This is a genomic window from Pseudoalteromonas sp. MMG005 (genome assembly GCF_018101015.1).
GTDB lineage: Bacteria > Pseudomonadota > Gammaproteobacteria > Enterobacterales > Alteromonadaceae > Pseudoalteromonas > Pseudoalteromonas aurantia.
The window spans coordinates 288,357-346,027 of sequence record NZ_JAGJEK010000002.1; the positions used below are offsets into that span (position 1 = coordinate 288,357).

General features: G+C 40.9%; 45 protein-coding genes and 1 other RNA gene (2 of these 46 cut by a window edge). 36 read left to right on the forward strand and 10 right to left on the reverse strand.

Going from position 1 to position 57,671, the window contains the following annotated elements:
- The 4 genes from J8M01_RS03265 to J8M01_RS03280 form a co-directional block, all read left to right on the forward strand.
- Positions 1 to 617 carry the 3' portion of a TIGR01620 family protein gene (locus tag J8M01_RS03265; protein ID WP_211056981.1) on the forward strand. The gene continues 418 nt to the left of window position 1, outside the view, so only the last 617 of its 1,035 coding nucleotides appear in the window; its start codon lies beyond the left edge, outside the window; its stop codon occupies positions 615 to 617.
- A 137-nt stretch (positions 618 to 754) separates the two neighbouring features.
- Positions 755 to 1,933, forward strand: coding sequence for a methionine gamma-lyase (gene megL, locus J8M01_RS03270; RefSeq protein ID WP_211056982.1), 1,179 nt, complete (start codon positions 755 to 757; stop codon positions 1,931 to 1,933).
- A 220-nt stretch (positions 1,934 to 2,153) separates the two neighbouring features.
- On the forward strand, positions 2,154 to 2,951 hold the full coding sequence (gene phhA / locus J8M01_RS03275; protein ID WP_192508274.1) for a phenylalanine 4-monooxygenase: 798 nt from the start codon (positions 2,154 to 2,156) through the stop codon (positions 2,949 to 2,951).
- A gap of 9 nt (positions 2,952 to 2,960) precedes the next feature.
- Positions 2,961 to 3,305, forward strand: coding sequence for a 4a-hydroxytetrahydrobiopterin dehydratase (locus tag J8M01_RS03280; RefSeq protein WP_010361619.1), 345 nt, complete (start codon positions 2,961 to 2,963; stop codon positions 3,303 to 3,305).
- Between the two features lie 112 nt (positions 3,306 to 3,417).
- On the opposite strand, the gene dapD is transcribed toward J8M01_RS03280, so the two are convergent.
- The 3 genes from dapD to map form a co-directional block, all read right to left on the reverse strand.
- Entirely contained in the window at positions 3,418 to 4,245 is an 828-nt protein-coding gene (dapD, locus tag J8M01_RS03285; RefSeq protein WP_211056983.1) for a 2,3,4,5-tetrahydropyridine-2,6-dicarboxylate N-succinyltransferase, read from the reverse strand.
- 10 nt (positions 4,246 to 4,255) lie between these two features.
- Positions 4,256 to 6,874: a [protein-PII] uridylyltransferase gene (glnD, locus tag J8M01_RS03290; RefSeq protein WP_211047747.1), complete on the reverse strand. Its 2,619-nt coding sequence runs from the start codon at positions 6,872 to 6,874 to the stop codon at positions 4,256 to 4,258.
- 217 nt (positions 6,875 to 7,091) lie between these two features.
- Positions 7,092 to 7,886, reverse strand: coding sequence for a type I methionyl aminopeptidase (gene map / locus J8M01_RS03295; protein ID WP_192508270.1), 795 nt, complete (start codon positions 7,884 to 7,886; stop codon positions 7,092 to 7,094).
- A 268-nt stretch (positions 7,887 to 8,154) separates the two neighbouring features.
- Here map and rpsB point away from each other — a divergent pair, with 268 nt between their 5' ends.
- From rpsB to J8M01_RS03390, 19 genes are all read left to right on the forward strand, one after another.
- Positions 8,155 to 8,883 (forward strand): 30S ribosomal protein S2, encoded by a 729-nt coding sequence (gene rpsB, locus J8M01_RS03300; RefSeq protein WP_010361623.1) that lies wholly within the window; start codon positions 8,155 to 8,157, stop codon positions 8,881 to 8,883.
- A gap of 102 nt (positions 8,884 to 8,985) precedes the next feature.
- Entirely contained in the window at positions 8,986 to 9,837 is an 852-nt protein-coding gene (tsf, locus tag J8M01_RS03305) for a translation elongation factor Ts (RefSeq protein ID WP_010361624.1), read from the forward strand.
- Between the two features lie 150 nt (positions 9,838 to 9,987).
- Complete coding sequence (gene pyrH, locus J8M01_RS03310) at positions 9,988 to 10,725, forward strand: UMP kinase (protein ID WP_119862042.1); 738 nt, start codon at positions 9,988 to 9,990, stop codon at positions 10,723 to 10,725.
- A gap of 23 nt (positions 10,726 to 10,748) precedes the next feature.
- Entirely contained in the window at positions 10,749 to 11,306 is a 558-nt protein-coding gene (gene frr / locus J8M01_RS03315; protein WP_010361626.1) for a ribosome recycling factor, read from the forward strand.
- A 77-nt stretch (positions 11,307 to 11,383) separates the two neighbouring features.
- Positions 11,384 to 12,157, forward strand: a complete 774-nt coding sequence (locus J8M01_RS03320; RefSeq protein ID WP_192508269.1) for an isoprenyl transferase — start codon at positions 11,384 to 11,386, stop codon at positions 12,155 to 12,157.
- 11 nt (positions 12,158 to 12,168) lie between these two features.
- Positions 12,169 to 13,035, forward strand: a complete 867-nt coding sequence (locus J8M01_RS03325) for a phosphatidate cytidylyltransferase (protein WP_192508268.1) — start codon at positions 12,169 to 12,171, stop codon at positions 13,033 to 13,035.
- A complete protein-coding gene (ispC, locus tag J8M01_RS03330; RefSeq protein ID WP_192508267.1) occupies positions 13,032 to 14,225 on the forward strand; it encodes a 1-deoxy-D-xylulose-5-phosphate reductoisomerase in 1,194 nt (397 codons plus the stop codon). Before J8M01_RS03325 ends, ispC begins: the two co-directional genes overlap by 4 nt.
- A 2-nt stretch (positions 14,226 to 14,227) precedes the next feature.
- The gene (gene rseP / locus J8M01_RS03335) at positions 14,228 to 15,580 is read left to right on the forward strand and encodes a sigma E protease regulator RseP (protein ID WP_192508266.1); all 1,353 of its coding nucleotides are present in this window, start codon (positions 14,228 to 14,230) and stop codon (positions 15,578 to 15,580) included.
- A 71-nt stretch (positions 15,581 to 15,651) separates the two neighbouring features.
- A complete protein-coding gene (gene bamA / locus J8M01_RS03340; RefSeq protein WP_192508265.1) occupies positions 15,652 to 18,123 on the forward strand; it encodes an outer membrane protein assembly factor BamA in 2,472 nt (823 codons plus the stop codon).
- 11 nt (positions 18,124 to 18,134) lie between these two features.
- On the forward strand, positions 18,135 to 18,653 hold the full coding sequence (locus tag J8M01_RS03345) for an OmpH family outer membrane protein (protein WP_210995523.1): 519 nt from the start codon (positions 18,135 to 18,137) through the stop codon (positions 18,651 to 18,653).
- Positions 18,653 to 19,693, forward strand: coding sequence for a UDP-3-O-(3-hydroxymyristoyl)glucosamine N-acyltransferase (gene lpxD, locus J8M01_RS03350; protein WP_211056984.1), 1,041 nt, complete (start codon positions 18,653 to 18,655; stop codon positions 19,691 to 19,693). Before J8M01_RS03345 ends, lpxD begins: the two co-directional genes overlap by 1 nt.
- 13 nt (positions 19,694 to 19,706) lie before the next feature.
- On the forward strand, positions 19,707 to 20,159 hold the full coding sequence (gene fabZ / locus J8M01_RS03355; protein ID WP_192508262.1) for a 3-hydroxyacyl-ACP dehydratase FabZ: 453 nt from the start codon (positions 19,707 to 19,709) through the stop codon (positions 20,157 to 20,159).
- Positions 20,160 to 20,161: 2 nt separating this feature from the next.
- On the forward strand, positions 20,162 to 20,932 hold the full coding sequence (gene lpxA, locus J8M01_RS03360; RefSeq protein ID WP_192508261.1) for an acyl-ACP--UDP-N-acetylglucosamine O-acyltransferase: 771 nt from the start codon (positions 20,162 to 20,164) through the stop codon (positions 20,930 to 20,932).
- A gap of 85 nt (positions 20,933 to 21,017) precedes the next feature.
- Positions 21,018 to 22,172, forward strand: a complete 1,155-nt coding sequence (gene lpxB / locus J8M01_RS03365; protein WP_210995589.1) for a lipid-A-disaccharide synthase — start codon at positions 21,018 to 21,020, stop codon at positions 22,170 to 22,172.
- Positions 22,162 to 22,755 (forward strand): ribonuclease HII, encoded by a 594-nt coding sequence (rnhB, locus tag J8M01_RS03370; RefSeq protein WP_192508260.1) that lies wholly within the window; start codon positions 22,162 to 22,164, stop codon positions 22,753 to 22,755. The genes lpxB and rnhB overlap by 11 nt, the downstream gene beginning before the upstream one ends.
- A 2-nt stretch (positions 22,756 to 22,757) precedes the next feature.
- Entirely contained in the window at positions 22,758 to 26,246 is a 3,489-nt protein-coding gene (gene dnaE / locus J8M01_RS03375) for a DNA polymerase III subunit alpha (protein WP_211056985.1), read from the forward strand.
- Positions 26,247 to 26,265: 19 nt separating this feature from the next.
- Positions 26,266 to 27,222 carry an acetyl-CoA carboxylase carboxyl transferase subunit alpha gene (gene accA / locus J8M01_RS03380; protein WP_192508258.1) on the forward strand — a complete coding sequence of 319 codons (957 nt, stop codon included), beginning with the start codon at positions 26,266 to 26,268 and terminating at the stop codon, positions 27,220 to 27,222.
- Between the two features lie 54 nt (positions 27,223 to 27,276).
- On the forward strand, positions 27,277 to 28,599 hold the full coding sequence (gene tilS, locus J8M01_RS03385; RefSeq protein ID WP_211056986.1) for a tRNA lysidine(34) synthetase TilS: 1,323 nt from the start codon (positions 27,277 to 27,279) through the stop codon (positions 28,597 to 28,599).
- Positions 28,589 to 28,936 (forward strand): hypothetical protein, encoded by a 348-nt coding sequence (locus J8M01_RS03390; RefSeq protein WP_211056987.1) that lies wholly within the window; start codon positions 28,589 to 28,591, stop codon positions 28,934 to 28,936. The genes tilS and J8M01_RS03390 overlap by 11 nt, the downstream gene beginning before the upstream one ends.
- 51 nt (positions 28,937 to 28,987) lie before the next feature.
- Here J8M01_RS03390 and J8M01_RS03395 read toward each other — a convergent pair whose 3' ends face one another.
- Positions 28,988 to 29,881: a GGDEF domain-containing protein gene (locus J8M01_RS03395; protein WP_210995530.1), complete on the reverse strand. Its 894-nt coding sequence runs from the start codon at positions 29,879 to 29,881 to the stop codon at positions 28,988 to 28,990.
- A gap of 143 nt (positions 29,882 to 30,024) precedes the next feature.
- Here J8M01_RS03395 and J8M01_RS03400 point away from each other — a divergent pair, with 143 nt between their 5' ends.
- Positions 30,025 to 31,998 carry a monovalent cation:proton antiporter family protein gene (locus tag J8M01_RS03400; RefSeq protein WP_211056988.1) on the forward strand — a complete coding sequence of 658 codons (1,974 nt, stop codon included), beginning with the start codon at positions 30,025 to 30,027 and terminating at the stop codon, positions 31,996 to 31,998.
- A gap of 7 nt (positions 31,999 to 32,005) precedes the next feature.
- On the opposite strand, the gene J8M01_RS03405 is transcribed toward J8M01_RS03400, so the two are convergent.
- Positions 32,006 to 33,157, reverse strand: a complete 1,152-nt coding sequence (locus J8M01_RS03405; protein WP_211056989.1) for a patatin-like phospholipase family protein — start codon at positions 33,155 to 33,157, stop codon at positions 32,006 to 32,008.
- A gap of 151 nt (positions 33,158 to 33,308) precedes the next feature.
- On the opposite strand from J8M01_RS03405, the gene J8M01_RS03410 reads away from it, so the two are divergent.
- The 5 genes from J8M01_RS03410 (at position 33,309) to J8M01_RS03430 (ending at position 38,063) form a co-directional block, all read left to right on the forward strand.
- Complete coding sequence (locus tag J8M01_RS03410; protein ID WP_211056990.1) at positions 33,309 to 34,235, forward strand: DUF3014 domain-containing protein; 927 nt, start codon at positions 33,309 to 33,311, stop codon at positions 34,233 to 34,235.
- A gap of 122 nt (positions 34,236 to 34,357) precedes the next feature.
- An RNA gene (gene ffs / locus J8M01_RS03415) (signal recognition particle sRNA small type) lies at positions 34,358 to 34,454 on the forward strand.
- 132 nt (positions 34,455 to 34,586) lie between these two features.
- Complete coding sequence (locus tag J8M01_RS03420; RefSeq protein WP_211056991.1) at positions 34,587 to 35,216, forward strand: TnsA endonuclease N-terminal domain-containing protein; 630 nt, start codon at positions 34,587 to 34,589, stop codon at positions 35,214 to 35,216.
- The gene (locus tag J8M01_RS03425; protein WP_211056992.1) at positions 35,206 to 37,047 is read left to right on the forward strand and encodes a Mu transposase C-terminal domain-containing protein; all 1,842 of its coding nucleotides are present in this window, start codon (positions 35,206 to 35,208) and stop codon (positions 37,045 to 37,047) included. The genes J8M01_RS03420 and J8M01_RS03425 overlap by 11 nt, the downstream gene beginning before the upstream one ends.
- Positions 37,048 to 37,049: 2 nt before the next feature.
- Positions 37,050 to 38,063 carry a TniB family NTP-binding protein gene (locus J8M01_RS03430; protein WP_211056993.1) on the forward strand — a complete coding sequence of 338 codons (1,014 nt, stop codon included), beginning with the start codon at positions 37,050 to 37,052 and terminating at the stop codon, positions 38,061 to 38,063.
- Between the two features lie 208 nt (positions 38,064 to 38,271).
- On the opposite strand, the gene J8M01_RS03435 is transcribed toward J8M01_RS03430, so the two are convergent.
- From J8M01_RS03435 to J8M01_RS03445, 3 genes are all read right to left on the reverse strand, one after another.
- Entirely contained in the window at positions 38,272 to 38,583 is a 312-nt protein-coding gene (locus tag J8M01_RS03435; RefSeq protein ID WP_211056994.1) for a hypothetical protein, read from the reverse strand.
- A 36-nt stretch (positions 38,584 to 38,619) separates the two neighbouring features.
- A complete protein-coding gene (locus tag J8M01_RS03440) occupies positions 38,620 to 39,243 on the reverse strand; it encodes a hypothetical protein (protein WP_211056995.1) in 624 nt (207 codons plus the stop codon).
- 114 nt (positions 39,244 to 39,357) lie between these two features.
- Positions 39,358 to 40,821 carry a hypothetical protein gene (locus tag J8M01_RS03445; RefSeq protein WP_211056996.1) on the reverse strand — a complete coding sequence of 488 codons (1,464 nt, stop codon included), beginning with the start codon at positions 40,819 to 40,821 and terminating at the stop codon, positions 39,358 to 39,360.
- Between the two features lie 624 nt (positions 40,822 to 41,445).
- Here J8M01_RS03445 and J8M01_RS03450 point away from each other — a divergent pair.
- Positions 41,446 to 46,875: a hypothetical protein gene (locus J8M01_RS03450; RefSeq protein ID WP_211056997.1), complete on the forward strand. Its 5,430-nt coding sequence runs from the start codon at positions 41,446 to 41,448 to the stop codon at positions 46,873 to 46,875.
- 129 nt (positions 46,876 to 47,004) lie between these two features.
- Here the strand turns inward: J8M01_RS03450 and J8M01_RS03455 are convergent, their stop codons facing one another.
- The gene (locus J8M01_RS03455) at positions 47,005 to 49,200 is read right to left on the reverse strand and encodes an AAA family ATPase (protein ID WP_211056998.1); all 2,196 of its coding nucleotides are present in this window, start codon (positions 49,198 to 49,200) and stop codon (positions 47,005 to 47,007) included.
- A 258-nt stretch (positions 49,201 to 49,458) separates the two neighbouring features.
- Entirely contained in the window at positions 49,459 to 50,541 is a 1,083-nt protein-coding gene (locus tag J8M01_RS03460) for a hypothetical protein (RefSeq protein ID WP_211056999.1), read from the reverse strand.
- A gap of 142 nt (positions 50,542 to 50,683) precedes the next feature.
- Between J8M01_RS03460 and J8M01_RS03465 the strand changes: the two genes are divergently transcribed.
- From J8M01_RS03465 to drt5, 6 genes are all read left to right on the forward strand, one after another.
- Complete coding sequence (locus tag J8M01_RS03465; RefSeq protein WP_211057000.1) at positions 50,684 to 50,989, forward strand: helix-turn-helix transcriptional regulator; 306 nt, start codon at positions 50,684 to 50,686, stop codon at positions 50,987 to 50,989.
- Between the two features lie 39 nt (positions 50,990 to 51,028).
- The gene (locus tag J8M01_RS03470) at positions 51,029 to 52,207 is read left to right on the forward strand and encodes a TniQ family protein (protein WP_211057001.1); all 1,179 of its coding nucleotides are present in this window, start codon (positions 51,029 to 51,031) and stop codon (positions 52,205 to 52,207) included.
- Between the two features lie 3 nt (positions 52,208 to 52,210).
- Positions 52,211 to 54,262, forward strand: coding sequence for a type I-F CRISPR-associated protein Csy2 (locus J8M01_RS03475; protein ID WP_211057002.1), 2,052 nt, complete (start codon positions 52,211 to 52,213; stop codon positions 54,260 to 54,262).
- Positions 54,262 to 55,284 carry a type I-F CRISPR-associated protein Csy3 gene (csy3, locus tag J8M01_RS03480; RefSeq protein WP_211057003.1) on the forward strand — a complete coding sequence of 341 codons (1,023 nt, stop codon included), beginning with the start codon at positions 54,262 to 54,264 and terminating at the stop codon, positions 55,282 to 55,284. Before J8M01_RS03475 ends, csy3 begins: the two co-directional genes overlap by 1 nt.
- Positions 55,281 to 55,874 (forward strand): type I-F CRISPR-associated endoribonuclease Cas6/Csy4, encoded by a 594-nt coding sequence (gene cas6f, locus J8M01_RS03485; RefSeq protein ID WP_211057004.1) that lies wholly within the window; start codon positions 55,281 to 55,283, stop codon positions 55,872 to 55,874. The genes csy3 and cas6f overlap by 4 nt, the downstream gene beginning before the upstream one ends.
- Before the next feature lie 590 nt (positions 55,875 to 56,464).
- A protein-coding gene (drt5, locus tag J8M01_RS03490; protein ID WP_211057005.1) for an antiviral reverse transcriptase Drt5 crosses the window boundary here: on the forward strand, positions 56,465 to 57,671 show its 5' portion. The gene runs 275 nt beyond the window's last position; only the first 1,207 of its 1,482 coding nucleotides appear in the window; its start codon is at positions 56,465 to 56,467; its stop codon lies off the right edge, out of view.

The following is a 57,671-nucleotide window of genomic DNA, read 5'->3' on the forward strand; positions in this document are numbered from 1 at the left end:
ATAGCACTCAAATTGGAGAAGCGCAACAATGGTTGGCGCCGCTACTGACTTTACATACACCCGATGAAGTCCTTGAGTTTAAAGCAAGTATTAAGTCACACCATACTGACAAAGAGGTGTTACAGCTTTATCAAAATACATTACTGAAAAGCCAAGATGAACAAGCTAAAGCGTTAATTAATACACATGCGACGACAAGTGCAATGCTGGTAGCGTTAAGTCCAATGGCATTGTTAGATATGTTGGCGGTATTGTGGCGCGGAGTTCATTTAGTTGAAAAGCTGAGTCAGCATTACGGTATTCCGTTAGGTTATAGAAGTCGGATCACTTTGTATAGATTGTTACTTAAGCAAATGGTTTTTGCTGGCGCTGCGGAGCTTGTATCGGATTTAGCGTCGACAAGTCTTGGAGCTGAGTTATTGACGAAATTGTCAGCTCGCGCAGCACAAGGCTTAAGTGCAGGGGTATTTACAGCTCGGTTAGGGTACAAGGCTATGGAAATATGCCGGCCACTGCCACAACTAGAGCAGAAACCAAGGCTATTAAAGTCGACAATAGAAACAGTATTTACAACGCTGTTAAGTAAGGGAGACAATAAGCCTGCCAGCAAAGAGTGACAACAATTGTATACAAACTGTTGAAGTTAATCTTGCTCAGCTAGCCATCTTACCATCTGGCGTGCTTGTGAATTTTTATTCACTGATTTATTTATTAGGTAAATAAATTCAAGAATAACAACTTAACAGGCAATTTTATGAAGAAGTATCATGACAGCACGCAATGTATTCATGGACCAACCCACTTTGACGACCCACATGGTGCATTGACGGCACCTTTGTATCAAACATCAACCTTCAAATTCAAAGATGCAGCACAGGGAGCAGCTCGTTTTGCTGGGGAAGAGGCCGGTTACATTTACACGCGTTTAGGTAACCCAACTACGACAGAGCTAGAGCAAAAAGTAGCAGCACTAGAAGGCATGGAAAGTGCCGCAGCAACGGCGACCGGAATGGGTGCGGTATCGGCATCAGTTTTGAGCTTTTTAGAGCATGGCGATCATCTCATTGCGTCAAATGCGTTATACGGTTGTAGTTTTGCTCTTTTTTCGCATATGTTACCTAAGTTTGGTATTGACGTTACGTTCGTCGACATGACAGATGAAGCGCAGTTACAGGCCGCGATTCAGCCAAATAGTAAGATGTTGTTTGCAGAAACGCCAATTAATCCAAATATGACAGTACTAGATTTAGCGATGATAGGGCAATTTGCTAAGCAGCATAATTTAATCAGCGTTATTGATAATACATTCTTGACCCCATTGTTACAAAAGCCTAAAGACTTCGGTATTGATATTGTCATTCACAGTGCAACAAAATATTTGAATGGGCATGGAGATGTTGTCGCTGGTGTGGTGTGTGGTTCGCAAGAACATATAGAAGTGATTAAGTTGACGGTACTCAAAGATATTGGCGCAACAATCAGTCCACATGACGCATGGCTGATTAACCGTGGTCTGAAAACACTGGCTGTCCGTATGGCACGCCACTGTGAAAGCGCGCAAAAAGTGGCTGAATTTCTTGAGAAGCATAATAAAGTGAGCCAAGTATTTTATCCTGGATTGCCTTCTCATCCTGGGTATAAGTATTTAGGCGAACAAATGAAAGGGGCTGGTGGCGTTATTGCTTTTGAAATAGTAGGTTCTTTAGCGGATGGAGAATCATTTATCAATGCCACAGAGCTTTGCACGTTAGCTGTAAGTTTAGGTGATCCTGAAACATTAATTCAGCACCCAGCATCTATGACGCATTCACCTTACACCCCAGAAGAACGACAGGCAGCGGGTATTTCGGATGGTTTGATCCGTATATCGATTGGTTTGGAGGATGCAGAAGATATTATTGCTGATCTCGAACTCGCTTTTAACGCTTTTTAGCGTAAATATAAGTTTACTCTAGGTGTTTGTTTATAGCTTTAGATTGAGTGCTGTATTTATTTGTGTACATCTGTGTAATTAATTCATTACAAAACACACATATCTAGCAATGGCGTTATACGCCGTTGCTATTAAACTTTTGCTTACTTTTACATAGTATCGTTGTCACAAGTTAAAGCGCGGCCTTAGATGGCTGTGATAGGTAACAATGAAGGTTTCTATGGCTAAATCGAGCAAATATACTTCTAAGCAACCCGATGAAAATGGTGTGATTGCATGGAGTGACGAAGAGAATAAAATTTGGTCTGAACTAGTAGCACGTCAGCTGCAATGCATCGAAGGCAAAGCCTGTGATGAATACATGGACGGACTAAAAAAAATAAACCTACCACATGATCGTATTCCACAATTGTCAGAACTTAACGAAGTGTTAGGTCAAGAGACTGGCTGGCAAGTTGCGCCAGTACCTGCGCTCATTGATTTTGATGAATTCTTCCGTTTGCTTGCAAATAAGCAGTTTCCAGTTGCAACGTTTATACGTTCACGAGAAGAGTTTGATTATTTACAAGAACCAGATGTGTTCCATGAAATTTTTGGTCATTGTGCAATGTTAACTAACCCCGCATTTGCCGAGTTTACACATAAATATGGTCAGTTGGGTTACGCAGCAGAAAAGAAAGATCGTGGGTATTTAGCGCGATTATATTGGTTTACTGTTGAGTTTGGGCTAATGCAAACGAAAGATGGCCTACGTATATATGGTGGTGGGGTGCTATCAAGCCCAGGTGAAACACAATATGTTTACTCTGGTACGCCAGAAATTCAACCTCTGGACGTGAGTGATGTGTTACGTACGCCGTATCGCATTGATATAATGCAGCCAATCTATTACACGATTAATTCTATCAATGATCTGTTTGATATTTCACAGATGGATATTATGTCATTGGTTGCCAAGGCAAAAGAGTTAGGCTTATTTGAGCCAAAATTTCCACCGAAACAAAAACTAGCAAGTTAAGGATTTTAAATGTCTGATTTAAGTGCACAAAAATGTGAAGCGTGTCGTGCTGATGCGCCTAAAGTGTCAGATGAAGAGTTAGCAGTATTAATAAAACAGATCCCTGATTGGGTACCTGAAGTACGTGATGGGATCATGCAGTTAGAGAGAGTTTTTAAATTTAAAAACTTCAAACTCGCATTAGAATTTACGAATAAGGTTGGCGCAATGGCCGAAGATGAAGGTCATCACCCTGGCTTATTGACTGAGTGGGGCAAAGTGACCGTCACTTGGTGGAGCCATTCTATAAAAGGGTTACACAAAAATGATTTTGTGTGTGCTGCGAAAACAGATGATGTATTTGCCGCACTATAATTTTTGAATAATCCATCTCTTAGGTTATTTTAAAAAGCGCTATGTGAAGTATTCAAATAAAGAAATACTTCATCAAGCGCTTTTTTTTGGCTTATGCCAGACGAGCTGTTGATCAGTCGTCTATTGAGCGTAATAGTGCATTAATCCCGACTTTTTCACGCGTTTGTTGGTCTACTTTCTTAACGATGATTGCTGCATATAAGCTATGGGAACCATCTTTACTCGGTAGAGAGCCTGGAACTACAACGGCGCCCGCTGGTACGCGTCCGTAATGCACTTCGCCTGTTTCACGGTCATAAATGCGGGTACTTTGAGAAATGTATACACCCATTGAAATGACCGCACCTTCTTCAACAATCACACCTTCAACGATTTCTGAACGTGCACCAATGAAGCAGTTGTCTTCAATGATCGTTGGATTTGCTTGTAAAGGCTCTAATACCCCGCCGATGCCAACGCCGCCAGATAGATGTACATTTTTACCTATTTGCGCACATGAGCCAACAGTAGCCCATGTATCGACCATAGTGCCTTCATCGACATACGCGCCAATGTTGACATATGAAGGCATGAGTACCACATTTTTGCCAACAAAGCTGCCTTGACGAGCTACTGCGTTTGGTACAACACGCATGCCACCTTGGCGAAATTGCTCGGGGGTATAATCGCTGAACTTTAACGGTACTTTGTCGTAGAATTGATTCACACCGTCATTCATAGGCTGGTTGTCACGAATTCTAAATGACAACAATACGGCTTTTTTTAACCACTGATGAACAACCCACTCACCACTTACTTTTTCAGCAACTCTTGCTGCGCCTGAATCCAATAAGCCCAAAGATTGGATTATTGCGTTGTACACTTCTTCTGAAACTTGGCTTGGTGAGATCCCGTCTCTTTGCTCCCAAGCTTGCTCAATAATGCTCTTTAAATCAGACATAGTTTCCTCTTTACTCTGTTTCTGCATTTAATTTTTTCATCAAGTCACGATGTAATGCTGCTTTGTGCTCTTCTGCAAGAGCTTGATAGTCTGCGTTTGATATTACAAAGAAATCTTCGGCTCGTTCCCCTACCGTTGTAATTCTTGCCGCGTGAATATGTAATGAATTAGCTTGAAAAACCTCAGCTATTTTTGTCAGTAGGCCAGGTATATCTATGGCCTGAATTTCAATGAGATTACGGTTTACTCGGGCGTGGGGGCGTACAATGACTTTTGGTTTAATATTAAAGTCTTTGAATCGATGAGAACGGTTCTTTTTAGTCCGAATTTTTTTCTTTGGATCTTTTAATATTGCTTCTAAGCCACGGCGTATAGAGTTCGCACGGCTCCCGCTCATAGGGTCGCCACTGACTTCTAATATAACAAAATTGTACACGACAGAATTATCTTTGGTCGTCATGACCTGAGCGTGTTGTATTTGTGCTTTCTTAGAGCCAATAACGGTAAGTAATTTTGCAAATAAATTGGCATTGTATGGACTGTAAACAAAAACCTGTGTACCACCATGCATTGCTTTTTCGCCTACCACAACACAAGATGCATTTAGATCGTTGGTTTTTAGTAAATGCTCACTGTGCCAAGAGATTTGTTGTTCACTGAAGGCGGTAAAATAGTTTGCTTTAAATCGAGACCAAATAAGGTCTATTTTTTCTTCCTCATATTCTAAATTAATGAGTCTTTGTTTTGCTTGTTTCTTTTTATCTCGAATTTGATCCCGCATATCCATTGGGTTTTCAAGACCTAGCCTTAGAGCGTGCTGAGAGTGTAAATAAAGCTCACGGAGTAAGGTGTTTTTCCAATCATTCCAGAGGTTATCATTGGTTGCGCGAATATCAGCAACTGTTAAGCAATATAAGTAATCGAGTTGGCGCTCATTTTTTACAATTGAAGCAAACTCAGCAATCACATCAGGGTCATTAATATCTTTGCGTTGTGCCGTTACAGACATTAATAGGTGGTTGGCCACTAACCAAGATACTAATCGCGCATCTGAGTTGGTGAAACCGTGCACTTTACAAAAAGCGAGTGCATCAACAGCGCCAAGTTCAGAGTGGTCTCCACCACGTCCTTTAGCAATGTCATGAAAAATTGCTGCCAAGTAAAGCAATTCAGGCTTGTCCATTCGCGTGATAATTTCGCTGCAAATAGGGAATTCTTTTTTACGGTCTTTTTCAGTGTAAAGGTAGATATTATTGATGAGTTTATGGGTATGTTCATCAACGGTATAGGCATGGAATAAGTCAAACTGCATTTGGCCAAAAATATTACGCCATTGTGGTAAATAGGCTGCAATTAGACCATGCTTATGCATCAAGGTGAATGCTCTTCCCATGCCATTAGGGTGTTTAATTAAACGTAAGAAAGCATCTCGGCATCCCGCATAGTCTTGTAGGTCACCCAGCAATCTGCGGCGTACCTGACGCATTGTTCTAATGGTACTTGGTTCGATACTTGTGATTTCAGGGTGCTCTGCAATATGTTCAAATAATACAAAGAGTTGTTCCCTACGGAAAAAAACAGAGGGATTTTTTACCCCTATTTTATTTCCGATTCGTTCGAAATTTTCATCAAGGGAGACAGCTGTACGCTCCAATTGATCCGGTAAAATACTCTGTTCAAAATACGACAATAGCATTTGATTCATTTCACGAACGCGGCTCATGATCCTGAACAACCGCTTCATCATACGCTCAACCGATGCTTTCCCCTCAGAGCCAAAACCAAGAATTTCAGCAGCATGGGGTTGATAATCAAAAAGCAGCCTATTTTCACTTCGACCTGCTGCTAAATGCAGCGCAAAACGAATGTTCCATAAATTTTCTAAGCACTCAAGAAGCTCTTGATATTCTTCGTGTGTTAAATAACCATGATTGATTAACTCTTCAAGAGTTTCGGCGTGAAAGTGCTTTTTAGCAACCCAGAAAATGGTTTGTACATCTCTCAATCCGCCAGGGTTTTCTTTAATATTTGGCTCTAGGTTGTAAGCCGTACCGTGGCACTTTCTGTGTCGAACTTTTTGCTCATCAACTTTTGCGAGAAAGAAGTCAGCAGATTGCCAAATAGGGGTCTCCACAATATGACTTCTGAGTCTTTCAAATTCAACATGATTACCACAGATTAGACGGCTTTCGAGTAGACTCGTAGTGAAGTGTACATCTTGTTTTTTTTGGTCAAGCACCTGTTCGTGCGTGCGTACACTGTGGCCAATTTCTAGATTTAGATCCCAAAGTAGGGTGACAAACTGCTCAAGTGCAGAGGTCATAGTTGCATTTGGAGTGTCATTAACAAGCAATAAAAAATCAATATCAGAGTAAGGGTGTAATTCCCCTCGACCATAGCCGCCGACGGCAATGAGGGCTAACTCAGGATAACGAGCTAAGCCAGTATCATTGAATAACTTTATCAGCAGTCTATCAATAAACTCTGCGCGAGAGTTGATCAGGTTACGAACTGGTTGTTTCGAAAACTCATTGCTAAGCCACTTATAAAAGTAAGCGGCACAATCTTTTAAGTCACACAGTTGCTCTGCATTATCGAGCAGTGTTTTTACTTTATTAGGCAATGCCACAACAGGCTCCCTGCATCTTATTCTTGGTGGGTGCTAAGGGTTAAATTGATCTGAATAGTCTATTCAAGCTCAATACCATCGCAAAGGTATTGAGCTTAGCTTACTGACTTGAGCACAAAGGGCAACGCTTGATTGCCATTTTTTGCTTTGTTTTTAGCTTCGTGAGCAAAGCACCGACAGAGCTTTACTCAGCGAAGATTTTACAGCGAAGCATTTATTATTGTGCTGGATGTTCAATAATTTTGTCGATCGTATCATCGTTGCGGTGAGTTAAGATCTCAACACCATTGTCAGTGACAAGTAGTGTGTGTTCCCACTGGGCTGAAAGGCTTCGGTCTTTCGTTACAACCGTCCAATTGTCTTTTAGCACTTTACATTGACGCTTACCCGCATTAACCATAGGCTCAATGGTTAAACACATCCCTGCTTTTAATGTTTCACCAGTGCCCGCTTTACCGTAATGCATGACTTGCGGTTCTTCGTGGAACTCGGCGCCAATACCATGACCGCAATATTCGCGAACGATTGAGTAATTAAAGCCTTCTGCGTATTTTTGAATTGCAGCACCTAGGTCACCCAAACGCACGCCAGGTTTTACCATTTTGATCGCGAGATACAAACTTTCTTGTGTGATTTCAGCAAGGCGTTTACCTTGGATGTTTGGGGTTCCGACATGAAACATTTTCGATGTGTCGCCATGATAACCATCTTTGATAACGGTAATATCGATATTGACACTGTCACCGTCTTTCAGCGCTTTGTCATTTGGGATACCATGACAAATTACGTGATTAACAGACGTACAAATTGATTTTGGGAAACCATGATAATTAAGTGGAGCAGGAATGCCTTGTTGCTCGTTAATGATGTAATCATGACAAATTGTATTTAGCTCGTCTGTTGTGACCCCTGGCTTCACAAAAGGCTCTATCATTTCTAGTACTTCTGCCGCTAAACGCCCAGCAATACGCATCTTTTCGATCTCATCAGGGGTTTTAATCACTGCACTCATTCAGACTCCAAGTCGGTTATTTTAAGTTTATTTCAACGCACAATTTTTATACTGATTGTTGAGTTCTGTTATTTTATATGGTATAAAGCGCGCCGTCTTTTTACAAATTTATCTTAGAGATGTTTGTATTTAAGGCAACCACAATTTTATTTTAACACACACACATATCGACACATACACTTGGGTGCATGTCTTAGTAAAATACTGAACATGTTGGTGCTATGGGATATGTGGAGGCTTAACCCTAACTAACTTAGAGGAAATTAAAATGGCAAACGTTTCAATGCGCGATATGCTTCAAGCTGGTGTTCACTTCGGTCACCAAGCACGTTACTGGAACCCAAAGATGAAGCCTTTCATCTTCGGCGCTCGTAACCGTGTACATATCATCAACCTTGAAAAAACTGTACCAATGTTCAACGATGCACTTAAGTTCTTACAGAACGCGGCTTCTAACAAAGGTAAAATTCTTTTCGTAGGTACTAAGCGCGCTGCAAGCGAAGCAGTTAAAGAGTCAGCTCTTCAAAGTGAGCAGTTCTACGTAAATCACCGTTGGTTAGGTGGTATGTTGACTAACTGGAAAACAGTTCGTCAATCAATCAAGCGTCTTAAAGACCTTGAAACTCAAAGCCAAGACGGTACTTTCGAGAAGCTAACTAAAAAAGAAGCGTTAATGCTTACTCGTGAAATGGAAAAGCTTGAAAAGAGCCTTGGCGGTATCAAAGATATGGGCGGTCTTCCAGACGCTATCTTCGTTATCGATGCAGATCACGAGCACATTGCAATTCGCGAAGCTAACAACCTAGGTATTCCAGTAGTATCAGTAGTTGATACTAACTCGAACCCAGATGGTGTTGATTTCATCATCCCAGGTAACGACGATGCAATCCGTGCTATCCAGCTTTACACTGGCGCTGTTGCAACTGCTATCACTGAAGGCCGTGAAAGCAATATCGTTGCTCAAGCAGAGAACGACGATTTCGTTGAAGCTGAGTAATTAGCTGTCATCAAGTCTTCATCAATTCGTGATGAAGACTTGATATTCTTGAAGAGCGGTCATCCCGCTTCCCTAAACATATTCAGATCTGAGGATATACTAATGGCTGTAACTGCTGCCCTAGTTAAAGAATTACGCGAGCGTACTGGCGCTGGCATGATGGATTGTAAAAAAGCGCTAACTGAAACTGCTGGTGACATTGAACTAGCAATTGAAAACATGCGTAAGAGCGGTGCTGCAAAGGCTGCTAAGAAAGCAGGTAACATTGCTGCTGAAGGCACAATCCTTATCAAAGAAGGCGCAGGTTTCGCTGCACTTCTAGAAGTTAACTGTCAAACAGACTTCGTTGCTAAAGATGAGAGCTTCCTTGCGTTCGCTAACTCTGTACTAGACGTTGCTGCAACTTCTAAAGTTGCTGTTGCTGAGCTTCAAGCACAGTTTGAAGAAGCACGTGTTGCATTAGTTGCTAAAATCGGTGAAAACATCAACGTTCGTCGCGTTGAGTACATCGACGGTGCAAGCCTTTCTACATACCGTCACGGTGAGCGTATCGGTGTTGTTGTTGCTGGTGAAGCTGATGCGGAAACGCTTAAGCACGTAGCGATGCACGTTGCTGCATCTAAGCCTGAGTACGTAAACCCTGAAGACGTACCTGCAGACGTAGTTGAAAAAGAAAAAGCGGTTCAAATCGACATCGCGATGAACGAAGGCAAGCCTGCTGAAATCGCTGAGAAAATGGTTGTTGGTCGTATGAAGAAGTTCACTGGTGAGATTTCTCTTACTGGTCAAGCGTTCATCATGGAACCTAAAAAATCTGTTGGCGATATCCTTAAAGAAAAAGGCGCAACAGTATCTAACTTCGTACGTTTAGAAGTTGGCGAAGGTATCGAGAAGAAAGAAGAAGATTTCGCTGCTGAAGTTGCTGCTCAAATCGCAGCTGCAAAAGGCGAGTAATCTCTCTTTTCTCAGCAAAAAAAGCAATGAGGTCATAATGGCGGATTTGCTTTTGCTTCAACGCTGAAAATTCTTTAAAATAACCGCGCATTTATGACTTTCATAAGCGCGGTTATTTTTTATCTCACTTTTACAAATGGCCCGGAAACTATGACTATCAATCGAAAACCTGTTTTTAGACGCGTTCTTCTCAAACTAAGCGGTGAAGCTTTAATGGGAGATGAAGGCTTTGGCATTGATCCAAAAGTATTGGATCGTATGGCACAAGAAATAAAAGAATTAGTAGAGCTCGACGTAGAAGTGGGTTTAGTTATCGGGGGCGGTAACTTCTTACGAGGTGGTTCATTGGCTGAAGCGGGTATGAACCGCGTAGTAGGCGACCACATGGGTATGCTTGCAACCGTGATGAACGGTTTGGCTATGCGTGATGCACTGCACCGTGCGTTTGTAAACTGTCGTTTAATGTCGGCAATTCCACTGAACGGCGTATGTGACGCGTACAACTGGGCTGAAGCAATTAGCTTGTTAAAGTCTGGCCGAGTTGTTATTTTCTCAGCGGGTACGGGTAATCCATTTTTCACAACTGATTCAGCTGCATGTCTACGAGGTATTGAAATTGAAGCCGATACTGTGATTAAAGCGACAAAAGTTGATGGCGTATTTAGCGATGACCCAGTTAAGAACCCTGATGCAACCTTGTATCGTCATTTGACGTACAATGAGATCATTGATCAAGAATTAAAGGTGATGGACTTAGCGGCATTTACGCTAGCACGTGACCATAATATGCCTTTAAGCGTATTTAACATGAATAAACCTGGCGCGTTAAAACGTGTCATTATGGGCGAAGAAGAGGGCACTCTTATCTCTTCAGCACCTTCTGAATAATCAAACAAGACTAGGATTGAATTGTGATTAACGATATTAAAAAAGACGCGCAAGAGCGCATGCAAAAAAGTGTGGCAGCCCTAGCTAGCCAACTTTCTAAAATTCGTACTGGCCGTGCACACCCTGCATTGCTAGACGGTATCATGGTTTCATATTATGGTGCAGATACACCACTAAACCAAGTTGCAAACGTCTCAACAGAAGACTCTCGTACATTGACGATTAGTGTATTTGATAAGTCTTTGGCTCAGGCTGTTGAAAAAGCAATTATGTCATCTGATTTGGGCTTAAACCCTATGTCTGCAGGCACGATTATTCGCGTACCATTACCTCCGCTAACCGAAGAGCGCCGTAAAGACTTAATCAAAATAGTGCGTGGTGAAGTAGAAGGCGGTCGTGTTGCTATCCGTAATATTCGCCGTGATGCCAATGGTGATATTAAATCTTTATTAAAAGATAAAGACATTTCTGAAGATGAAGCACGTCAAGCTGAAGATGAAGTTCAGAAGTTGACAGACAAGTTTGTTAAGGAAATGGATACACAATTGAGCGCAAAAGAAGCTGAGTTGATGGAAATCTAAGCAGTTCGAAATTATTAGTTTTGCAACGCTGTCTAGGGTATACTAGGCGGCGTTTTTTTTTATAGAAATCGGGATTTATGAGTTTAAGCGCTGACACAATTTCGCAGCAATCTTTGCCAAAACACGTCGCTATTATTATGGATGGTAACGGACGATGGGCGCAATCTCGCAATCGCCCACGTACATATGGCCATAAAAAGGGCGTTGATGCGGTTCGTACGGCAGTACAGTTTTGTTCGAAACTTAACATTGAGTCTCTCACTTTATTCGCATTTAGTAGCGAGAACTGGCGTCGGCCAGAAGATGAAGTCAGTACACTGATGGAATTATTTCTATTTGTGTTAACTAAAGAAGTAAAAAAGCTTCATAAAAATAATGTTAAATTGAATGTTATTGGTGAAATTTCTCGTTTTCCGAACTCGTTACAAGAACGAGTTGCAGTAGCACATGCGTTAACTGAGAATAATACCGGCCTGCAGCTAAATATTGCTGCAAATTATGGTGGTCGTTGGGATATTACCCAAGCGGCACAAAAACTTGCTATTGAGGCTAGTGAAGGAAAAATTCAGCCAAGTGATATCACGGAAGAAGCAATAACTAACCATCTTTCTATGGCACATCAAAGTGAATTAGACTTATTAATACGAACTGGTGGTGATTGTCGTATTAGTAATTTTTTGCTTTGGCAAGCAGCGTATGCTGAACTCTATTTCACAGATACACTTTGGCCTGACTTTAATGAAGAGGCGTTTGCAGAGGCCATTGCATGTTATGTATCTAGAGAGCGACGCTTTGGCTGCACAGGCGATCAAATAAAAGAATTACTCGCAGTGTCAAAAGTAACAAGTTAAAGGTAATTAATTTGCTTAAACAACGTATTATAACTTCAGTGGTTCTTGCGCCGCTGGCTTTGCTTTTGGTTTTTTATACACCATTAGCTTTATTTAGTTTTATCGCAGCAGCTATCGTACTGCTAGGTGCTTGGGAGTGGTCTGCTTTTATGGGGCTCGGGAGAGTGCGTCAGCGTTTGTCAGTTGTTGCATTGATGGGCATCATCATTTCCATATTGCATACCCATTGGCCGATAGAGTCCTTATGGCAACAGGGTAAGTTAGTTGCCGATGCAAATTATATATTTACCCTGGCTTTTGCCTGGTGGCTGGTCGCAACGTTTTTGGTTTTTAAGTACCCTTCAATGAGCAGAGCGTGGAATGAGGGCATAATTATGCGTGCCATTGCAGGCATATTAACGCTCATTCCGCTTTGGTTAGCGCTTAATGTGATGCGCAGTGCAGAGTATGAACAGTCTCAACAATATGGGTCAACTCTCATAATGGTGGTACTTGGTATTGTATGGAGTGCGGATATCGGTGCATACTTTGCGGGTAAAAATTTCGGTAAGCGCAAATTAATGCCCAAAGTGAGCCCCAATAAAACCATTGAAGGTTTGCTTGGCGGGGTTGTAACTTCTGTGATATTTGTTTTGCTTTTTTGTTATTTTGCAGAAGTTGAATCACACCAATGGCTATTATATTCAGGGCTCACAATCGGTGTCGCGCTATTTTCTGCGATTGGAGATTTGCTCGAGAGCATGTTTAAGCGCGAAGCTGGTTTAAAAGATTCAGGATCTATTTTACCTGGGCATGGTGGCATACTCGACCGAATAGATAGTTTGACTGCGGCAGCGCCCATCTTCGCTTTATGTTACGCTTGGATTGTTACTCTATGAGTATGAAAAACAATGTTGTAATACTGGGAGCGACAGGCTCGATCGGACTTTCTACAATTGATGTTATTGAAAGAAATAAAGATGAGTATACGATTTTTGCATTAGCCGCAGGTACAAATGTGGCTAAAATGACGTCATTGTGTGTTACACACCATCCCCAGTATGCAGTGATGCACTGTGAAAGAGCGGCTAAGCAGCTTAAAGATGCTTTAAAACATACCTCGGTTAAAGTTTTGAGCGGCACTCAAGCTATGTGTGATGTGGCTGCCCATAACAATGTAAATACAGTTATGTCAGCAATTGTTGGTGCAGCTGGGTTGTTACCGACGCTTGCAGCCGTTGAAGCTGGTAAAAAGGTGTTGTTAGCAAATAAAGAGTCGCTAGTGATGTCTGGCCAGTTATTTATGGACAAAGTAGCACGACACGGTGCCACTTTATTGCCTATAGATAGTGAGCACAATGCAATTTATCAATGTTTGCCACAGGCGTTTCAACGCAATACTGATTTAGGTATACACCATCAAGGGATCAGTAAAATTTTGCTAACTGGGTCAGGTGGTCCGTTTTTGACGCGAGACTTAGCCACACTCCCGAGTGTGACAGTGAGTGAAGCTGTTGCACATCCAAACTGGTCTATGGGCCAAAAAATCTCAGTAGATTCAGCAACAATGATGAATAAAGGACTTGAGTTTATTGAAGCCAAGTGGCTTTTTAATTGTACAGCTGAAGATATCGAAGTGGTCATTCATCCGCAAAGTATGATCCATTCTATGGTGCAATATAAAGATGGCTCTGTCATCGCTCAGATGGGCCAACCTGATATGAGAACCCCCATAGCTTACGGTTTGGCTTATCCAGAACGGATTGATGCAGGTGTACAGCCTCTTGATTTTTCTAGCATAGCAAACTTTACCTTTACAAAACCAGATTTTGAGCGCTATCCAAACTTGGCATTGGCAATGGATGCGTGTAAGTCCGGGCAGGCCGCAACGACAACGATTAATGCTGCAAATGAAATTGCTGTCGCTGCGTTTTTGGCTCAGCAGATCGGCTTTTGTGATATCTATAGAGTAAATGCTGAGGTGCTTGCTAAATCGACATTAACCTCATTAAATTCGGTACAGGAAATTATGGCTCAGGATGCTCAAGCTAGGTTACTGGCAAAACAATGTATTAGTGAATTGAGATAATTATGTTTGAATTTTTCTGGAACTTAGGCTCATTTATTTTAGCATTGGGTATTTTAGTAACCGTGCATGAGTATGGTCATTTTTGGGTTGCACGCAAAGCCGGTGTGGAGGTTTTGCGCTTTTCAATTGGCTTTGGAAAACCATTATTCAAATGGCATGATAAGTTAGGTACTGAGTATGTTATTGCTTTGATACCGCTTGGCGGTTACGTCAAAATGCTTGATGCACGAGTTGATACTGTACCTGCTGATAAGCAGCATTTGGCTTTCGATAGTAAGCCTGTTTTATCTAAGATAGCCATCGTTTCAGCAGGCCCCATTGCAAACTTTTTATTCGCTATTTTTGCGCTTGCCGTGATGTATATGATTGGGGTGCAGAATGTAAAACCGGTTGTTGGCGGGGTTGCAGAACATAGTCGGGCAGCAACGGCAAACTTTCTACCTGGCGACCATATTTTGCAGTTGGGTGATAAGGCAGTCTCTTCATGGCAAGAGGTTACTTTTGGCTTAATGAGTCATTTAGGTGAACAAGAAGTACAGGTTAAAGTACAAGACGCAGAGAATAAAATTCAGTTACGAACGATTGCGCTTAATGGCTGGAAGCTTGATAAACAAGACGAAGCTCCACTTCAGTCTATTGGTATTGAGCCTTTTAGACCTGCATTAACATTAACTTTAGGCCATATTCAAACTGGTTCGGCAGCGGATAAAGCAGGTCTTAAAGTGGGGGATACGATTGTATCGATTAATGAAATTGACGTCGTTGATTGGCAGTCCTTAGTTGATAAAATAAAAGTCTCGGCCAAACAACCTTTGCGTTTTTCTATTCGTCGAGCAAGTAATGTGCAATTGCTTACGGTTATTCCTGAAGCGAAACAGATGAGCGATGGGCGCTCTATCGGGTACTTAGGAGTTGTGCCTCAGTTAGAAAAGTGGCCTAACGGATATATTGAAACTAGACAGTACGGTCCTTTGGATAGTATGGTGCTGGGCATAAAAAAGACGTATGAGCTTATCAGTCTGAGTTTTGATATGATTGGCAACTTAATCACAGGTCAAGTATCAGTAAAAAACTTAAGCGGGCCTGTCGGAATTGCCGTTGGCGCTGGAAATAGCGTGAGCTATGGCATAGTTGCCTTTTTGAGCTTTTTAGCTTTGATTAGTGTTAATTTAGGTGTTTTTAACTTATTACCTCTACCAGTCTTGGATGGTGGGCACTTAATGTATTACATAATTGAACTAATCCGTAAAAAACCAGTCTCTGAAAAGACACAAGAGTTAGGGTTTAAGGTTGGTGCCTTGTTATTAATCGCTCTAACATGTTTTGCTTTATTAAATGATGTATCGAGACTGTAGCTCGAATTGGTGTATACAACACCCGTCACAGCGTTATGACGCTAATTGTTGTAAAGGATAAAGATAATAAAATGCCTATAAAAAAACATCTCGCAGTTACCAGTTTACTGGGCGCAAGTTTTGCCGCACTTGGGCAAAATACCTTTATCGTAGAAGACTTAAAGGTTGAAGGGCTACAGCGCGTAGCTTTGGGAGCAGCACTTACGCATATTCCAATTAATGTTGGTGATTCTGTAGATGACTACACGATTTCACGTACCATAAAAGCGCTCTATAAGTCGGGTCACTTTGATGACATCGCTGCATTACGTGATGGTAACCAGGTTATTTTCAAAGTTCGTGAAAGACCCACGATTGCTTCAATTGAGTTTGATGGAAACAAAGACATCAAAGACGAGCAGTTAAATGAAAGCCTAGAAGGTCAGGATATTCGAGCGGGTGAGCCTTTAGATAAAACAGTATTAGACAATATTGAAAAAGGGCTTATCGAGTTCTTTCATAGTATTGGTAAATACAATGCGAAACTTGAAGTCAATATTGTTGATTTACCTCGAAACCGTGTGCGATTAATGCTTGAATTTGACGAAGGTGATGCAGCCTCTGTTCGACAAATCAATCTGGTAGGTAATGAGTTATTTTCTGATGAAGAGTTGTTAAAGCTTGCCGATTCTCAACAAGATTTACCTTGGTGGAAATTCATGTCGAATGACCGCTATCAAAAGCAAACGATTGAAGGCGATTTAGAAAAAATCCGTAGCTATTATTTAGACCGAGGGTATTTTCGTTTTAATATTGACTCAACACAAGTATCGGTAAGTCCAGAGCGTGAGTCAGTTTATGTTACGGCTAATTTGACTGAGGGTGAAAAGTATTCAGTTAAAAGTTTTGACTTCATCGGTGATTTATTGGGAAGAGAAGAGCTGATTAAAAGTGTGATCCCATTACGCGCTGGTGAGCTTTATAATGGTTCAATCGTTACTTCATCTGAAGAGTTTATTAAAAGCTATCTAGCACGGTTTGGTTATGCCAATGCTGAAGTTCGTACCATTCCAGAAGTTGATGATGAGAATAAAGAAGTGAAACTCACTTTATCGGTTAATCCCGGTAAACGTGTGTATGTTCGCCGTATCATGGTCAATGGTAACCAGGTGACCGCTGATGAAGTGGTACGTCGAGAAATGACGCAACTTGAAGGGGCGTGGTTGTCCAATCAAAGTCTTGAACGTTCTAAGTTACAAATACAGCGCTTACCTTATATGGAAAGTGTTGAATTTGAAGTTAAACCAATTACAGGAATTGACGACCAAGTTGACGTAGACTTTGATGTAAAAGAGCAACCTGCAGGTAGTTTTCAGGCCGGTGTTGCATATGGCTCATATGCAGGAATGCAATTTAATGTCGGTGTCAGTGAATCCAACTTTTTAGGTACGGGTAACCAAGTTGCTTTTAATGTGAGTACAGCAAAAGGTTCTGACCGATATAGTGTGTCGTATACAAACCCGTATTTTACCCCAGATGGTGTATCTCAAGGCAGTAGTATTTTCTTTAGTAATTACGATGCGAGTAAATTCAGCTTAGTTGAGTACAAGTCACGTAGTTATGGTTTAGGTACGAGCTTTGGTTTCCCTATTGACGCAGTAAATAGAATTAACTTTGGTGGCCGTTGGATTGAAGAGTCATTATCAGATATTGCTGATTATGAGCAAACACGTATTTTACGTTTGAGTTTCCTTGATCCCGAAAACCCTGAAGCTGATTTTGACTTCACTAAGTACGAGCTGAGTTTAGGTTGGTCTCGAGTGACAGTTAACCGTGGTATGTTCCCTACCGATGGTTCCCGTCAAACGTTGAAGTTGACAGCAACAACACCGAATTCAGATCTGAATTATTTTAAATTGAATTATGATTCACGTTTCTATTGGCCAATAAGTAACGATCATCGCTGGGTATTTTCAGCGAGAGCGGCCCTTGGTTACGGTAACGGTTATGGCGAAACGAATGGCTTTGAACAGATTCTACCTTTCCAAGAATTCTTTCGCATAACAGAAATGGAATTGCGTGGATTTGATAGAAATACAATTTTACCGCAAGCGATTCAACGCATTCCAACATCGATCCCTGGCTCGATATTACCAGATGGTACATCGACGGGCAGTATTGGCGGAAACCCTGAATTTGATAGACTTCAATTTGGTGGCCGTATCGGTGGCAATGCAAAAGCAATTGCAGGTGCGGAATTGATAGTACCGACACCGTTCTTAGATGAAGATAACACCAACTCAGTAAGAACGAGCTTATTTATTGATGCTGCGAATGTTTGGGATACAGAATTTGATGTAGATAGATACCTACATTTGCCAGAAGATCAATATAAAAAATTGTCTGATTATTCAGATCCAACAAGATTTAGGGTTTCAGCGGGTTTATCTATTCAATGGATTTCACCAATGGGGCCAATGTTGATTAGTTTTGCTCATCCGTTAAGAAAAGAAGAAGACGATGAAACGAAAACAATCAGCTTTAATATCAGTAATACATTCTAAGGAGTAAATTTGTGAACAAACTATTTAAAACGACAGCAATGGCTTTAATGGCCACACTAATGATGGGTACGTCTGCGAGTGCATTAGCACATAAAGTAGGTATTGTTGATATGCAACAAGTCTATAAGCAGATCCCACAGATGGCTAAAATAGAGCAGCAGTTACTCACAGAGTTTGCAGAGCGTCGTCAAGAACTTGAGAAAATTCAAGGTGATATCCGTTTTGAAGCTGAAAAGTTTAAGCGTGAAAGTGCCACGATGAGTGACGAGCAAAAGGCAACACTGCGTGACAAGATTCAAGGCATGCAAAAAGTGTTGGCTGAAAAAGGTCGCCCATTAGAGCAAGAGATTAAAACTCGTCAAAGCCAAGAGCTTGCTAAAGTACAAGACGTTATTATCAAAACGATTCAAAGCGTTGCCAAAAAAGGAAAGTTTGACGAAGTAAGAGTAAAAGATACCACTATCTACTTTAATCCTGATAAAGTAACAGACCTTTCTAGCAAAATTGTTGATGCGGTAAGCAAAAAATAATGACCAAACAGTTTACTTTGGGTCAACTAGCGACGCATTTAGGTGCGTCACTAGTCGGTGATAGTGATTATCAGATTGATAAAATCGCGACATTACAAAAAGCCGGCCCAACAAACATCGCTTTTTTAGCGAATAAGAAATACCGTAACCAACTGGCTGACACAAATGCTGGTGCGGTTATTGTGTCTGAAGATGATGCAGAGTATTTTTCTGGCAATAAGATTGTTGTAAAAAATGCTTATACTGCATACGCTTACTTGGCACAAATGATGGACACTACTCCTGTGTCTGCATCAAATATTCATTCATCAGCCGTTATTCATGGCAGTGTGAATTTAAGCCAAGATGTGAGTATCGGTGCGAATGCAGTGATTGAAGCCGGATCTGTCATAGGCAAGAATGTCCAAATTGGTCCAGGATGTTTTGTCGGCCAAAATACAGTCATTGGTGATAACACTAAATTGTGGGCCAATGTGACGGTTTATCATGATGTTACCATAGGTGACAATTGTTTATTTCAATCTGGCTGTGTAATCGGTAGTGACGGTTTTGGTTACGCGAATGAGGCTGGTAAGTGGATAAAAATTCCTCAAGTCGGCGCTGTGAATATTGGTAATAACGTAGAAGTTGGCGCGAATACCGTTATTGACCGTGGCGCATTAGATGATACGATCATTCATGATAATGTTATTTTGGATAATTTAATTCAAATTGCACACAACGTTGAAATTGGAGAAGGGACAGCTATTGCAGGTGCAACGGTTGTAGCAGGAAGCGTGACAATCGGTAAGCATTGTCAAATCGCGGGCTTGGTTGGGATCAATGGACATATTGATATTTGCGATGGCGCTATCATTACAGGTATGACAATGATTACTAAAGCCATTACTAATTCAGGTGTTTATTCATCTGGAATACCGCACTCAACGAATAAAGAATGGCGTCGAAATATTGCCCATTTTCGTAATTTATCAGAGTTCAAGCAGCGTTTGAAGTCGTTAGAAACACTGACTGAGCACTTAAAAAACATTGATGAATAAAAAGGATGCTACTTTGGCAAACGAATTAAACAGCTTTGATACACAAGAAATTTTAAAGCTATTACCTCATCGTTACCCAATGTTATTGGTTGATAAAGTTATTGACTACAAAGCGGGTGAATATCTACATGCGATCAAAAATGTAACAGTGAACGAGCCTATTTTCACTGGTCATTTTCCTGGACAACCTATTTTCCCCGGTGTGATGATTTTAGAAGCAATGGCACAAGCCACTGGTTTACTCGGGTTTAAAACGGTAGAAAATCGCAGCGAGAGTGAACTATACTTATTTGCAGCGATCGATAATGCTCGTTTTAAGCAACCAGTATTACCTGGTGATACCATGCATTTGCATATCGATTTTGTAAAAGAGCGCCGTAACATTTGGAAGTTTCACGGTGAAGCAAAAGTAGACGGCAAAGTGGTATGCAGTGCCGAGCTAATGTGCGCGAGAAGAGAGTTATAATAGTGATCCATCCTACTGCGATTATTGAATCGGGTGCGAAATTAGGCAACAACGTAACCATTGGTCCATATAGTTACGTTGGTCATGATGTTGAACTGGGTGATAATTGTATCATCGAGTCGCATGTTGTTATTAAGGGACCTTCAACCATTGGCTCAGGCAATCATATTTTCCAGTTTGCGTCAGTAGGTGAAGCTTGCCAAGACAAAAAGTATAAGGATGAGCCAACACAGCTCATTATTGGAGACAATAATGTGATCCGTGAGTGTGCGACAATCCACCGGGGTACAATTCAAGATCAAGGTATTACGCGAATTGGTAGTAATAACTTATTTATGGCATATACGCATGTTGCACATGATGCAGTAATAGGCAGTAATGTTATCTTTGCTAATGGCGCTAGTGTGGCTGGGCATGTTCATGTCGGTGACTGGGTTATTCTTGCAGGCAATACAGGGGTTCATCAATTTTGTAAAATTGGAGCCCATGCATTTATTGGTATGTACTCAGGTGTTAACAAAGATGTGCCCCCATTCGTAACCACAACAGGTACGCCGGCAAAACCTGCGGCAATTAATACCGAAGGTATGAAACGTCGGGGTTTTGATAGTGATGAAGTGATGGCGGTGCGTCGTGCATACAAAGCTTTTTACCGCAAAGGTTATACCCTTGAAGAAGCAGTACTGTCACTTGAAGAAGATGCAAAGCAGTTTCCAGCGGTACAACAGATGATCGATTTTCTAGATACATCAGATCGCGGTATTATTCGTTAAATCGGCCGTGATAAAACGTTATTGATGAACGCCATACAGATTAATTTGTATGGCGTTTTTATTTATACAAACTCAGATAATAGACATGATAAATAAAAATAAATTAACCATAGGTATTGTAGCGGGCGAATTGTCGGGCGATATATTGGGCGCAGGTCTTATTCATGCTTTAAAGCAACATTATCCTCATGCAGAGTTTGTGGGTATTGCAGGACCTAAAATGCAGCAAGCGGGCTGTAAAACACTGTTTGATATGGAAGAACTGGCAGTCATGGGATTGGTTGAAGTGTTAGGGCGCCTACCTCGGCTGTTAAAAATACGCAAACAGCTTGTTCAGCATTTTATTGACAATCCGCCTGATGTTTATATTGGTATTGATGCACCGGACTTCAATTTACGAGTCGAAAAGCCACTTAAAAAAGCGGGTATAAAAACAGTACAATATGTGAGCCCTTCCGTATGGGCATGGCGCCAAAAGCGCATTTTTACGATAGCAGAAGCAACTAATTTGGTTTTATCATTACTGCCATTTGAAAAGGCATTTTACGACAAACATGATGTACCGTGTACGTTCGTAGGACATACACTTGCTGACGAAATTCCACTTAAAGTGAATGCCAGCGCAGCCAGAGCTAAGTTAGGCCTCGCTGAAGATGACTTAGTGTTAGCCCTTCTACCAGGCAGCAGAGGTTCTGAGGTTGGCTTATTAAGCAGCACGTATTTGGAAACAGCCAAACTACTTAAAGATAAACTGCCAGAGTTAAAAGTAGTGGTACCGCTTGTCAACGCGAAAAGAAAAGCACAATTTGAATCTGTGTTAGCAGAGGTTGCGCCAAACTTACGGCCTTTGTTATTAGAAGGGCAATCAAGCGAAGCAATGTCGGCTGCAAATGCTGTGTTATTGGCGTCAGGCACGGCAACACTTGAAGCCATGCTATATAAAAAACCAATGGTAGTAGGGTACAAGTTTAAACCATCAAGTTACTGGATATTTAAGCACTTTTTTACATTTAATATAAAGTACTTCTCTTTGCCAAATTTATTGGCAGATGCACCATTGGTACCAGAGTTTTTACAGCAAGAATGTAATGCAGACGCGTTAGTTGATGCATTGTTACCAATGCTCAGAGGTGAGAGTGAAGCGCTCGTTGCACGCTTTTATGAGATACATGAGAATATTAGGCTAGATGCAAGTAAACAGGCTGCAAAAGCCGTAGCGGAGTTAATAGATGCAAGTTGAACGTCCAGATGTACAATTTATTGCCGGCGTAGATGAAGTTGGTCGAGGCCCCCTGGTTGGCGATGTTGTGACCGCTGCTGTGATCTTAGATCCGAATAAACCTATTGATGGCTTAGCTGACTCAAAGAAGTTATCAGAGAAAAAACGTATTGCATTGGCGGAAGAAATTAAAGAAAAAGCGCTGTGCTATTATGTTGCGCGTGCGTCAGTGGCAGAGATTGATGAGCTTAATATTTTACATGCCACCATGCTTGCGATGAGTCGTGCTGTTGAAGGGTTGGCGATTCAGCCAGATTTTGTTTTTATTGATGGTAACCGTTTACCAAAATTAACAATGGCTGCTCAGAGCGTGGTAAAAGGAGATAGTTTAGTGGCGGAAATCAGCGCTGCATCTATTTTGGCAAAGGTCACCCGCGACAATGAAATGTTGGAGTTAGACGCTGAATTCCCTGAATTTGGCTTTGCCGCACATAAAGGGTATCCGACAAAGGCACATTTTGCAGCGCTTGAAGCGCATGGCATAACACCGCATCATAGAACAACCTTTAAGCCTGTTCAGCGTATTATTGCAGGTAAGGAATAACGATGGCAGTACCTGATTTTGTGCATTTAAGAGTTCATAGTGACTTTTCAATGGTTGATGGTTTGGCAAAAACGAAGCCTATTGTTGCAAGAGCGCAAGAGTTAGAGCTGCCTGCGATTGCGATTACGGACCAAATGAACTTTTGTGGTTTAGTACGGTTCTATGGCACAACGCACGGCGCAGGTATTAAACCCATTGTTGGTGCTGATATTTGGCTTAAGAGCGACCAGTTTCCCGATGAACCGTCACGCTTAGTGGTGTTAGCCAAAGACAATGCTGGATACAAAAACCTCACCTTATTAATATCTGAAGCATACCAACGGGGCCACGTATTTCACCGTCCTGTTGTTGATAAGCAATGGTTGGCTGCACATAAAGAAGGATTGATTTTACTCTCCGCAGGTAAAGATGGCGATGTAGGCAAAGCGCTCCTAAAAGGTAACCCCCAACTCGTAGATGAAACGGTGCAATTTTATGAAGAACATTTTGCTGATAATTTCTATCTAGAACTCATTCGTACAGGTAGAGCCGATGAAGAAACCTATTTGCATGCGGCTGTGGAGCTTGCAACTACGCGAGGGTTACCTGTTGTAGCGACGAATGAAGTGGTGTTTCTTCATGAAGCAGACTTTGATGCTCATGAGATTCGTGTGGCGATATTTGACGGTTATACACTGGAAGATAAACGCAGGCCTAAACGTTTTTCTAAAGAGCAGTATTTAAAAACAGCAGAGCAAATGCAGGAGTTGTTTAGTGATATTCCTGAGGCATTACAAAATACTGTTGAAATAGCAAAACGATGTAACGTCACCGTTCAGCTGGGGACTTATTTCCTCCCAGATTATCCAACTGGGGAGCTCAAAATTGACGATTTCTTGGTTAAGGTCTCCCGAGATGGCTTAGAAGAACGGTTACTGTTTTTATTTCCTGATGAACAGGACAGACAATCAAAGCGCATTGAGTATGATGAACGACTGCAATTAGAGTTAGACGTTATAAACCAGATGGGGTTTCCGGGTTACTTTTTGATTGTAATGGAGTTTATTCAATGGAGTAAAGATAACAATATTCCAGTAGGGCCTGGACGCGGATCTGGTGCGGGCTCGCTGGTTGCTTATGCCTTGAAGATCACCGATTTGGACCCACTTGAGTTCGATCTACTTTTCGAGCGGTTCTTGAACCCAGAACGTGTATCAATGCCGGATTTCGATGTCGACTTTTGCATGGACCGCCGAGATGAAGTCATTGACCACGTTGCCATGTTGTATGGCCGAGATGCGGTGTCTCAGATCATCACGTTTGGTACTATGGCCGCAAAAGCGGTAATACGTGATGTAGGTAGGGTGCTTGGCCACCCGTATGGTTTTGTTGACCGCATATCTAAATTGGTACCTGGTGATCCAGGCATGACCCTTGCGAAAGCATTTGATGTAGAGCCCCGCTTACCTGAAGTATATGACAGCGATGAGGAAGTAAAAGATCTCATTGACATGTGCCGAATTTTAGAAGGTTGTACACGAAATGCAGGGAAACACGCTGGTGGTGTGGTTATATCGCCGACGACAATAACCGACTTTGCTGCGTTGTACTGTGATGATGAAGGGAAGTTTCCTGTAACTCAGTTTGATAAGAACGATGTTGAAACCGCCGGGTTGGTTAAATTTGACTTCTTAGGCTTGAGAACACTGACGATTTTGCAGTGGGCGCTCGATATGGCCAATGAACGTCTTACGCGAGAAGGCAAAGAGCATGTAGATATTGCGGCTATTCCATTGGATGACCGTAAGAGTTTTGAGCTGCTGTTACGCGCTGAAACAACAGCGGTGTTCCAGTTAGAATCACGCGGTATGAAAGACTTGGTTCGACGGCTGAAACCTGACTGCTTTGAAGACATGATTGCACTGGTTGCGCTGTTCCGACCCGGTCCACTTCAGTCGGGCATGGTAGATAACTTTATTGACCGAAAGCATGGCCGTGAAGAACTTTCTTATCCCGACGTACAGTGGCAGCATGAGAGCTTAAAGCCTATTCTTGAGCCGACCTATGGCATTATCTTGTACCAAGAACAAGTAATGCAAATCGCCCAGGTGTTGGCTGGTTACACGCTTGGTGGGGCCGATATGTTACGCCGCGCGATGGGTAAGAAAAAACCAGAAGAAATGGCCAAGCAGCGTTCAACATTTGAAGAAGGCTCAGTCAATAACGGTGTAGATGGTGAGTTGGCGATGAAAATCTTCGACTTGGTTGAGAAGTTTGCAGGTTATGGCTTTAACAAATCTCACTCGGCCGCTTACGCACTTGTGTCTTATCAAACATTGTGGATGAAAACGCATTTTCCTGCTGAGTTCATGGCTGCGGTTATGTCAGCAGATATGGATAACACCGAAAAGATTGTTATTTTGGTTGATGAATGTGAAAACATGAAGTTGACCTTGTTACCACCAGATGTAAACGCTGGTGAATATAAATTTACTGTAAATTTAAAAGGTGAGATCGTCTATGGTATTGGTGCTATTAAAGGCGTTGGTGAAGCACCAGTAGACACCATCTTGGAGTGTCGAGCACAAGGTGGTGAATTCAAAGATCTATTCGACTTTTGCGCACGTGTCGATTTAAAGCGGTTAAATAAACGTGTACTAGAAAAGCTGATTTATGCCGGTGCATTGGATAAATTAGGGCCAGATGGCACACAAGCAGGAAGAGCAACGTTACTTGCTAGCGTAAAAGATGCCATGAAGTCTGCGGAGCAACACCATAAAGCAGAAGCGATTGGTCAGTCTGACTTATTTGGATTGTTGGCTGTAGAACCGGAAGAAGTTGAGCAAGCCTTTGTACTGGCAAGGCCTCTGACTGACAATGAGTGGTTAGATGGGGAGAAGGAAACGTTAGGGCTTTATTTAACGGGCCATCCTATAAACCAATATCGACGAGAATTGAGGCACTATACATCGGGTAAATTAGTTGATTTGCAGCCAACGAATAGAGATGTGCAGTCAACAGCTGCTGGTTTAGTGATTAATGCGCGTACGTTAATAAATAAAAAAGGGAATCGCTGGGGGTTAATAACTTTAGATGACAAAAGTGCCCGAATTGATGTACGCTTATTCCCTGAACAGTTTGAAACATACCAAGAATTGCTGCAAATTAACCAAATCTTGGTAATATCTGGACAGGTCAGCTTTGATAACTTCTCTGGTGGCATTACAATGACTGCCAGAGATGTCTGTACCATAGCTCAAGCACGTGAAAAACGTATTAGAGCAATTAAAATGACGCTAAATATGGTGCAAATAGACGAAAACTTCTTCGATAAATTGCGAAAAGTGTTAGAACCTTATAAATTTGGTACATGTCCAATAAAAGTTATGTACCAGCGTCCAGATGCGTTAGCAGAGCTAACGCTTGGGACCGAATGGTGTGTGACGCCTACAGATGACCTAATAACTCGGTTGTCGCAAATGGCGGCGCAAGAAATAGAACTAGAATTTTAATTAATAGGTAGTTTAGAGCATGAGTCTCAATTATCTTGACTTTGAGCTTCCAATTGCAGAATTGGAAGCAAAAATTAAAGAATTACAAAATGTGAGCCGTTCAGGTAGTTTAGATCTGAGCTTAGAAGATGAAATTTCTCGACTAAAAGAGAAAAATGTTGAGCAAACAGAAAAAATCTTTTCTGGTTTAGGTGCTTGGCAAGTTTCTCAATTGGCACGTCATCCTCTTCGTCCTTATACTCGAGATTACATTGAACGTATTTTCACTGAATTTGATGAATTTGCTGGTGACAGAACATTCGCGAATGACCCTGCTATTTTAGGCGGTGTTGCACGCTTTGAAGGTCAGCCGGTCATGATCATTGGTCAACAGAAAGGGCGTGATACTGCTGAGAAGATTAAGCGTAACTTTGGTATGCCTAAGCCAGAAGGGTACCGTAAAGCCTTACGTTTAATGGAAATGGCTGAGCGCTTTAAAATGCCAATAATTACCTTCATTGACACTCCAGGCGCTTATCCTGGCGTGGGAGCTGAAGAGCGTGGTCAAAGTGAAGCAATTGCCCGTAATTTAAAAGTTATGGCTGCATTGAAAGTACCGACTATTTGTACCGTTATTGGTGAGGGTGGTTCTGGTGGCGCTTTAGCTATTGGTGTAGGTGACAGAGTTAATATGTTGCAATACAGCACTTACTCGGTTATTTCTCCAGAAGGGTGTGCTTCAATTCTTTGGAAAAGTGCAGATAAAGCCCCACTAGCTGCAGAAGCGATGGGTGTATCAGCTACGCGCGTTAAAGAATTAGATCTCATCAATAGCATTGTAGATGAGCCTCTAGGTGGTGCGCATCGTGATTATGATGTGATGGCGAAAAACTTGAAAGCGCAGTTAAAACGCGACCTGACAGATCTTCAGGCATTAAGTACAGAAGAAATGTTGGAGCAACGTTATAACAGGCTAATGTCTTTCGGTTATTGCTAAGTAAGATGAATTAGCGTAAAAAGCCGCAATAGCGGCTTTTTTGCGTTCTATATTATGAAATCGAGTTTTTTATTTAAGCAGTTTAATACTGCGCTACATCAGCTAAACCCAACGCGGCAAACATTATGTGTTGCTTTATCGGGTGGCGTTGACTCAGTTGTATTGCTGCATCTATGTGTGGCTTTAAGAGACACAACAAATGTGGACATAGAAGCGGTTTATGTTCACCATGGTTTATCAGTCTATGCTGACGATTGGCTACACTTTTGCGACAGGCTATGCAAACAGTTACAAGTGCCATTTAAGTATGAATATGTTGATGTTGAACATAAAGCTCGGCACAGTGTTGAAGCGCAGGCACGCGATGTACGCTATAAAGCATTGCATAATCAGGCGTCTGATGATGCACTTATCGTATTGGGTCAGCATGGCGATGATCAACTTGAAACCTTTCTATTACGATTAAAGCGAGGGTCTGGTTTACTTGGGTTAGGAGCGATGCGAGCGCGTACTCAGTTACCCAATGGACGCGAGTGTATCCGACCTTTACTACATGTAAGTCGTGATGACATAGAAGCATTTGCTGATCACTATGCACTCTCTCATATTGAGGATGAATCAAATAAGCATGATCACTTTGATAGAAATTTCTTGCGTAACCGAATAATTCCCCAATTAAAAACACGTTTTTCAGGTTTGTTACCTAGTGCGTTGAGAAGCATTCAATTATTGCAGCAACAGCAGCAACTTATTGATGAAATTACGCAAGATGATTTGGCCCTTAGTATCTGTAATCAAAGAGAGTCGCGATGTGTAGATTTAGCAAAATTAGCGAACCTTTCACCGTTAAGGCAAAAGAACGTCGTCAGAGCGTGGTTAGCACTGCATAATGTGGCAATGCCGTCATTGGTGCAGCTTGAACAGATTCTAGTACAAAGCTTAACGAGTAAAATAGATGCGCAATTAAGTATTGATTTAAAGTCGGGTTCAATCAAACGCTACAGAGGCCTGCTGTATTGGGTCGTCACCCAAGATAAGCCAATTGAAAAAAGCAATGTCGGCCTAGGTACTGTGATGTTTGAGACCGGCTATGTTTTATGTGTAAAGCAAGGAAAAGGGGTTCGAGCGCCACACCCTGATGAAGTTGTGTCGATTAGGTTTGGATGTTTAAACGATAAAATAAAACCGCAATTTAAACCCGGACGAAACACGGTTAAGCATTGGTTGAAAGATGCCAAAGTGCCAACTTGGCAGCGTGCATTGGTGCCACTGATTTATTATAACGATGTGCTGGTACAAGTGGTTGGGTATTATTTTAACCACGATCACGTAATGCAAGAGTGTGGAATTTATTGGGAAGAACGCAGTGATAGATAATCTGAAAATTGGCGCTTCATTGGCTAAGCAATCCCCTTGGGCATTATTACTCACAGGGCTTATTTTTTTGATGTTATTCCTTAATCAAGCAATGAATATCAACAATGTCATTTATGCTGTATTGCTCGGTCAATTGACCAGTGTGACACTGTTGGCTTATTGGCATGGTAAAGGTGGTATCTTTTTTATTATGGCCGTGTTGGCGCCTTTGGTACTGATCATCATCACTGAACTTCCGACATTTATAGCGTTAGCCTGGGTAATAAATGGCTTCTTTTTTGGTATGGCATTGCTGTTATTTTTCTATCATATGTACGTTAGTAAACTGAGTAAATAATAGGTAAGTGAGTGAGAAAAGGCTCAGCTAGGGGGGCTGAGCCAGTGATTATCAAACTGCGCGAGCGCAGTTTCGTCCCGCCGCTTTTGCTTTGTATAAACCTTTATCAGCTCGTGAAAATATTACGTTTTCACAATCATGGCTTGCAGCCAGTGTAAATCCAATACTGGTTGTTACACCAAAATTTGCTAACAGACCACACCGTTGCACTGTTGCCATAATACGCTCTGCGATTAATTTATTAGTAGGAAATTCAGGGTCATCAATTAACACCGCAAATTCATCCCCACCAAATCGATACACGCTGTCAGTTGCTCTAATTGACTGCTTTAAAATATTGGCAAACTCAATGAGTACATCATCACCGGCTTTGTGCCCATGTATATCATTGACTGCTTTAAAGTTATCTAAATCTAATATCATTAAACTAAAACTACGGTGGTGGCGCCGACTACGCTCTAACTTTTGTGCAAGATTGTCATTAAATTGACTGCGGTTGTTGAGCCCTGTTAGTGAATCTTTAGTTGCTAGCTGTAAAACTCGGCTGTACATCAGTGCATTGCGAAGTGGGTAAAGTAGAGCACTGTGTAAATGACGCAATTTGTTCTGAATACTACTGCTTAATTGATACTGGCAAAAGTAAACGAGTTGCCCTAAGTGCTCACCATTAAGCTCAAGATCAAAAGTATAAGGTGTATATTGATTGTCACTATCTTTCATTTGCGCCACGCCTAAGGAGGAGTGGAACTGTAGGCCAGATAATTTAATAATACGTTTTGCATAGTCGGCAAACAACGTAAGCTGCTCGTCGAGCTGTAATGTTGTTTGTAACTGCTCAACTAAGCGATGAGTTGGCTCTGGCTGACTAGTGAATTGCTCGTTACTAAACGGCAAATAGTCGCCACGCGTGGGCATTCGCTGAGTCAAAATATGGACATTCTCCATTTATAATTCCCCTAAATACAATGATGGGGAATATAAAGCTAAATTCGTGCCATAAATTTAAACTGGCTGAAAAACAGCTGCTTGCTATAGTTAATGAAAGCTTGTTCATTTAATTAGCAACTTTTTGACGCTCAGGAGGCTGTTTGCAGACTATATTTGCCGAAGTGTTTGCGCTATTACTTGCCGCTGTAATTTTAGTGTGGTTGTTTAAACGCGTTGGTTTACCTGCAATCTTAGCCTATTTAGTGACAGGTATTCTTGCTGGCAGCCATGGTATTGGCTGGATGACGATTAGCTATGAAATGCACTTTATAGCTGAACTTGGCATTGTGTTTTTATTATTTAGTCTTGGGCTAGAGTTTTCAGTTCCTAGATTAATGGCAATGCGTCATTTGGTGTTCGGGTTAGGTAGTTTACAGGTTGTATTGACCACGTTATTAGGTACTGTACTGTTGTGGTTTTTGCAATTCAATTGGCTTGAAGCATTTGTTATTGCAAGTTTAGTCGCGCTCTCGTCAACGGCAGTTGTTGTAAAGTTATTGAAAGAATCCGGTTCACTTAATTTACGCAGTGGCCAGCTCGCAATTGGTGTGTTGCTGTTTCAAGACATTGCCGTAGTTCCGTTGCTTATTGCTTTTCCTTTAATTGCGCAATCAGACAATCAAGTACTCGTCGGTGCTTTGAGCCTTGCATTGGCCAAGGGCGCTCTAGTATGTGTGTTTTTATGGGCTGTGGGTAAGTGGTTACTACCTAAAATATTCAATGAAGTAGCGTTAGTTAGAACCGATGAGCTATTTGTGCTAACCACATTGGTTGTCGCATTGTGTGCGGGTGGATTAACTTACTTGTTTGGTTTATCGATGGCTTTGGGCGCTTTTTTAGCTGGAATGATGTTAGGTGAAAGCCAATACCGGCATCAATTAGAAGCTGAGATACGACCGTTTCGCGATATCTTGATGGGGTTATTCTTTGTCACCGTCGGTATGCAGCTTGATATACCTTATGTTGTGTCTTCATTTTTATACATTGTACTTGCATTAGGCGCATTGCTATTTTTTAAGCTGTTGATCATTATGGTTTCTGCGCAATTGATGGGCGAACGTAAAAAGGATGCTATTGCAACCGGTATTTTATTATGGCAAATGGGCGAGTTTGGTTTTGTACTGGTGGCGCTGGCCAGCAAACATCAACTTTTAGATGCCAATATTGCCTCCTTCTTAATTGCCTTAGGGGTGCTTTCAATGGCGTTGACGCCGTACTTAATTGAACAAACTGAGCGCATTCTCAGTTGGTTTAAATTAGACAAAGAGCGCTTCTCAGGTGACTTTCATCATGGCTTAGGAGTCGACGCGTTAAATGATCATGTTGTGATCCTTGGCTACGGGCGAGTAGGGCAAACGATCACCCGGTTTTTGAAGCCTGAAGCCATTCCTTATGTTGCAATAGAGCGCAATCCAATACTGGTGCAAGAAGCGCAAACAGCGGGTGAACCCGTATTGTTTGGCCACGCAGGACAAAAAGCTATATTGGAGTCGGCGGGTGTAGATAAAGCACGGTTGTTGATCATTACTTGTGGAGATTTTGAGCAATGTCAAAAGCTCATAGATTCAGTAAAGCAAGCCGCACCTGAGGTAAAGATTTTAGTACGCATGAGAGACGACATTCATTTAGAGGCGTTAAAGCAGCTAGGGGTGACTGAAGTGGTACCTGAAGCGCTAGAAGCAAGCTTAATGCTGGTATCACATGTGTTGTATATGTCGGGTGTGCCGATGCGCCGGATTTTAAAGCGGGTAAGCAAAGAGCGACAAAATAGGTATGAGTACTTACATGGTTTTTTTGCGGGTGACAGTGCTGACTTATCAGAGCACTCGACCGATAGGCTTGAGTATCTTCATGCTATCGCTTTACCTGAATCGGCCTATGCTGTGAATAAAACCATTAAAGAGTTGGCCTTGGATAAGCAAAGAGTTGTAATCACCGCATTGCGTCGCAATGGTGAAGAGATAGACTCGCCCGTTGAGGAAACAATGTTATTGGTTAACGATATCTTATTATTAAAAGGCAAACCAAGACGAGTTGAACGGGCAGAGCAATATTTACTTGAGGGCTTGGCATAAGTGCACTTTATTTTTTATCTAAGTGTAAAAACGTTCTGATCTCGTCAAGCTGAGCCATACCATCGTTAAAACCGATTTCCATTAGCTTCTGTGTATAGGCTTTTTCAAATAATAAATAACTGGTTAAACTTGATTGAGAATGCCTTTTTATACCAATTCCACGCAATAGTAGTTTTATTGCCATAGGCATATCGTCATAGTACTCTGAAGCTAGCGTAGTAAAGTTTTCAGATGGGTTGACTAATAGCGTAGACACTTGTTTTAACTCTTTATGTTTATCTCGTGCTGGTAGTAACCCCACGGTACGATTAACCCGTTCAAGCCGTTCTAAATCAGACTGTAATGTGTCGCTGAAAACACTATCAAGTAAATGCCCTGCAACGGTAGACATACCAGGGAAGTGCGGCTCGTAGCCCAGAGGTTGATGCGGCTTTGGCTGTTCAACACCAATAATGAATATTTTTTCTGCACCTAAATGAATCGATGGACTTAGTGGTGAAAGCTGGTGGATTGATCCATCGCCGTAATAATGATGTTTTACTCGAACACTGGGAAACACCATAGGAATAGCACTGGATGCCATGAGCAAATCAAGCGTAATATTATCAGCAACTCCTTCTCGTTTTGAGCGTTGCCATGGTTGAACATTATTCGCTTGATAAAATGCCACTGATTTTCCGGTAGAATAGCTAGATACGGTAATGGACACCGCTTCTAAATAATGTCTATGTAAGTTTCGGTCAATACGAGATAAATCTAATACCTCACTGAGCAGCGTACGTAGCGGAGTGTTATCGAGTAAGCTGGCTGGAGGCAAGTTTAAAAATTCAGCTTTAAAGCTGCGCATGATATTAGAGAATATTCTGCCGTAAACGCCACTAAAATTACTCTTATAAACCATGTGCGTATGAAAGTTCTTCCAAACCCACTCTATTTTACGCACGGCCAAATGCATACATGAAGCATAACAGGCTAAAGCGGCAGAATTGATGGCTCCTGCTGACGTGCCATTGATGATTTGAAAAGGTAATGGCGCTGTGCGAGGCATACTTTGCGCGAGCGCTTTTAGTACGCCGACCTGGTATGCAGCTCGGGCACCGCCCCCGGTGAGTAACAGAGCAACCTTTGGTTTATCTGAATTGCGTTGCTTTATACTCATAAATCCCCTTTAATAGAATGAACTTTTTGGTACAAACGTCGTCAGTAATGTATGGCTGTACTCTTGCAAGTAAAGTTTGTTACCTTTACTTTATGTTTTTATTTTAAAATATTCAAAGAATATTGTTTTTAAACCAATTAATGGAGCTGCTATGTCAGAACATTCCTCCCCATCAAAGCCTTCTCAAAGCCAAATGTTGCTTGCGGCGATCGCTGCTATGGCCCTTATTGTGGTGGCGGTTTTTGTGTTATCGATGAAAAAAGATAACCCGAAGGAAAATAAAAAGTTTGAGCAAGATGTCGTAGTACCCGCAGCACAAGTCTCACAGCTGAATACGGCAGGTTTAAAACCAGAACAAGCAGAGCCTAGTGCAGAGCAAGCAGTGAATGCGTCAAATAGTGAAAACACGGCATCTCAACAGCAAGTTAATACCACGATTAATACGCAGCCGAGCCTAGTGCAGCCAGAGCCGGTTGCAAACGTTAACATTGCAGCGCCAGCGCCTTTGAAGCTGGACGATAGCGATAACGCGGTACGCAATCGTATTGCAGAATACATGGCAGAAAAGTCGGTTGAGTTGTTTGTATCAGATGACATGATCAGACGCATGGTGGTATTTGTTGATAATACCGCCAAAGGGACCATAGCGAAAAAGCACATGCCAGTAAATCGCCCAGCAGAGGCATTTATGGCGTTAGAAGACGATATCATAGTGACAGACCCTAATAGTTATGAGCGTTATACCCCATATGCCACCATGTTTGCTAATCTAAGTACTGCACAAATTGTACGCTTATATCAGCAATTTCAACCCCTTATTGTAGAAGCCTACGAAGAGATTGGTTACGAAGGTGATGAATTTAACGGTGTGCTGGTACAAGCTATTGAAGAGCTATTAGACACCCCAGTGCCTGAAACGACCTTACCATTGATCAAAAACTCAGTGACTTATCGCTATGCGTATCCTGAATGGGAGCAGTTAAGTGATGTACAAAAGCAGTTTTTACGTATGGGGCCAAATAATATGAAAAAGGTAAAACAACGTTTAGTGACCTTGCAAAAGCAGTTAGCTGAGTAAATTACTACGACCAATTGTTTGATGTTTAAGCAGTTGGTCGTAATTAATGAGTTTTTCCTTGTAACTGATAACAATTCTAGAGATAATTACCCCGCGCCTAACAAGGCCCACTATGGTGGTCTTATTGGTCCTCTCGCAACAATAGCATGTGAACCTGGTCAGGCCCGGAAGGGAGCAGCCACAGCGTGTGACTTGTGTGCCGAGATGTGGCTGGTAAGACTACCACCCAATCTCCTCGTTTTTGTTGTTTGAAGTATAAGTCTGCAAATTTGTAGTATAACCCCGCATAAAAATTGAAATATAACCCTGCATAGCCTACTTTTAAATCATCTCACATGTTCGGTGATGGTTATGATCAGGCGTAAACTAAAGCACTCCAGAGTTAAAAACCTCTACAAGTTTGCAAGTCAAAAGAACAAAGCCACTTGCTTAGTAGAATCATCCTTAGAGTTCGATGCATGCTTTCACTTTGAATACTCTCGTGAAATAAAAACCTTTGAAGCACAACCGTTAGGGTTTGAATATGAGTTTGATGGCAGAATTTGTCGTTACACGCCTGATTTTTTGATTACGCATCATGAGAAGCCGCAAAAATATATTGAAGTTAAGCCTTACAGTAAAATCGCAAATCCTGAATTTAGAGCACGTTTTGCGCAAAAGCAGTTAGTTGCCAAAGAACTCATTTGTATTGAGCTCATATTAGTTACTGATAAACAAATTCGTGTTTATCCAACCTTAGATAATTTAAAGTTGCTTCATCGTTACTCTGGCTTTCAGTCATTAACCGACCTTCAGCTTTCCATTATTCAGCTACTTAATCAGTTTCGAAAACTGACCATTCAAGACTTGGCAATGACGCTAAAAGCCTCCATCGGTGAGGTACTTGCCTCTGTATATCGGTTACTGTCTTTAGGTAGTGTTAATTCAGACTTAAACACAGAGCTTACGTTAGAGTCGGTGATTTGGGCTGATGGAGTTTGAAGACGAGTTTAACGTTGAGGAAGAACCCCAAAAGTTAGTTGAAACCGCTAAAGCGGAAGAGCCTAACCCTCAACCTCGCGATTTAGAGTCACTACCTGAGGAAGTGCAGGCAGCTACACTTGCTCGACTTAAATATATCAAGTGGCTTAAACAGCGTTTAATTGGTGGTTGGACACAAAAAAATTTAACACCATTACTGGATGAAATGCCTGAATTTCAAGGACAAGAAAAACCAAAGTGGCGCACGGTTGCTGGGTGGCACGCTGACTATATTAAAGCCGAGGAAGACATTCATGCTTTGATCCCAAAGCACCATCGTAAGGGCAACCGCCAAGCCCGCACCGATACAGACAAATTCTTTGAACTTGCTCTCACTCGTTATTTAACCAGAGAAATGCCGTCTGTTGCGTCAGCGTATCGATACTATTGCGATCAAATCGTTTTAGAGAACGACAAAGTGTTAGGTGAGCCACTAAAGCCACTCACTTATAAAGCGTTTAAAAACCGCATTGATAACTTGCCTCAATATGACGTGATGGTTGAGCGCTATGGTAAACGCTTGGCCGATATTGAATACAACAAAGTGATGAGCCATAAAAGGCCTACTAGAGTGCTTGAACGAGTTGAGATAGACCATACACCACTGGATCTCATTCTACTGGACGATGAACTTGATGTGCCATTGGGAAGACCAACCTTAACCTTGCTCATTGATGTTTACAGCCACTGCGTTGTTGGTTTTTATCTAGGTTTTCAGAGCCCTAGTTATGATGCTGTGCGCAGAGCAATAAGTCATGCGATGAAGTCAAAAAGTTACCTTAAGAACACCTATTCAGAAGTCGTAAATGAATGGCCATGTTGCGGAAAGATAGAAACTTTAGTGGTTGATAATGGTGCCGAATTTTGGTGTCAGTCATTAGAACTTGCATGCGAAGAAGTTGGCATAAACATTAGTTATAATTCTGTTGGTAAACCTTGGCTAAAGCCCTTCATTGAGCAGTTCTTTAAAACAATCAATGATATGTTGCTTTCGCCATTGCCGGGTAAAACATTCTCAAACATGCTTGCCAAGCATGAATACAACCCAAAAAAAGATGCCATATTGCGTTTTGGCACCTTCACTATGTTGTTTCATAAGTGGATTGTTGATATTTATCATCAATCAGCTGATGCGAGATTTAGATACATCCCCAATGAAGACTGGAACAAAGGGTTTGCTGCACTGCCTCCTGCACAGTTAACGGAACAAGATACTGACAAACTTGATGTTGTTATGTGTATGGCGAAAAAGGTCACTTTACGTAAAGGCGGAATTACCTATCTACATATCAGATATAATAGTGACGAATTAACTTTATATCGTAAACAATATACTCCTAAAACAAGTATCAAGATAAAGGCAAAAATAAACCCAGATGATCTGTCGTATGTATACGTCTACCTAGATGCCTTAGAGCACTATATAAAAGTGCCAAGCATTGACTCAGAGGGCTACACAATTGGCTTGTCTCTGATCAGGCATAAAATCCATCTTAAGTTTCACAGAGACTACATTCAAGGCAAAGTAGATCTATTGGGGCTTGCCAAGGCGCGGCAATTTATTGATGAGCGAGTGAAAGAAGAAGCGCGACAGCTTAAAAACGTAGGGTCAAAAACCAAAGTCACTGGCACCAAAGCAATTGCTAGAGCGCAGGGCGTAGATAATACTCAAGTCAAATCCATTGCTAAAACGCCTAAAACAAAGCAAACCGAACCAACCCCCGCTGATACGAAGCCTAGAAAAGACGGTGATAACTGGGATGACTTTGTCTCAGATCTTGAGGCGTTTTAGTTATGCTGACCGAAGCTAAAAAGGCAAAACTCAATCAATTCAAAGCGGTGTTTATTGAATACACCATACCAAAGACCATCATAAACGACTTCGACAAACTGCGAGTGCACCATGACCTTGTAGGTGAAAAGCCATGCATGATGTTAAGTGGTGATACTGGATGTGGTAAATCGGCACTCATTCAACATTACTGCAATAGCAATCCACCGCACTTTGCCGATGGCCGGCGCAAAGTACCTGTACTGCTGAGCCGAATACCGAGTAACCCATCAATTGAATCCACTTTAAAGCAGTTACTACACGACCTTGGACAGTTTGGTGCTCAATCTAGCAAGCGAGTTAGAAATGGCAATGAGATAGCGCTGGCTGAAAGCTTGGTTGAGCAATTAAAGCGCTCGGGTACGGAACTAATTATTATTGATGAGTTTCAAGAGCTTGTTGAGAACAATCTAGGTAAAAAGCGCCGAGACATTGCGAACCAGTTTAAATACATCAATGAAAAAGCAGGGATCTCCATTGTATTAGTCGGTATGCCTTGGATAGATCAAATAGCCGATGAGCCTCAGTGGTCATCACGTATTTTTATTCGCCGCTTTATTCCTTACTTTAAAATTTCAAAAAAAGAAGAGCTTCAACTTTTTATTCGTGTGCTTAAAGGATTTGCAAATAGACTGCCATTTTCAGACAAGCCTCGTTTTGAGGATTTGGATATTGCATTATCGCTTTTTGCCATTTCAAATGGTTGCCTTCGAAAGCTGAAAAACTTCTTAGACTCAGTACTTACTGAAGCACTTATCACTGATGCAGTAACGCTAAACAAGCATTGTCTAAGTTCTGCATTTAAGGCTTGGCGGCCAGAACTCGACAATGTGTTTGAGATGAATGTTAATGAAATTCAAGGTTGTGAAGTGGAACAGTACTCAACGTTTAAACCTGATGGGCCTCAAGACGAAGACCCATTTATAGATACCCAGTTTTGTAAGAAAGTGCCACTTGTGCAGTTGCTGAAGAAGTAAATTTTGTAGTTACGTTTTAACTTAAAGCCTAATTTCCAAATGCAATTTATATATGATTAGGGTAGATTTTTTTATTTTTTAAGTCAGCTATGAACTGTGAAAACAACGGACAGACGATCTAACTCATTTTTGGACATAGACGTGTTAGAGACGAAGGGCTGCTTTGTGCCAAACACGGTCGCTCAGTACCTTTATCTCTTGTTAGGTGCTATTTGATGCACTCTACTTTAACTTTGTTTATAAAACAATGAGTTGAACCTGACTGTTTACTAAAATGATCACCAACTTTAATCTGTTCTTGTGTGAGGGTTACTCTGGAGTGGTGAAGCTTTTTTATAGTGCCTTTTACGGGTTTAATTTCAAACAACGACATTTGATGATTCTTAGTATTCCACTTTGCAGTAACAACGGTACCTTCAGCCACAAAATCTAATACTGAATTCCTCTCTTGAATTGAAAGAAATACCCCGAAAGATAAAACTGGAATTGCTAGCAATAAAAACTTAAGAAATGTAGGCATAGCTCCCTTAGCACCTAACGCTTATTTAATTTTGTCCTAGTTTGGCGCCTTGTTAGACATTTTTAAACAATTGCTAACTAGCCGCTCTCGATTTGTTAATGTAAATCTATCTAAATGAAAAAAGTATTTCCCTTCATCACCAGAGGTGATGACTAATTGATTATCAGTTAAATCTACATTCTTAAACTTCATGATTGAAGAGGTTAATAGCCCTAACCTATGGCACTTCATGTTTTCATCTTGGCAATTAAAACTTACCTGCAATGAACTGGAAAATTTATAAACTATATATACGAAACAAAAAACAAGCCAACTATCAAAAGGATTAATGTCAGCCCAAAATTCAGAACCAAGAAGTATAGCGAATAATAAATCTATAAATAGAGCTATTGCGAGCCAAATAGCTACATATTTTATTAAAAGCTTAGCTTTGAATTTATCAGAATAGTTAATTTTCTTACAATAGCCTGTTTCAACATCTTGAACCTTATAAAGAGTAAATATTGCAGCAAGAAATATTACTACTTGCACAACAATAAACCCCTTAGCCGCACTATTCATTAAAATAGTACTATTGTTACGACCTACTAAGAAAACTCCACCAACATAGTCAGCAAAAAGAACGTAGAATAAAATATAAGTTCCAGTTTTTAACATCATTACTCAATTGAATGTCTAACGCCGCCATAAGCGGTGAGTAACAGTTAGCTGTAATGGAGCGAAGCGGAACGAGCTAACTGTTACGAATCCGACTTCATGGCCTTGTTAGCATTTTTAGTATGCTTTTCCCTGCGTAACATTCAGGTAAAACCTATAGATAAAAGGAATTTTATATACTTTTTCATTTTTAGCAGTTTTCAGCTCAAAAAAACCTACCTCGGAAAGCTTATTTGCTTTTGTGAGAGCCTTATTAGAATTGACTCCCCAAACAGTGCACAGCGTTTCAACATTGTGCTCTGCTTTCTTATTTTCAAATGCAAGTATATCTTCTTTAAATTCAGGATGTTCTGCAAAAAGTGTTCTTAAAATCCGTGTTTTAGATACCTCAAAAGCTGCATTTTTTATTGCGACTTTACTTATAATGTTTGGCTCTTCCACATTATTGTTTGCAATATCTTGTTCGTTTATTTCTTGCGATATCATTTCATTATAATAGTGAATCAATTCCCTAGGTGGTGTGCTATTTAAACCATCTCTAATTCTACTTAGTACCCATTCGAAAGTTTCGGATTGCCTTTCTCCTACGTCAACCTGTTTCGGAAACATCTTATAATAAAAATCTTTTTGCTTATCATAGTCAGCTAATATTTCTTGACTATCTACATTATATTGTTCGAGCAAAAGAGTGTTTTGAAGGGCTCTACTTACGATCAAATTCAAAAGATTTCTGCTATTCCATGATATTGTTATATCTCTATTAACATGGCTCGCTTCCCTAAATCCCTCCTGAGTAATTCTATTCCAAATATCATCTCTCAAGAATATTTTAAGAAAAATTGACTCATACTCTTCTAGGTCTCTATAAACTTTAAAAAGGGCTCTCAAAGCATTTTTTTCTAATTCAACAGTTTGGTCAAACGCCACATCTAATCGGTCACATAGAATCCACCCTACCTTCCCGATTTCACTAAGATATTCATTCAGTGTATCCAAGAGATCATCAACAGAGCTATATCCCTTAGTCTTTAATTCTTGATCAGGAGTATGAAATGTAATCTTTCCCGAAACACCTCCTTCTAACCCTAAACCTCCCTCAAGACCTTCAACCCTAGTTAGTTGCTTAGCAAAATTCTTTGCGCTAGCTAACAATCTCTTAATTGTGTTTTTTTCCTCAATCAATCCAGCTTCAACAAGCTTATCCGCGACTACCTTAGCAGCCCCCTCACACATTTCATTTTCTATAAGCCAATTAACGATGAGCTGACAAAAATATACTTTCCAAAGTGTAATAAATTCATTTTCTTGAGTAGGAGGTTCACTGGACATATCAGAAAAAACTGTTTTACCTGTTGGCTTCTCTGCGGATATAAGAAAGATATTTCTTTCATATAAACTATCTCTTTTATTCAGTAACAAAGTATATAGGGCACTTTTTCCTGCACCTTTACTACCAAATATGATATCAACCTCACCTTTAAATAATTTCTTCCAAGGCTGTGTTTCAACGAAATATGTAGATAGAGCATTTGCTTCATTCTCAGCAACTTGATTGCCAAATGTTACTTCTTCCAAATTCATTTATATTCCTTATTTATCTGTATAACACTGAATGCTAACAGCTTATTGAGCACCATTTTGGTGATTTATAACACACCAAAACGGCGTATATCACATACCCTGATAATTTCACCGATAATTACCTTTGTAAACAAGTAATTAAAATAGCGAGGAATTAAACATGTTATTTTGCCCCGAAACGGCGTTTAATAATGTTATCGGACAAAATTAGGTTCCTCCAAAGAAGTAGGAATAAATTTAACTTTTTCAGTGTCTGGTTATCGCTCAAAGCTGAATTTCGGCAAAGTGCCATGAGCTGACGTTCACAACTTATTGCCCTCAAAAAAACTTACAAAAATGTGTCAGTAATTTAGCTAGATTAGCGATCTGCGAATTAGCTCCAGTATGGGGAAATAACTAAACTTAGATGTCGACAACAAACTAATAAAGACAATTGCATATCAATTAGTTATTATTTACCCACCTTTTTGTGCTGGGCTTCGAAAAAGCGTTTAACAGACACATGCATTCGATACATCACGAGTAGTAAATCAAACTTCATTTTTCGTACCTCCGTATTGTAGAAAGAGCCTTACCATGACCCATACTGTCACTTCATCTGATATAGCCAACATAGAACACGCATTGGGAGTTCTCAGTCGAGCTGCTAATGCTAGTATTCGAGGCTATTTAACTCAGGTAACTTACACCGCTCTACAATGGGTTAATCTTGACAAAAATGAAGTACTTGTTGTCGAAGGTCGCGAAGATTTAGATCATTTCATTCTTGACTCTGATAGAAAAGTTATAGGTGTGAGTGAAACACAGCTCAAAGATCTCACTGATGCGGTCAACGTTAGGTCAGATGCAGTTTGGGAATCTATCTTTAATTTTTTGTTGTCATACAAATATCATAAAGAAGGTGGTCGAAATGTTCGCATGGTGTTCGCAACTACAGCAAGTTTAAAAACTCAGAAGACCTCTTCATCTACAGGTATTAAGAAGGCAAAAAAGCAAGAACGGCTAGAGCTGGAGATAGACGTCATATCTACTTGGTCTTCACTACTTGAACAGAAGAATGGAAAACTAAAACCTGAGGTTGAAAAACTAACGGCAGCAATTAATGCCCTATTTGATAAGTATCTAAAGCCTAAAATATCAGATGATGATCGCGAGGCATCAAGTGCCGAAAAGCAGTATGCTAAAGACGTACAGGTCGCGATTGGCTTTCAAGAGGACAATAAAAGTTGGACCGAATTTTTCACTTCAGTAAGTTGGATAACAGACCTACGCTCTGCTTCAGGTATAGAAGAGCAGCTCAAGACAACTATCGAAGCTGAACCCTCAATGTCCAAACTTCCAGCAAGCGAGTTCGCTCAGATTCTTATTTATCAGGTTCTATTAGCATCCTCAAAATCAGAAATATCTGAGCGAATTCTTACTCGTGCTTGTCTTCAAGAGATTACCTCTCGGAGTGTTGACGAATTACGTGATTGGGCCACTCGTAATGGACTCATACATCTTGAAACCTGGCAGCAACATGTTGAAAAAGCTCTATCAAAGCAAGGTGAACGACTAGAACACCTTGAATGCACAGTTGCAACAGTATTACCTTCACATGAAAAGGCTTGGACAACAATTAAGAAATTTACGGATCTAACGCGTAAACGTATCCGAAACACTATTGGCGACATTTGTCTTGAACGCACCGAACAATTGAATGCCCTTGAAGAAAATCTAATTGCGAGTAAAACCGTAGTGGTCCTTGGGGCCTCAGGAGCAGGAAAGTCCGCACTCGTTCGAACCTACACCGAAAACTTAGATTCTCAGAATGGACTCACTCTTTGGTTAGGAGGTAGTTCTCTTGAGCGCCCAGATTTACTTGCACTCAACGCAGACTTGAATCTTGGGATGCCATTTAATCAAGTATTTGAATACAATTCTAACTCCAAATTATTGGTACTTGACGGACTAGACCGGGTATTTGAAGTTTCATCGCTGTCAATCGTATCTGACCTACTGAATATTCTTAGGGTAAATAAAGAAGATGCTTTATGTGAACTCATAGTTACTTGCCAAACTCAGGATTGGCCACATTTAGAAGAACGTCTACATGACGTAGGTATTGATACCTCCGGTTGGGCATTATACGAATGTGAACCCCCGAGTCATAATGAGCTATCACCTGTTTGGGACTCTATACCAAAAATTAGTCGAATAGCACAAGAACCACACTTAACTCCGCTACTTCAGAACCTAAAAGTTCTCGATTTAATAGCATCTCAGATTAATCGATCTGGCTATGAAGATCCCTTAGTTGGTGAAAATAGTGTTGCATCTTGGTTTTGGCAAAGCCAAGTATTGAGCGGAAAATATCGTCACCGTCGAAATCTAATCTTGATGCGTATAGCAGAAATGCAAGCTGACAAACTTCGACTTTCAATCCCGATGACAGATCTCCCTTCTTCTGAAATAGCGATTGTTGAAGAATTCGAATCAAATGGGATTTTGATCATCGATGAATACAGTAATGTTCTTTTTTCCCACGACTTATTCGCCGACTGGGCTCGTCTACGCCTACTACATTCTAAGGAGGATTACCTTCTAGAATTCTTGCAATCTCGTATCGATTCCCCTTTATGGCTCCGAGCTATTCGACTCCTAGGTATTGAACTGCTTGATACTAAGAGAGATGTGCAAGATTGGAAAACTCTATTACGCAGTCTCCAAGAAATTGGAGGGGGATCTACAGCTGATTTGCTTCTTGATTCTATCGTCTTTGCCGTGGACTCCAAGACACACTTAGAATTACTTAAAGATGAACTTTTATCAGATAATAGCGATCTCCTTCGCCGCCTACTAAAGCGTTTCTTGGCTTTTGCAACGTTACCAGACCCTAGGATGAAGAAAGTTGGCAAGCTGTTTGGTCTTAAAGATACTGATATTTCTTGTTCATTCAGATACCCCAACTGGCCCTATTGGCCTGCTGTACTTGAGTTCCTTTATGCTTATCGAGAACAAATTTCCGAAATTGCACCTAATGAAATTTGTAAAGTGGCTAAGTTATGGTTGGATCACACCAAGCCACAAACCAGGTACAGACGAGAAACTGGTGAAATAGGCATTCTACTCGGAGAATATGCGCTCTCTACATCTGCACATAGACAAAGCCAAGAACTCTCAATAACAGATTTATTTATTCTTGCCTTGTCAGGGTTTCCTGAGTGTGAAAAGGAAGTTATCGATTTTGCATTGAAAGCATCGGAGCGCACTACAGAAATAAAAAGAGAATCTCCTACTAATTTCTATGACTGTAGTAACATATATCACGACTTAGAATATGAACATTCTGAAGATGCGCCAAATAATGAAGTTAGTGATTTTTTTCGTTCTGCTGTGTTAGAGAAAGGGGGGCTAAAGCATATAATTCTGTACCGACCTAAAGTGGCACGTGAAGTTATATTGTCATGCCTTTTTACGCCTAAGTCATCCATTGTTCCAACTGCATCAAGGAGCCGAGAGTGGGATGCTGATTTTGAATCCCTTTACTCCTGGCCTACTCCAGCACATTTTAGAGGTCCTTTTCTCGACTTGCTAAAGGCAAATTTTGTGGAGGGTGTCGAAACAATATGCAGGATAATTGATCACGTCTCAGAGCAATGGCTCGAACGGCGAACATATGAAGGAAACAAAACTTCTCATAATATCTATGATTCAAACTCTCTTGGAGTTCTCGAAGTAGAGGTTGACGGTATCAAAAGAACATTCCTAGGGGATGGTCGAACCCTTGGGTGGTCCGCAGGTTTAGGGAGTCCTATACCAAACAGCATCATAACATCAGCACTTATGGCTCTCGAGCAGCACCTATACACTGAAATAGATTCTGCTGATATTCACTCTATGCTCAGCACTATCCTAGAACGAGCACAATCAGTTCCCATTTTTCACTTGTTATTAGATGTTGGCCGTAAAAAAACTAGCCTATTCACAGGTTCTCTAATGCCGTTGCTTGGGATAGCTGAACTTTATTTTTGGGAGAGTCAAGTTCAAGCTCAGGGACGTCGCCATCTTGATATGGTATCACTACGACAAGATTCATACTCTACAAAAATTCAAAGGGAATTTAATGCATTCCCTCATCGCAATTTAAAACTTTGGGATATTGCCTGTCGTCTTTTCTTAACAAATGATAGTGTTTTCAAATTCTTGCAGAGAAAGGTTATTGAGTGGGAAAAAATAATTGCTGAGATTCAACCCTGTGAAAATAGTGAAAGACTTTGTCAGCTCGTCCATTCTTTTACTAAGGACAACTACAGCCCTGTCATGTCAGAAGATGGCATAGTAAAAGCGTTCACTTATACTCCCCCTCAATCAGAAGAAGAACAACAAAACGACCAATCTAGCCGTATATTCAGAGCCCGCGACCTTATTCTATATCAAAGTCAATGCAGACGTTTTATTGAAGATGGGAAGTGTATGTCCGAGAGTGAATTGGAAGCATTCACAGAAAACCTAGAAAACATAAAAGAAATCTGGCAAAAAGACTTTGAACAAGGCTATAGACCCGAAAAAGAAAGTAACTCTGAAATATTTGATCAATTTGAACTTCCAAATTTATCAGCAAATGCTCTTTGCGGTGGGATTGCTGTGCTTCTATGTCTTCACATTGAATGGGTCAATAAACAACCTGACTTGGCTAAGTGGTGCCAAGAGATATTAACTCAACTCATTTTAACTCCTCCTCCACATAGTGGTATAGACACTCATGAAAATGTTTCCACCTGGGAATGGGACTGCTTCGCAGCAGAAGCTATTGTTGCTCTTTGGCAGCTAAAACCACAAGATTCAGAACTAAGGTTATTGGTTGCCAGATTGGCCTTTTGTTTCCACAACGAGGCGGTTGGACTTCTTGTGCGTAGTGTTGAAGCAATGGCCCCAAGCCGATATGGAGACCTATTACGATTACGAAGGCTCGTTTTTGAGTGTTCTTATGTGAGAAAGCAAAGCGAGTTTATTGCTAGGATAAAACGTCATCATAATCTTTCAAATGAAGGGGATATAGAACAGTTAAATAATGCTCTAGAACGTTGGTGTTTAAATCTTATTGAAAGTTTCGTTAGTGGAAGCCTAGATGCCTCTCTTATAGATTGGGAGAGTATTGGTAATAAAGAGCTACTAGCGAGCTACGGTGAAATAGGTCTATTAGACCGCAACGATCATATGGACTTTGAGTTGTTAAAAACTGCTCATAAGTACACATCTCAACTGACTGAAAATATTTCAGATGAAGAGAGAGAATACCGGGTAGGCTTTTTGAAGAGTTCTTTGGCTTATAGCATTAAGAGGCTAGAGTGTAGCAGAAGTGATTACTCTGAAACATACCCCAGTGAAGATGAAGTCTGGCTACTTGAGAAGCTTTCTTTTGCGGTAACTATGATGAGAACAGAAGAAAACCCAGAGTTTATATGGGATAAGCTACTAAGCTTTCCCCCTAAGTATCACCGTTGGGCAGAGACTTTTCTTGAGTTTTACTATTTATCAATCCTTCAGTTTGACACCATGCCTCGACACATAGTCAAACTTAGTATTAAGTTTATCGAAGAAGCGTCTAAATTACCCAAAGAGCATTCTTGGAACAACAGAGAGGATGTCTGGTTAGCTTTGTATGGTGTACACCATAGCACCTTAAACCTATGGAAGTCCCAGCATTCTGACTTAGCTAGTTCACTTTGGTCATGTATAAGGGAGTGGCTGTCTCAAGACCTAATAGATTCGAAGAAAATATCTTCTGTCGCCCAATGGCTTACATCTGACGCGACTGCTCACATTCGCGTTAATAGTCTTAGTTCTCTAAAAAAAGTAGTAATAGTGCATAGCAAGAATTGGTCGCAACGTGAACGAAAAAACACGGAAAGTGCAATTGCTAAACTACTTCTGTCAATATGGGAAAACGAGGAAAAAGCTTTGCGTCGTTCAGAAGATAAGCGCGCAAACTTTCAGTTTTTACTTCGGTGGCTGGTAGATAATCAACATAAACTTGGCCTTGAACTCACAAGAAAAATTGGCCGACTATGATTATATCGTTCGGTACACCATAAACACAAAACCCAACGATGGAATGAAAATGCCAAGTGTTGGGAATCACTCTTAAATGTTTGTTATAAGCAAACTATGGGAAGTCCAGTTATAGTGCCAACAATCTTGTCAAAGCATCATTTTGTTATAATGCTCTTCAAAATCTGTTCTGATAAATACATCCTTAAATTTGGCAATAAATCTCTCTGAATCGATTTCTCCAAGATCTGTAATGTTTACGGAGTCAGAGTGAGACTCTCTATTTATGAACCTGAAGAAAGGTGAAAATTGTGCATCCGTTTCTTCTAATTCATCCAAGGCGGCTTTTAAAGCATCTGTCTTATGTACAAAAGAAAAGTAATACTCGAGAATATTTCTCATAATATTAGGTAAAACAATGTTATTTGTAGTGCCGTTTTGAGCATCTTTTATGATCTGCCAATATGATTGGTAATCATTTTTTATATCACCTTTCTCCATAGGTAAAATGTTACTGTTTGTATTTTTTAATACCCTAAACAAACTACATTTGTTATCAAATTTGTCATTACCTGCATTATCTTTCCCTTTAGGTAAATATTTCATCACTTCATGCAGGTAATAGAGGCTATGAGTAAGTAAGATCACTTGTGCATATTGGTAGCCTTTAATAAGTCTTTTGTGTGTGAGAGCGCCTATTTCATATATGTAATTATGAGAAAGGCTCGATATAGGATCGTCTACAACAATAATTTTCTTATTTTTTGGGGTTGGGGAGTCACTGTTTACACTTCCCTGGCACGATTCTAAAAAGTATAGATAAGTAATGAGCGTTTTTTCTCCTTCACTGAGCGACTTATATACTTTGTGACCGCTCGAAGAAGCACCTCGACATAAGTAATAATGGTTACTTTCTCCTGGTTTCTGTTTAATCTCGAAACCTTCTAAACCTATCGATTTTATTTGGTTGTTTATGCTGATTACGGACGTTTCAATATTGGTAATTAATTTACGATTTTCAGCGATAACGTCATTTTGAGTTTGAATAGCTATAGTGAGGACTTCTTCTCCCCCTTTAACTGTTTCTATATCAGTTTTAATAGATTCAATTAAAGTATCGTGAGCTTTTATAGCCACATCGTATTTTATACGAACCAAAGACCAAAACTTCTTTTTAATAGCTGCGAGAGACTCTTTTTTCTTGCTGAGCTTAGTGTTGAAAGCCCTTCTAGAAGTGTTTTTATCATTAATAATATCATTGAGAGCCTGAACTAAACCAGACGTATATTCCAGGCTAACTTTGATACTTGGATCAGCTAACTTTTGTACTAGCTTAGTAAGGTTTGCTTGTAGTACACCTGAAATTTTTTCTTTTGCCAGATCAAACTTTGTATCATTAAGAGCTGTATAGTGAGTAGCTGATAATGCTTCGTTTAAAGTTTCGATAGATTGTTCATATCCGCTTTTTAGAGTCTTTAATTCATCCTTTTTTTCTTCATATGATACGTCAAAAAGGTTGTTTATATTTTCAATTAAATCCTCATCTATAGCTTGTTGGCAAAACGGGCATTTACCTTCAGCATCATCGAGATAAATGCGCCCTTTATCAACCCAGGTAAAGTTTTGTAATTTCTTCACTAGCTCCGCTAGATAGCTTTCACTAGAGCCTACAATTACCTCAGTTAAAATGGTATTTGATTCACTTGATGCCAGGTTTAAAACAACATTAGGAATCATACTTCTTGGTACAGCACTTTTATTATTTAGCTCTTTAGATTCAGTCGCTAAACTTTCAAACGTGTACTCAGGTGTTTCGATGAGGTCTGTTTTTAGAAGTTCATCATAAAACGCAGAAGCCGAACCTTTAAAGCCAATTAAACAGTGGTCCAGATCTTTTTTGTCATGCTCTTTCTTAATCTCAAAGCAATTATTTTTAATTGTTTTAACTTGAGCTATTTCTTTATCTTCGTGCTGTTTTTTAAGCGCTTGCTTTTGGGTTCTTTGCTCTTCTAGTCTTACGATTTCTTCTTCAGCAGCACTTATAGTCTGTTCAGCCGTTACATTTGTTTCACCTAAAGTAAACACTCCCTCAAAGCTATCTTGAGAGAAGTTTTTTTCAACAAAGTCTGTGTTATAAACCTGAATTTGATAGTCTTGAGCGTTGGGTAACAAATGACTGCAATTGCTATAATTACTGTGTGTTGTGTCTTGCAAATAACTTGCTACTGTAGATTTTCCAGTACCGTTATGACCATAAAACAGCACTACTTTTTTATTTGTGTTTAAAGATACAGAAGTAGGATTTTGAAAGCTCGCTACTCCTTGCATAGAAATTGATTCGATCATATACCTAATCCTTGGTTACTACTAAAAGCGACGTATAAATTGAACAAAAAAGTTACACATATATGTGTTGGAAATCAAGTTCTATAAGTTTTGGCAGCATATGTAGATATTAGAAACAAAGAAAGGTTTAATTTTTAAATGAACTAAACACGTCTTGGGGCATAAGCCAGTTATCAATCAATGTCCGACTTTGTCATATATGTGATGGCCAAGTTTGATTATATCTTATGAGTCGACTGTTAAGATGAAAGATTGCTCTTACAATGAATAATTATCGAAATATTCCAGTGATTCTCGTTTTAGCTGTTTTGCTTTGAGTTGAGCCTGTTGCAGCTTATGAGGGCTTGGCTTAGGAAATGATAACCACTTATAGGGATAGCTTCCTTTTCTAAACAACCTACAAAGTACCGCAGAGTTGGGCACAGGGTTAAAATTACGTAATGCATCATCATTAAATGGGAAGAGTATATAAAGCTTATTACCTTCCTTTCCTTTTTTGCTCAGTATTTGGCAAGTCGCTAATATGTAGTCTTCAGTCTCGATAATCACATTGAAGTGGTTGAAGTTCCAAGAACCAGCATTGAGTACTTTCGCTTGTAATTTATACTCTCTGGCTCCGATAAATGTGGTAAATGGGAACTCTTTTGCGGGTAAACCAATAGTGCTTTTTCGAGTTAGGTAATGTATTGCTTGCTTGGTTATTTTTTTCTTGCGTTCTAATGCTCTTTGGGCAGCGAGCCGTTCAGCTTCGACTTCTTTTTCTATCTCATTTTTGAGGGTGTCATCACACCAGCTGTAAATCCAATGTGAGTAAGGTTCTATATTACGAAGCGCATCAATAACAGCTTCCATAGGTTGCTCAATGAATTGAGATAGGTCGACTTCTAACGTTGGTACTTTGTTGCTTTTTATAAAGTTTACTTTCTCATTGCTACAGTCAGCAGTGACTTTAACTTCAAAAAATATTTTTCCCACTGATGTTTCCAGTTCAACATCCATTTTGTATTTAGCTAAGGGAGACTCTACTGAACTTTGTAATATTTTGACGAGTTTTGTAGGCCGTATTTTGGTTTTACCCATGTGCTTACATTTAACTGAAGGCAGTAATATTTGCTCTTGAGAAGCTAAATATTCTTGCGCGAATCTATGCAGAGCGGTCATTAAGCAAGAGCTTTTCTCAGGCTTTGAGGTGTGCGCAAAGGAATGAGCTTTTATCTTCCCTCTGTTTCTTGCTACGAGTTCATCATCACAGCCAGGGCATGTGCACTGGCATAACTTGCCATTTGGAACTTCATCAATAGAAACTAGTTTACCTAGTTTGTTGCGTGCAAATATGAGCAATGCTTCATTCCTTGTGCACGTTTACGGTTGATTTAAAAATATACTTAAAAATTACATCCTAATTAACTAAGTATTCCTTAGTACCAAAGTGGGCGCTATACTAAGAGAATCTTAGCTATTGAAGTTAGTAGCTAAGGTACTCATGGAATCACCAACGCCCTTACGCCTTAAAGAAGCCAGAAAAGCTGCTGGTTACACCCAGCAGAAGCTTGGTCTTGCTTTAGGTATGGAGCCCAACACGGCCAGCGCAAGAATGAACCAGTACGAAAAAGGTAAGCATGCACCTGACTTTACAACCATGAAGCGTATTGCTGATGAGTTGGGCGTGCCGGTAGCTTATTTTTATTGTGAAGAAGATGTTTTAGCTGAACTTATATTGGAGCTCGGCAAATTAAACAAATCTGAATTAGAACAAAAGTTAAAAGACTTGAAATCTTCAGAGAAGTAAACTAAACCTAAACTAAGGATTCCTTAGGTTGGGTTTGAAATGCAATTCCTTTCTCAAACAACTCCATACCCTGATGAAACCATTGAAAGCTATTTGCTTCGTTTGTCTCAAGACAATGGCTATCTTGGTTTTGCTGATATGGCCGATATTTTGTGGGATTGGCTGGTAACGCAAGATCATGAGCTTGAGGGAGCTTTTCCAAACGAGCTGCAATCGGTTGATGTGTATAAGGCATCGCAGTCGAGTAACTTCCGTGTTCGGGCACTGCGGTTGATTGCGCAGTTAGCAGGGGTTGAAGCGTCTGAGCTGCTTAACTTATGTTGGCTTCGCAGTAATGCACAGTTTGGTGCTATCACGGCGGTTTCTCGTGGTGGGTTATTGGTGCCTCGTCAGTTGCTTCGCAAGTCTAACATTCCTGTTTGCACCGAATGTTTAAAGCAAGAAGCGTACATACCTTATCTTTGGCACTTAAGCGCCTATAAAGCCTGTCATAAGCATAATCAGCAATTAACCAGAATATGTGAGCAATGTGATGCTGAAGTTGATTACAGAGCGTCTGAGGTGTTTTTAGAGTGTGAGTGTGGTGCTGTAATCAAGCAAGGACCAAAAGTAAACCAAGCGGATTATAAATTGGCAAATGCCCTTGCAAGTGGTGCCGCTGCAAAACTTGTTGGGCTTATGGCTTGGTTTAGCCAGTGGCAATCTATCAGCTATGAAGACGATGAGTTTAGCGAGCTGTTTGTTAGCTACTTTTCTAACTGGCCCAGTGGGTTTGAGGGTGAACTACGTAGCACCGCTGAACTGGCGAAAATAAAACAGCTTAGGCCGTTTAATCACACCCCATTTAATGATGTATTCGGTAGCTTGCTTAAAGACAGCAAACTAGGCTGCGCTGGCTCGCAAGGCTACAACACGGTGCAGTTGGCCATCATTACGTTTTTAACCAAGCTCGTTGAGCAAAACCCAAAGAAAAAACACCCAAACTTGGGTGAGCTTCTGCTCTCTATGCTCGATGCCGCCGTAATTCTTGGTACAAGTACCGAGCAAGTGTTTAGGTTATACGAAGAGGGCTTTTTAGCAGCTGCTCAGCCACCTAAAAAGAATGCGTTTTTAAATCCGAGCGATAATGTATTTTACCTCAGACAGGTTATTGAACTACAACAGTCTTTTGCACCAAACATACCTAATAACCAACAACAATTTGTACCACCATGGTGATCAATGGAACTGCACACACTACTACAAAATACCCCAAGTAAAGAGCTTACCCAAACGCTACGAGCTGCATTTGCACCATACTCTGAATATATTGATATTACAGGGAGTGAGCCTCAAGCATTGGTGATTTTAATTAATCTCACTTACAAGCGAAAAGACATTAAAGACTTAACGAGTGTGAGTGCCGCCAAAGCCGCACTGCGTGATGAAAAACACCTTAAAACCTGTATTGATGAAGTTAAGTGGTATCACACTCATAATTTAAAATACCCTGATATTCGAGTTAGCCACCAAAGGCTATTGGCGAAAGTAGTTGATGATGGGCTTAGGGTAGTCAGTAGTAGAAGTTACCCAACGCAATTTGGCTGGTCGCACGACAGCGCTAAAATCAATTACGCTAAGTTGTTTTTAACAGGCTTTGTTTGGCGTGGTGAATATGTGTGTTTGGCACAGCTACTTGTAAAACAAGAGATTTTTTGGGTAGCACAGTTTAGAGAGCTAGGGTTACTAAAAAGGGATGTTATAGCAGTGTGTGAGCAAATAGCCGCGCAGCTCCCCTGTGAAGATTTGCCTGAGAAAATTAGTAATTACACCCCTCAGTTGCTTATTCCAATAGAGCATGACTACTTGAGTGTATCGCCCGTTGTGAGCCATGCCGTTTTAGCTGCGATGCAAGTGGCAACACGCAGCGGTTTGCTTAAACGCGGGATCATTGAACACAATCGACCTGCAAATGTGGGAGAGCTGCCAAGCGCATTGGGCGGCAGAATGAACGTGCTTAAGTACTTTGCTAAAACTTACAGTGCGACAACCGTTAACAACTACTACAGCCAAGACGAGCAACGGCTTTTTAATGTGTCGGCATTAAATAGCAAAACAGTGAGTGAGGCTTTGTTTGTGCTATCAAAGTCAAAGCCGTTTAATACGCTTAGGCAAAAGCGCTTGGCACGTATTGCTGCAACTAAGGCGTTACGAACAGCACTTTATGGATGGTTAGAAAAGCTCATAAAGTTGGCGCAAAGCGAAGCGATAAATGACTCAAACCCTGAGCTAGTAAATCTTTTAGCCACGCAAGAATACAAGCAATTAGAGCTTGCTTTAAGCCAAGAGCTCAACAAGCAAATGAGCGGGCTAAAATACTTAAAACGTTACGCTTATCACCCAGAACTAATGCCTAGGTTAAAAACGCAACTTAGCTATGTTCTATCGCATCAAAATAACCAAGAGGACGAGTTTGAGGTGGAGCATATTCAGTACGTGCATTGTCAGAATTTGCGTGTCTACAACGCCGAGGCAATGCCGAACCCTTACCTTATGGGTATGCCTTCAATCACCGCGCTTGAAGGTTTGGGGCATCAATTTCAACGCAAGCTGCAAAAGCTGTTAGGCGGTGGCATACATGTGATTGGTGTGGCTGCGTATGTGCGCTCTTATCAATTGCACAACAACAAGCAGTTGCCAGAGCCTAATAAACTCAAAAAAGATGGTCAAAAGCGTGTGCCACTGCGTTCGGCAATTATGCAAATACCTAAGTGTGATATATGTTTTGATTTGGTATTTAGGGTGCAAACTGACAATCAAGCTGTTGCTCACGACTTGTCTGAAAACTTGCTAAAAGCAGCATTTCCATCGCGCTATGCGGGTGGTACGCTTCATCCGCCATCGTTATATGAGCAAGTTGATTGGTGTCAAGTTTATGCAAAACCACTGGCATTGTTTGAGCGTATCCGCTCGCTGCCTAAAGGTGGTTCGTGGCTATATCCCACATTGGTTGAAGTGAGCAGTTTTGAAGAATTGGCTGAGCAGTTAGCGCTGCGGCCCACTATGCGACCAGCGGCATTGGGTTACTTAGCCCTTGAAGAACCACAGTCAAGGCAAGGCTCAATCACGAAGTTACATTGCTATGCTGAACCTGTTATTGGGTTGCTTGAATGTGTAGATGCGGTCACAGTTCGGCTATCTGGTGCTCGGCATTTTTTTAATCACGGGTTTTGGGCCATGCATTGCAAAAAAGCATCTATGCTTATGAAAAAAGCCAAGTTTGAGTACGACTAATGAAACTACCGCGCCAGCTCTCATACACCCGCTCACTCTCGCCAGGTAAGGCGGTGTTCTTTTATAAAACGCCCGACAGTGACTTTGAGCCACTACAAATTGAACGACAAAAAATTCGTGGCCAAAAGTCAGGCTTCGCCGAAGCCTATAAAAATGAAGCCACACCCAAAGAGCTAGCGCCACAAGACTTGGCCTTTGGTAACCCGCACACCATAGAGCTTTGTTACGTACCACCTACGGTACAGCAACTCTATTGCCGGTTTTCGCTCAGAGTCGAAGCAAATAGCCTAGAGCCGAATGTATGTGGTGAGCCAAAAGTAAGTTACTGGCTAACGCGGTTTATGAGCACCTATAAGCAACATGGTGGCTTTGGGGAGTTGGCAAAGCGCTACACCAAAAACATTCTTATGTGTGAATGGTTATGGCGAAACAAAACATCACCTAAAGTGGATTTAGAGATAGTTGGCGAAGGGTTTGACCCTATCAGCCTCACCAGAGCCAACCGTTTACGCTGGGATGGCAAATGGCGCGAGGCTGAAGATGCGTTGCATACACTCACAGAAGTGATCCAAACAGGGCTAGAAGACCCATATAGTTTTTGCTTTTTAGAAGTAACCGCGAAGCTCGACACCTATTTTGGGCAAGAGATTTACCCAAGCCAGTCATTTGCAGAAAACGATGACGTAGCAAGAACCTACGCTTACACTCAAGTAGCGGGTAAAGACGCAGCCTGCTTTCATTCTCAAAAGGTGGGGGCTGCTATTCAAATGATTGATGACTGGTACGATGAAGACGCAAGTAAGCGGTTAAGAATTCACGAATACGGCGCAGACTACAAAAACGTGATTGCCAGACGCGCACCAAGCAACAGTTTAGACTTTTATTCACTGCTAAAAAAAGTGGCGCTATATGTAAAAGAAATGGAGCAAAACGGCCTAAAAAACCAAGAGCAAGCCTTTCATATTCACTACATCGCAGCAGTTCTAATCAAAGGCGGGTTATTCCAAAGGACCAAAGAATGAGCCGAGTTTATTTCACCATTACTTACCTACCAGAAAATTGTGATGTAACCTTATTGGCAGGCCGCTGCATTGGCATATTGCACGGATTTATGAACAAACGAAGCTGCAACCACATTGGTGTAAGCTTCCCCAAATGGACCGACAAACACTTAGGCAATCAGATCGCTTTTGTAAGTGAGGATAAAGCCGCACTTAAAAACCTAAGTCAGCAAAACTACTTTGAAATGATGGCCCACGACAAGCTGTTTGAAATGTCAGCTATAAAGCCAGTACCAGTCGATGCCCCTGAAGTACAGATTATCCGCGACCAAAGCTTAGGTAAATTGTTTATGGGTGAAAAGCGCCGCCGAATGGAACGCGCAAAACGCAGAGCCGAAGCACGTGGTGAGGAGTACATTCCACAGTACGTGCTGAACGATACAGAGATTAGCACATTTCATAAGATCCCCATCGCCAGCAAAAGCAATCAAAACGACTTTGTACTGCATCTAAGGTTAGAGCCAACAGACTCAATACAAAACACCTATAACAGCTATGGCTTTGCAACAAACAAAGAATACAAAGGCAGTGTACCGTTGTTAACCTTTTAAATCTCAATAGCTTTAGGAGTGTTGTATATCAGAGAGTTACGAGCCGTCGGTAAAACAAAGGTTATTCGTTAAAAGTTAGGATAATCGTATGGAACTTATGAAGTTTTAAGCTAATTTTAATAGTGTTCTGCCGCATAGGTAGCTGGAAATTTTCCCGCTTGCATTACACCGCCGCCCGTTTAGTGTTCTGCCGCATAGGTAGCTGGAAATGAAATAAAGTATCAGCGCCATTGTCTTTGCTCGTGTTCTGCCGCATAGGCAGCTGGAAATTGCATTAGCCCGATTAGAGGCTATATCATATCGTGACCTGCCGCATAGGCAGCTGGAAATTGAGTAGTCGAAAAGCGATAAGATTGTTTTTTGTGACCTGCCGCATAGGCAGCTGAAATTAGGCCTGGAAGTAAACAACTACATCGTATGACATAAAACTGCCGAAAAGGCAGAGGCCAATTCAAAAGCCCCAGAATTTACTGGGGCTTTTTGTTCTAGCAACATATATTTTACTTTTTAGGTTGACGGAGATTAGACTAAAAGGGTTAACTAGGGCAGGTATTAGTTACTATCAACAAGCCATGAATATTAGGGAAGATATGTCATCAATTAGCAACACAATAGAGTATTTCAAAGACGACTTCTCCAAAGGTTTGTTCCCACTAGATACAAACAAAATAGTGATCACGAATAATGCTAATGCGATAAGTGATTATGTCTATCAGCAAGTGCTTAACTCAAGTTCTACTAAAGAGCATTTTCTTCCTCAAGCAAGGTGTCATGCTGCGAAGCATGGTTTGCATCTAAGACGAACTTTTAAGCTTGACCCTGTTGCAGAATTTTACATTTACGATCTGGTATACAGGAATAAATCGTCATTTAGGAAAGATTTTTCTGAAAATAGATTAAGTTTTGGGCATCGCTTTCAAGATGGAAAACCTATCCCCTTAAGCGCCGCTTATCGTAAATTTAAGAGGGCGGTATCTAAGGCTAACAGTGAGTTTGAATATGGCTTAAAACTCGATATAGCCTCGTACTTTAACTCAATTTATCATCATGACTTAGTCAAGTGGTTTGATAATGGTCGAGATCAGTCTGATGTAGAAGGTATAGGCCAGTTCTTGAGGGAAATAAATTCTGGTCGTAGCGTAGATTGTCTCCCTCAAGGAATCCACCCGTGTAAGGTGATCGGCGCTGAGTTTTTGAAATTCATTGATAACTCTAGGCTTTTGAAATCAGAGCTGACATTACGGTTTATGGATGATATTTATATTTTTTCCGACGCAGAAAAAATGATACAGCATGATTTTTTATTGATTCAGCACTTAGCAGGTGAAAAGGGGTTAAGCTTCAATAATTCAAAAACTAAACAGGGTAAAGTCGCGTTGTCAGATGTAGATGAGCAAATTGAAGAAGTGAGAAAGCAGTTGCTGCATGTTCGAACGGAGTTAGTTGAAACCTATAATGGAGAAGAAGAGGTTGAAATTGAGGAAGAGCTCACACTCGCGCCCGAACAAGAAGAATATCTCTACTCCTTACTCCACACTCCTGATTTAGAGGAAATGGATGCTGAACTGATACTCACATTCATGAGCGAAAAAGGTGAAGATGTTCTTGAGTACTTGACAGTTTTCTTTGAAAAATTTCCTAACTTAAGTAAAAAAGTATTTTATTTCTGCAAGAACATCGATGACAAAAGTGGCTTAGCTCAGGTTATGGAGAGTCATTTAGACAACTCTGAAGTGGTCACTGAGGAACAATTATTTTGGTTCGGAAAAATTGCAGAAGAACATTTGTCAGAAACTC

Excerpts from the sequence above, each read along its gene's own strand:
- megL (WP_211056982.1), top strand. The coding sequence starts at position 755 with ATGAAGAAGTATCATGACAGCACGCAATGTATTCATGGACCAACCCAC.
- phhA (WP_192508274.1), top strand. The coding sequence starts at position 2,154 with ATGGCTAAATCGAGCAAATATACTTCTAAGCAACCCGATGAAAATGGT.
- J8M01_RS03280 (WP_010361619.1), top strand. The coding sequence starts at position 2,961 with ATGTCTGATTTAAGTGCACAAAAATGTGAAGCGTGTCGTGCTGATGCG.
- dapD (WP_211056983.1), bottom strand. The coding sequence starts at position 4,245 with ATGTCTGATTTAAAGAGCATTATTGAGCAAGCTTGGGAGCAAAGAGAC.
- map (WP_192508270.1), bottom strand. The coding sequence starts at position 7,886 with ATGAGTGCAGTGATTAAAACCCCTGATGAGATCGAAAAGATGCGTATT.
- rpsB (WP_010361623.1), top strand. The coding sequence starts at position 8,155 with ATGGCAAACGTTTCAATGCGCGATATGCTTCAAGCTGGTGTTCACTTC.
- tsf (WP_010361624.1), top strand. The coding sequence starts at position 8,986 with ATGGCTGTAACTGCTGCCCTAGTTAAAGAATTACGCGAGCGTACTGGC.
- pyrH (WP_119862042.1), top strand. The coding sequence starts at position 9,988 with ATGACTATCAATCGAAAACCTGTTTTTAGACGCGTTCTTCTCAAACTA.
- J8M01_RS03320 (WP_192508269.1), top strand. The coding sequence starts at position 11,384 with ATGAGTTTAAGCGCTGACACAATTTCGCAGCAATCTTTGCCAAAACAC.
- ispC (WP_192508267.1), top strand. The coding sequence starts at position 13,032 with ATGAGTATGAAAAACAATGTTGTAATACTGGGAGCGACAGGCTCGATC.
- rseP (WP_192508266.1), top strand. The coding sequence starts at position 14,228 with ATGTTTGAATTTTTCTGGAACTTAGGCTCATTTATTTTAGCATTGGGT.
- bamA (WP_192508265.1), top strand. The coding sequence starts at position 15,652 with ATGCCTATAAAAAAACATCTCGCAGTTACCAGTTTACTGGGCGCAAGT.
- lpxD (WP_211056984.1), top strand. The coding sequence starts at position 18,653 with ATGACCAAACAGTTTACTTTGGGTCAACTAGCGACGCATTTAGGTGCG.
- lpxB (WP_210995589.1), top strand. The coding sequence starts at position 21,018 with ATGATAAATAAAAATAAATTAACCATAGGTATTGTAGCGGGCGAATTG.
- rnhB (WP_192508260.1), top strand. The coding sequence starts at position 22,162 with ATGCAAGTTGAACGTCCAGATGTACAATTTATTGCCGGCGTAGATGAA.
- dnaE (WP_211056985.1), top strand. The coding sequence starts at position 22,758 with ATGGCAGTACCTGATTTTGTGCATTTAAGAGTTCATAGTGACTTTTCA.
- accA (WP_192508258.1), top strand. The coding sequence starts at position 26,266 with ATGAGTCTCAATTATCTTGACTTTGAGCTTCCAATTGCAGAATTGGAA.
- tilS (WP_211056986.1), top strand. The coding sequence starts at position 27,277 with ATGAAATCGAGTTTTTTATTTAAGCAGTTTAATACTGCGCTACATCAG.
- J8M01_RS03395 (WP_210995530.1), bottom strand. The coding sequence starts at position 29,881 with ATGGAGAATGTCCATATTTTGACTCAGCGAATGCCCACGCGTGGCGAC.
- J8M01_RS03405 (WP_211056989.1), bottom strand. The coding sequence starts at position 33,157 with ATGAGTATAAAGCAACGCAATTCAGATAAACCAAAGGTTGCTCTGTTA.
- J8M01_RS03410 (WP_211056990.1), top strand. The coding sequence starts at position 33,309 with ATGTCAGAACATTCCTCCCCATCAAAGCCTTCTCAAAGCCAAATGTTG.
- J8M01_RS03420 (WP_211056991.1), top strand. The coding sequence starts at position 34,587 with ATGATCAGGCGTAAACTAAAGCACTCCAGAGTTAAAAACCTCTACAAG.
- J8M01_RS03425 (WP_211056992.1), top strand. The coding sequence starts at position 35,206 with ATGGAGTTTGAAGACGAGTTTAACGTTGAGGAAGAACCCCAAAAGTTA.
- J8M01_RS03430 (WP_211056993.1), top strand. The coding sequence starts at position 37,050 with ATGCTGACCGAAGCTAAAAAGGCAAAACTCAATCAATTCAAAGCGGTG.
- J8M01_RS03435 (WP_211056994.1), bottom strand. The coding sequence starts at position 38,583 with ATGCCTACATTTCTTAAGTTTTTATTGCTAGCAATTCCAGTTTTATCT.
- J8M01_RS03440 (WP_211056995.1), bottom strand. The coding sequence starts at position 39,243 with ATGATGTTAAAAACTGGAACTTATATTTTATTCTACGTTCTTTTTGCT.
- J8M01_RS03445 (WP_211056996.1), bottom strand. The coding sequence starts at position 40,821 with ATGAATTTGGAAGAAGTAACATTTGGCAATCAAGTTGCTGAGAATGAA.
- J8M01_RS03455 (WP_211056998.1), bottom strand. The coding sequence starts at position 49,200 with ATGATCGAATCAATTTCTATGCAAGGAGTAGCGAGCTTTCAAAATCCT.
- J8M01_RS03465 (WP_211057000.1), top strand. The coding sequence starts at position 50,684 with ATGGAATCACCAACGCCCTTACGCCTTAAAGAAGCCAGAAAAGCTGCT.
- J8M01_RS03470 (WP_211057001.1), top strand. The coding sequence starts at position 51,029 with ATGCAATTCCTTTCTCAAACAACTCCATACCCTGATGAAACCATTGAA.
- J8M01_RS03475 (WP_211057002.1), top strand. The coding sequence starts at position 52,211 with ATGGAACTGCACACACTACTACAAAATACCCCAAGTAAAGAGCTTACC.
- csy3 (WP_211057003.1), top strand. The coding sequence starts at position 54,262 with ATGAAACTACCGCGCCAGCTCTCATACACCCGCTCACTCTCGCCAGGT.
- cas6f (WP_211057004.1), top strand. The coding sequence starts at position 55,281 with ATGAGCCGAGTTTATTTCACCATTACTTACCTACCAGAAAATTGTGAT.